General features: G+C 74.7%; 50 protein-coding genes and 1 pseudogene (1 of these 51 only partly in view). 31 read left to right on the forward strand and 20 right to left on the reverse strand.

The annotated features are described in order from the left end of the window. Positions 1-659: Ig-like domain-containing protein (locus GJV82_RS19460; RefSeq protein WP_196217227.1), on the forward strand; the 659-nt coding region annotated here is incomplete at its 5' end. A 76-nt stretch (positions 660-735) separates the two neighbouring features. Here GJV82_RS19460 and GJV82_RS10675 read toward each other — a convergent pair. Beyond that, positions 736-2,136: an APC family permease gene (locus GJV82_RS10675; protein ID WP_155099206.1), complete on the reverse strand. Its 1,401-nt coding sequence runs from the start codon at positions 2,134-2,136 to the stop codon at positions 736-738. Between the two features lie 204 nt (positions 2,137-2,340). On the opposite strand from GJV82_RS10675, the gene GJV82_RS10680 reads away from it, so the two are divergent. Beyond that, positions 2,341-3,375 (forward strand): NAD-dependent epimerase/dehydratase family protein, encoded by a 1,035-nt coding sequence (locus GJV82_RS10680; RefSeq protein ID WP_155099207.1) that lies wholly within the window; start codon positions 2,341-2,343, stop codon positions 3,373-3,375. Next, a complete protein-coding gene (locus GJV82_RS10685) occupies positions 3,372-4,103 on the forward strand; it encodes a nucleotide sugar dehydrogenase (protein WP_155099208.1) in 732 nt (243 codons plus the stop codon). The genes GJV82_RS10680 and GJV82_RS10685 overlap by 4 nt, the downstream gene beginning before the upstream one ends. A 670-nt stretch (positions 4,104-4,773) precedes the next feature. Here GJV82_RS10685 and GJV82_RS10690 read toward each other — a convergent pair. Next, positions 4,774-5,955 carry an ATP-binding protein gene (locus tag GJV82_RS10690; protein ID WP_155099209.1) on the reverse strand — a complete coding sequence of 394 codons (1,182 nt, stop codon included), beginning with the start codon at positions 5,953-5,955 and terminating at the stop codon, positions 4,774-4,776. A gap of 182 nt (positions 5,956-6,137) precedes the next feature. Here GJV82_RS10690 and GJV82_RS10695 point away from each other — a divergent pair, with 182 nt between their 5' ends. The 13 genes from GJV82_RS10695 to argJ all read left to right on the forward strand — a co-directional run bounded on the left by GJV82_RS10695 (position 6,138) and on the right by argJ (position 23,454). Continuing rightward, positions 6,138-7,181 carry a LacI family DNA-binding transcriptional regulator gene (locus GJV82_RS10695; protein WP_155099210.1) on the forward strand — a complete coding sequence of 348 codons (1,044 nt, stop codon included), beginning with the start codon at positions 6,138-6,140 and terminating at the stop codon, positions 7,179-7,181. Between the two features lie 185 nt (positions 7,182-7,366). After that, the gene (gene speB / locus GJV82_RS10700) at positions 7,367-8,584 is read left to right on the forward strand and encodes an agmatinase (protein ID WP_155099211.1); all 1,218 of its coding nucleotides are present in this window, start codon (positions 7,367-7,369) and stop codon (positions 8,582-8,584) included. Positions 8,585-8,655: 71 nt separating this feature from the next. Then, a complete protein-coding gene (gene speB / locus GJV82_RS10705) occupies positions 8,656-9,855 on the forward strand; it encodes an agmatinase (protein WP_155099212.1) in 1,200 nt (399 codons plus the stop codon). A 76-nt stretch (positions 9,856-9,931) separates the two neighbouring features. After that, positions 9,932-11,557 (forward strand): ABC transporter substrate-binding protein, encoded by a 1,626-nt coding sequence (locus tag GJV82_RS10710; RefSeq protein ID WP_155099213.1) that lies wholly within the window; start codon positions 9,932-9,934, stop codon positions 11,555-11,557. Positions 11,558-11,650: 93 nt separating this feature from the next. Then, the gene (locus GJV82_RS10715) at positions 11,651-12,985 is read left to right on the forward strand and encodes an MDR family MFS transporter (protein ID WP_155099214.1); all 1,335 of its coding nucleotides are present in this window, start codon (positions 11,651-11,653) and stop codon (positions 12,983-12,985) included. A 117-nt stretch (positions 12,986-13,102) separates the two neighbouring features. Then, positions 13,103-15,121 (forward strand): dipeptide ABC transporter ATP-binding protein, encoded by a 2,019-nt coding sequence (locus GJV82_RS10720; protein WP_155099215.1) that lies wholly within the window; start codon positions 13,103-13,105, stop codon positions 15,119-15,121. A 158-nt stretch (positions 15,122-15,279) separates the two neighbouring features. Further along, positions 15,280-16,065, forward strand: coding sequence for an ABC transporter permease (locus GJV82_RS10725; protein ID WP_318657515.1), 786 nt, complete (start codon positions 15,280-15,282; stop codon positions 16,063-16,065). 5 nt (positions 16,066-16,070) lie between these two features. Next, positions 16,071-17,066, forward strand: a complete 996-nt coding sequence (locus GJV82_RS10730) for an ABC transporter permease (protein ID WP_155099217.1) — start codon at positions 16,071-16,073, stop codon at positions 17,064-17,066. 49 nt (positions 17,067-17,115) lie between these two features. Beyond that, positions 17,116-18,771, forward strand: coding sequence for an ABC transporter substrate-binding protein (locus GJV82_RS10735; RefSeq protein WP_318657516.1), 1,656 nt, complete (start codon positions 17,116-17,118; stop codon positions 18,769-18,771). Next, positions 18,768-19,811 (forward strand): ABC transporter permease, encoded by a 1,044-nt coding sequence (locus tag GJV82_RS10740; RefSeq protein WP_155099218.1) that lies wholly within the window; start codon positions 18,768-18,770, stop codon positions 19,809-19,811. The genes GJV82_RS10735 and GJV82_RS10740 overlap by 4 nt, the downstream gene beginning before the upstream one ends. After that, positions 19,801-20,679, forward strand: coding sequence for an ABC transporter permease (locus tag GJV82_RS10745; protein WP_155099219.1), 879 nt, complete (start codon positions 19,801-19,803; stop codon positions 20,677-20,679). Before GJV82_RS10740 ends, GJV82_RS10745 begins: the two co-directional genes overlap by 11 nt. After that, on the forward strand, positions 20,672-22,297 hold the full coding sequence (locus GJV82_RS10750) for an ABC transporter ATP-binding protein (protein ID WP_155099220.1): 1,626 nt from the start codon (positions 20,672-20,674) through the stop codon (positions 22,295-22,297). Before GJV82_RS10745 ends, GJV82_RS10750 begins: the two co-directional genes overlap by 8 nt. Further along, positions 22,294-23,454, forward strand: coding sequence for a bifunctional glutamate N-acetyltransferase/amino-acid acetyltransferase ArgJ (gene argJ / locus GJV82_RS10755; RefSeq protein ID WP_155099221.1), 1,161 nt, complete (start codon positions 22,294-22,296; stop codon positions 23,452-23,454). Before GJV82_RS10750 ends, argJ begins: the two co-directional genes overlap by 4 nt. A gap of 145 nt (positions 23,455-23,599) precedes the next feature. Here argJ and GJV82_RS10765 read toward each other — a convergent pair whose 3' ends face one another. Together GJV82_RS10765 and GJV82_RS10770 are read right to left on the reverse strand one after the other, a co-directional pair. Continuing rightward, positions 23,600-23,902, reverse strand: coding sequence for a hypothetical protein (locus tag GJV82_RS10765; RefSeq protein WP_155099223.1), 303 nt, complete (start codon positions 23,900-23,902; stop codon positions 23,600-23,602). Next, positions 23,899-24,471, reverse strand: a complete 573-nt coding sequence (locus GJV82_RS10770) for a hypothetical protein (RefSeq protein ID WP_155099224.1) — start codon at positions 24,469-24,471, stop codon at positions 23,899-23,901. Before GJV82_RS10770 ends, GJV82_RS10765 begins: the two co-directional genes overlap by 4 nt. A 405-nt stretch (positions 24,472-24,876) precedes the next feature. Between GJV82_RS10770 and GJV82_RS10775 the strand changes: the two genes are divergently transcribed. Further along, entirely contained in the window at positions 24,877-25,506 is a 630-nt protein-coding gene (locus tag GJV82_RS10775; RefSeq protein WP_155099225.1) for a UDP binding domain-containing protein, read from the forward strand. Here GJV82_RS10775 and GJV82_RS10780 read toward each other — a convergent pair. After that, the gene (locus GJV82_RS10780; protein WP_225873280.1) at positions 25,482-25,736 is read right to left on the reverse strand and encodes a DUF6480 family protein; all 255 of its coding nucleotides are present in this window, start codon (positions 25,734-25,736) and stop codon (positions 25,482-25,484) included. The genes GJV82_RS10775 and GJV82_RS10780 overlap by 25 nt on opposite strands. Positions 25,737-25,929: 193 nt before the next feature. Between GJV82_RS10780 and GJV82_RS10785 the strand changes: the two genes are divergently transcribed. Further along, positions 25,930-26,727 (forward strand): MBL fold metallo-hydrolase, encoded by a 798-nt coding sequence (locus GJV82_RS10785; protein ID WP_318657518.1) that lies wholly within the window; start codon positions 25,930-25,932, stop codon positions 26,725-26,727. 387 nt (positions 26,728-27,114) lie between these two features. Then, positions 27,115-30,798: a PQQ-dependent sugar dehydrogenase gene (locus tag GJV82_RS10790; protein ID WP_024840115.1), complete on the forward strand. Its 3,684-nt coding sequence runs from the start codon at positions 27,115-27,117 to the stop codon at positions 30,796-30,798. Positions 30,799-30,973: 175 nt separating this feature from the next. Here the strand turns inward: GJV82_RS10790 and GJV82_RS10795 are convergent, their stop codons facing one another. The 3 genes from GJV82_RS10795 to GJV82_RS10805 are packed head-to-tail and all read right to left on the reverse strand — an operon-like array spanning position 30,974 to position 32,986. Beyond that, positions 30,974-31,564 (reverse strand): DUF3618 domain-containing protein, encoded by a 591-nt coding sequence (locus GJV82_RS10795; RefSeq protein WP_024840116.1) that lies wholly within the window; start codon positions 31,562-31,564, stop codon positions 30,974-30,976. Next, positions 31,561-32,061, reverse strand: coding sequence for a phage holin family protein (locus tag GJV82_RS10800; RefSeq protein ID WP_155099226.1), 501 nt, complete (start codon positions 32,059-32,061; stop codon positions 31,561-31,563). Before GJV82_RS10800 ends, GJV82_RS10795 begins: the two co-directional genes overlap by 4 nt. Beyond that, complete coding sequence (locus tag GJV82_RS10805; RefSeq protein ID WP_024840118.1) at positions 32,045-32,986, reverse strand: hypothetical protein; 942 nt, start codon at positions 32,984-32,986, stop codon at positions 32,045-32,047. Before GJV82_RS10805 ends, GJV82_RS10800 begins: the two co-directional genes overlap by 17 nt. A 275-nt stretch (positions 32,987-33,261) precedes the next feature. Here GJV82_RS10805 and GJV82_RS10810 point away from each other — a divergent pair, with 275 nt between their 5' ends. From GJV82_RS10810 to GJV82_RS20085, 4 genes are all read left to right on the forward strand, one after another. Next, positions 33,262-33,519, forward strand: coding sequence for a hypothetical protein (locus tag GJV82_RS10810; protein ID WP_024840119.1), 258 nt, complete (start codon positions 33,262-33,264; stop codon positions 33,517-33,519). A gap of 115 nt (positions 33,520-33,634) precedes the next feature. Further along, positions 33,635-34,843 (forward strand): iron-containing redox enzyme family protein, encoded by a 1,209-nt coding sequence (locus GJV82_RS10815; protein WP_155099227.1) that lies wholly within the window; start codon positions 33,635-33,637, stop codon positions 34,841-34,843. Next, positions 34,836-35,837 (forward strand): glycosyltransferase, encoded by a 1,002-nt coding sequence (locus GJV82_RS10820; protein ID WP_318657519.1) that lies wholly within the window; start codon positions 34,836-34,838, stop codon positions 35,835-35,837. Before GJV82_RS10815 ends, GJV82_RS10820 begins: the two co-directional genes overlap by 8 nt. Continuing rightward, positions 35,834-36,097 (forward strand): CDGSH iron-sulfur domain-containing protein, encoded by a 264-nt coding sequence (locus tag GJV82_RS20085; RefSeq protein WP_024840122.1) that lies wholly within the window; start codon positions 35,834-35,836, stop codon positions 36,095-36,097. Before GJV82_RS10820 ends, GJV82_RS20085 begins: the two co-directional genes overlap by 4 nt. Here GJV82_RS20085 and GJV82_RS10830 read toward each other — a convergent pair. Both GJV82_RS10830 and GJV82_RS10835 read right to left on the reverse strand, forming a co-directional pair. After that, positions 36,037-36,861 (reverse strand): SDR family NAD(P)-dependent oxidoreductase, encoded by an 825-nt coding sequence (locus GJV82_RS10830; protein ID WP_312028432.1) that lies wholly within the window; start codon positions 36,859-36,861, stop codon positions 36,037-36,039. The two genes, GJV82_RS20085 and GJV82_RS10830, sit on opposite strands and share 61 nt — an antisense overlap. A 5-nt stretch (positions 36,862-36,866) precedes the next feature. Continuing rightward, the gene (locus GJV82_RS10835; protein WP_312028433.1) at positions 36,867-37,466 is read right to left on the reverse strand and encodes a DUF2231 domain-containing protein; all 600 of its coding nucleotides are present in this window, start codon (positions 37,464-37,466) and stop codon (positions 36,867-36,869) included. 395 nt (positions 37,467-37,861) lie between these two features. On the opposite strand from GJV82_RS10835, the gene GJV82_RS10840 reads away from it, so the two are divergent. The 3 genes from GJV82_RS10840 to GJV82_RS10850 are packed head-to-tail and all read left to right on the forward strand — an operon-like array spanning position 37,862 to position 40,599. After that, entirely contained in the window at positions 37,862-38,743 is an 882-nt protein-coding gene (locus tag GJV82_RS10840) for a manganese catalase family protein (protein ID WP_024840125.1), read from the forward strand. A 24-nt stretch (positions 38,744-38,767) separates the two neighbouring features. Further along, complete coding sequence (locus GJV82_RS10845; protein WP_155099228.1) at positions 38,768-39,241, forward strand: DUF4383 domain-containing protein; 474 nt, start codon at positions 38,768-38,770, stop codon at positions 39,239-39,241. After that, the gene (locus GJV82_RS10850; RefSeq protein WP_155099229.1) at positions 39,238-40,599 is read left to right on the forward strand and encodes a cytochrome P450; all 1,362 of its coding nucleotides are present in this window, start codon (positions 39,238-39,240) and stop codon (positions 40,597-40,599) included. Before GJV82_RS10845 ends, GJV82_RS10850 begins: the two co-directional genes overlap by 4 nt. A gap of 72 nt (positions 40,600-40,671) precedes the next feature. Here GJV82_RS10850 and GJV82_RS10855 read toward each other — a convergent pair whose 3' ends face one another. Then, positions 40,672-40,851, reverse strand: a complete 180-nt coding sequence (locus GJV82_RS10855) for a hypothetical protein (protein WP_155099230.1) — start codon at positions 40,849-40,851, stop codon at positions 40,672-40,674. 201 nt (positions 40,852-41,052) lie between these two features. On the opposite strand from GJV82_RS10855, the gene GJV82_RS10860 reads away from it, so the two are divergent. Beyond that, the gene (locus GJV82_RS10860; protein WP_115942656.1) at positions 41,053-41,487 is read left to right on the forward strand and encodes a DUF6098 family protein; all 435 of its coding nucleotides are present in this window, start codon (positions 41,053-41,055) and stop codon (positions 41,485-41,487) included. Positions 41,488-41,516: 29 nt separating this feature from the next. Here the strand turns inward: GJV82_RS10860 and GJV82_RS10865 are convergent, their stop codons facing one another. Both GJV82_RS10865 and GJV82_RS10870 read right to left on the reverse strand, forming a co-directional pair. Next, entirely contained in the window at positions 41,517-42,320 is an 804-nt protein-coding gene (locus tag GJV82_RS10865) for a cytochrome c oxidase assembly protein (protein WP_155099231.1), read from the reverse strand. Then, on the reverse strand, positions 42,320-42,829 hold the full coding sequence (locus tag GJV82_RS10870; protein WP_404812961.1) for a DUF2243 domain-containing protein: 510 nt from the start codon (positions 42,827-42,829) through the stop codon (positions 42,320-42,322). Before GJV82_RS10870 ends, GJV82_RS10865 begins: the two co-directional genes overlap by 1 nt. Positions 42,830-42,996: 167 nt before the next feature. Between GJV82_RS10870 and GJV82_RS10875 the strand changes: the two genes are divergently transcribed. Beyond that, the gene (locus GJV82_RS10875; RefSeq protein ID WP_155099232.1) at positions 42,997-43,434 is read left to right on the forward strand and encodes an SRPBCC family protein; all 438 of its coding nucleotides are present in this window, start codon (positions 42,997-42,999) and stop codon (positions 43,432-43,434) included. Between the two features lie 20 nt (positions 43,435-43,454). Here the strand turns inward: GJV82_RS10875 and GJV82_RS20090 are convergent, their stop codons facing one another. The 5 genes and pseudogenes from GJV82_RS20090 to GJV82_RS10900 all read right to left on the reverse strand — a co-directional run bounded on the left by GJV82_RS20090 (position 43,455) and on the right by GJV82_RS10900 (position 49,643). Further along, positions 43,455-45,053: a phytoene desaturase family protein gene (locus tag GJV82_RS20090; RefSeq protein WP_318657520.1), complete on the reverse strand. Its 1,599-nt coding sequence runs from the start codon at positions 45,051-45,053 to the stop codon at positions 43,455-43,457. Next, positions 45,044-46,238 (reverse strand): annotated as a pseudogene (locus GJV82_RS20095) (zinc-dependent alcohol dehydrogenase). The gene GJV82_RS20090 and the pseudogene GJV82_RS20095 overlap by 10 nt, the downstream one beginning before the upstream one ends. A 72-nt stretch (positions 46,239-46,310) precedes the next feature. Continuing rightward, the gene (locus GJV82_RS10890) at positions 46,311-47,270 is read right to left on the reverse strand and encodes a carbohydrate ABC transporter permease (RefSeq protein WP_024840135.1); all 960 of its coding nucleotides are present in this window, start codon (positions 47,268-47,270) and stop codon (positions 46,311-46,313) included. Beyond that, positions 47,267-48,253: a carbohydrate ABC transporter permease gene (locus GJV82_RS10895; protein WP_318657521.1), complete on the reverse strand. Its 987-nt coding sequence runs from the start codon at positions 48,251-48,253 to the stop codon at positions 47,267-47,269. Before GJV82_RS10895 ends, GJV82_RS10890 begins: the two co-directional genes overlap by 4 nt. Before the next feature lies 1 nt (position 48,254). After that, positions 48,255-49,643, reverse strand: a complete 1,389-nt coding sequence (locus GJV82_RS10900; RefSeq protein ID WP_155099233.1) for an ABC transporter substrate-binding protein — start codon at positions 49,641-49,643, stop codon at positions 48,255-48,257. Positions 49,644-49,875: 232 nt separating this feature from the next. On the opposite strand from GJV82_RS10900, the gene GJV82_RS10905 reads away from it, so the two are divergent. After that, positions 49,876-51,006, forward strand: coding sequence for an FUSC family protein (locus tag GJV82_RS10905; protein WP_155099234.1), 1,131 nt, complete (start codon positions 49,876-49,878; stop codon positions 51,004-51,006). Between the two features lie 117 nt (positions 51,007-51,123). On the opposite strand, the gene GJV82_RS10910 is transcribed toward GJV82_RS10905, so the two are convergent. Both GJV82_RS10910 and GJV82_RS20765 read right to left on the reverse strand, forming a co-directional pair. Then, entirely contained in the window at positions 51,124-55,020 is a 3,897-nt protein-coding gene (locus GJV82_RS10910; RefSeq protein WP_225873281.1) for a PQQ-dependent sugar dehydrogenase, read from the reverse strand. A gap of 299 nt (positions 55,021-55,319) precedes the next feature. Then, entirely contained in the window at positions 55,320-56,249 is a 930-nt protein-coding gene (locus GJV82_RS20765) for a DUF6325 family protein (RefSeq protein ID WP_318657522.1), read from the reverse strand. Between the two features lie 147 nt (positions 56,250-56,396). On the opposite strand from GJV82_RS20765, the gene GJV82_RS10920 reads away from it, so the two are divergent. Both GJV82_RS10920 and GJV82_RS10925 read left to right on the forward strand, forming a co-directional pair. Continuing rightward, positions 56,397-56,780: an SHOCT domain-containing protein gene (locus tag GJV82_RS10920; protein ID WP_155099235.1), complete on the forward strand. Its 384-nt coding sequence runs from the start codon at positions 56,397-56,399 to the stop codon at positions 56,778-56,780. 6 nt (positions 56,781-56,786) lie between these two features. Then, positions 56,787-56,868: the beginning of a hypothetical protein gene (locus GJV82_RS10925; RefSeq protein WP_155099236.1), read on the forward strand. Its footprint extends 1,292 nt past the window's final position; the window shows 82 of its 1,374 coding nt (coding positions 1-82); the start codon lies at positions 56,787-56,789; its stop codon lies off the right edge, out of view.

The following is a 56,868-nucleotide window of genomic DNA, read 5'->3' on the forward strand; positions in this document are numbered from 1 at the left end:
TGACCGCGCCCGCGCGGCCGAGCCCCGCGCCGAACGACCCGGCGCCGACCGACCCCACGCCCGCCCCCGTGGACCCGGCCGCCGCCGGCCCGGACGCGCCCGTCCTCGCGTCGGCGGCCGCGCCGGGCGTCGTCGGCGTCTTCCCGGTCCTGCGCGGGACGGGAGAGCCCGGGGCGGCCGTCACGCTGCTCGACGCCGGGGGAGCGGTGGTCGGCGCGGCCGTCGTCGGGGACGACGGCACGTGGGAGGCCGTCGCGGACGGGCTGAGCGCGCACGGCGAGCACACGCTGCGCGCCGTGCAGGAGGTCGACGGCGCGGTGTCCGAGCCGTCGGCCGCGGTGGGTCCCTACGCGTTCGACCTGCCCGTCCTGCTCTCGCCCGCCCCGGGGTCCACGGTGGCCGGGCGCCCCACGGGGCTGCCGTGGGAGGAGGCGCGCTTCACGGTCGACGCCCAGTTCTCCGGCACGCCCGGGCTCGTGGTCGAGGCCGTCGTCGACGGCCGCGCGACCGGCAACACGCACGTGCTGGGCGACACCCCGCTCGTGCGGCAGGTGTCCCGCCTCACCCTCGGGGAGCACACGCTCGGGCTCCGCGTCGTCGACCCGGCCACCGGCGGGAACGGTCCGCTCGTGACCTCGCGGTTCACCGTCGTCCGCTGAGCTCGCACCGCACCGTCGTCCGTCGTCGTCGCGCCGTCGGCCGTGGACCGGGCGCCGCGCGCCCGGTCGGCGCGACTCACTCCGCGCGGTCCGGCGCGGTGCCGTCGGAGGCGGCGCGGTCGGAGGCGGGCCGGTCCGCCCCGGGCCGGTCCGAGCCGGAGCGGCGGCTGAACCGCATGACGACGTAGAGCACCGCGCCGACGGCGAGGAGGATGCCAGCGCGCAGCCACGTCACGGCGTCCTGCTGCGTGAGGAGCAGCACGCACGACGCGACGCCCAGCACGGGCACCACGGTGATCACGCGGAAGTGCGGCTCCTCGACCTTCTCGCGCCGCAGCACGAGCACCGCGACGTTCGTCGCCGCGAAGACGAGCAGGAGCAGCAGCACCACCGTCTCCGCGAGGCCTGCGACGTCGCCCGTGAAGACGAGACCCATCGCGACCGCCGTGGTGACGACGATCGCGACCCACGGGGTGCGGCGCCGGGGCAGCACGCGCCCGAGCGCGGTCGGGAGCAGGTCCTGCTCGGCCATCCCGTACGCGAGGCGGCTCGCCATGATCATCGTCAGGAGCGCGCCGTTCGCCACGGCGATGAGCGCGACGAGGGAGAACACCCACGCGGGGACGGAGCCCTCGGCGTCGACGACCTCGAGGAGCGGGCCCGTGGACCGGGCGAGCGACTGCGGGTCGACGACCGCGACGGCCGCGACGCCGACGGCGACGTAGACGACGCCGGCCGTGACGAGCGCGCCGAACAGCGCGCGCGGGTAGGTGCGGCGCACGTCGCGCACCTCCTCCGCGAGGTTGGCCGACGTCTCGAACCCGACGAACGAGTAGTACGCGAGGATCGCGGCCCCCAGCACCGCGATCGCCGGCGTCGTGCCCTCGGCGAACTGCGTGACGCGGCCCGGCTCGCCGTCACCGCGGCCGAGCACCACGACGGCGAGCACGACGATGAGCAGGAGACCGGAGAGCTCGATCGCCGTCATGGCGACGTTGGCGCGCAGGGACTCCTTGATGCCGCGCGCGTTGAGCGCCGCGACGAGCGCGAGGAAGAGGACCGCGACGAGCCGGTCGGGCGCGTCGACGAACGTCGCGAAGTAGTCGCCCGCGAAGGCGAGCGACAGGCCGGCCGCGCTCGTCACGCCCGCCGCGAGCATGGAGAAGCCGACGAGGAACGACACGAGCGGGCTGCGGAACGCACGGTCCGCGAAGACCGCGGCGCCGCCCGCACGCGGGTACTTGGTCACGAGCTCCGCGTACGAGCCGGCGGTGAGCAGGGCGAGGCCGAGCGCGACGAGCAGCGGCAGCCACACCGCGCCGCCCACCTCGCCCGCCATCTCGCCGACCAGCGCGTAGACACCGGCCCCGAGGACGTCGCCGAGGATGAACAGGTAGAGGAGCTTTCCGCCGACGGACCGGGAGAGCCGGGTGTCGGGATCGGTGGCCTGCTCCGTGGGTGCGGGGGCTGCGTTCATGCGGTCACCGTGCCACGGGTGCGCACCGCTCGCTCCCGTACGCCGGCCGCCCGGGCGCACCGGGACGCGGGGGGAGCGCGTGCGAGCCGCCGGGGCCCGTGCGAGCGTGGACGTCCCGGGTCCAGCAGCGAGCCCGTCGGCACGAGCGTGACCGGCGGCGTCCTCGCGAGCCGCGTCGGCCGCGCGCCGTCGCGAGGAGACGACATGGACGACACGCCGGGGACGACGACGGGCGCCGCGCGGGTGGCGGCCCGCGCGCGACGCGCGGTGGTGACCGGCGGCGCCGGGTTCGTGGGGAGCCACGTGTGCGAGGCGCTCGTGGCGCACGGCGTCGAGGTCGTGTGCGTGGACGACCTCTCGACCGGCGACCTGGGCAACCTCGCCGCGCTGCGCGACGAGCCCCGGTTCACGTTCGTCGAGGCCGACGTCTCCCGGGGCCTGGACGCCGTCGGCGACGAGCCGGTGGACCTCGTGCTCCACCTCGCCTCGCCCGCGTCGCCCGTCGACTACCTCCGCCTGCCGCTCGAGACGCTGCTCGTCGGCTCGGCCGGGACGCGCCACGCCCTCGAGCTCGCCGGGCGCGCGGGTGCGCGGTTCGTCCTCGCCTCGACGTCCGAGGTCTACGGCGACCCTGAGGTCCACCCGCAGCGCGAGGACTACTGGGGTCACGTCAACCCGGTCGGCCCGCGCAGCGTGTACGACGAGTCCAAGCGGTTCGCCGAGGCGACGACGGCGGCCTACCGGCGCAGCCGCGGGGTCGACGCGGGGATCGTGCGGATCTTCAACACGTACGGACCGCGCATGCGCGGGCACGACGGGCGCATGGTCCCCACGTTCGTGCGGCAGGCGCTCGCGGGCGAGCCCCTGACGGTCGCGGGAGACGGGTCCCAGACCCGCTCGGTGTGCTACGTCGACGACCTCGTCGACGGGATCCTCGCGTTCGCGGCGACGGACCACCCCGGTCTGGTGAACCTCGGGAACCCGACGGAGCTCACCGTGGGGCAGGTGGCCGAGGACGTCCTCGCCGCGACGGGGAGCGACGCCGGGGTCGTGCACGTCGACCTGCCGGAGGACGACCCGCGCCGCCGCCGGCCGGACGCGGCGCTCGCGGAGCGGCTGCTCGGGTGGCGGGCGCGGACGCCGTGGCCCGAGGGGCTCGCGCGCACGGTCGCCTGGTTGCGCGCGGAGGACGGCGGCGCCGAGGTCGCGGCCGCGGTGGGCCGAGGGGCGTCGGCATGAAGGTCTCGGTGCACGGCTGCGGCTACCTCGGGGCGGTGCACGCGGCGGCCATGGCGCGCCTGGGCCACGACGTGGTGGGGATCGACGTGGACGCGGCACGCGTGGCGGCGCTCGCCGAGGGACGCGCTCCGTTCTTCGAGCCCGGCCTCACGGCGCTGCTCGCGGGGACCGGAGGACCGGGCGCTCTGCGCTTCTCGACCGACGCCGCGGACGCCGCGGCGGCCGAGGTGCACTTCCTGTGCGTCGGCACGCCGCAGTCGGCCGGCAGCGGGGTCGCCGACCTCCAGCAGCTCGAGGCGGCGCTCGCAGCCCTGCGGCCCCACCTGCGGCCGGGGTCGGTCGTCGTCGGCAAGTCGACGGTGCCCGTGGGGACCGCCGCGCGGCTCGCGGCCGGGCTCCCCGACGGCGTCGGCCTCGCGTGGAACCCGGAGTTCCTCCGCGAGGGTCACGCGGTGGCGGACACGCTGCACCCCGACCGGCTCGTCTACGGCGTCCCCGACGACGGCGGAGAGGCGCTCGTCGCGCGGCTCGACGCGGTGTACGCACGGCTCCTCGCCGACGACGTGCCGCGCCTCGTGACGGACCTCGCGACGGCGGAGCTCGCCAAGGTGGCCGCGAACGCGTTCCTCGCGACGAAGATCTCGTTCGCCAACGCGGTCGCGGAGGTGTGCGAGGCCGCCGGGGGCGACGCCGTCGCCCTCGTGGGCACGATTGCGACCGCGGCGTAGCTGGCCGCGAGGGTCTTGGTGAGCTCGTGGACGCGTCCGCGGCGGCGGGCGGCGGTGTCGTGCTGGAGGCGCGCGATCGCGCGCTGGGTCTTGACCCAGCCCGTCGACGGGGCGACGCCCTTGCGCGGGCCCTGTTGGCGTGCGGCGCGGCGCTGCAGCCGGGCCGGGCGGCCGCGCGGCGGCGCGGCCGTGGCGGGCGTTGGCGACGAGCGTGCCGTCGGACATCGTGGCGAGCGTCTTGACGCCGAGGTCGACGCCGACGAGTCCGGCCCGGGTCTGGGCGCGGGTCGGGTCGGCGGGCCCGGGGCGCGCCGGCGGGGGAGAGGACGGTGCCGGCGGCCGGGGCGGGGAGGGCGACGACGATGGACATGTACCAGCGGCCACCGGTGCGCGTGAACCGGGCCGACGTCGGGCGGCCGCGGTCCCGTCGCCGTCGGGCTGCTCGAGGGCGACGGCGCGCACGTGCGCCATGAGCGCGTCCTGCTGGGCGTTGTGGGCGGCCAGGCCCCAGTTCACACGGCGCGAGCGGTGCCGGCATGCCGGTCGAGGAGCGTGCGCTGGCAGGGGGTGAGGGCGTCGACGTCGAGGCACACGCGTACAACGCGGTGGGTAAGTGCCCCCTCGGTGCGCATGTCGACGGAGGCTAGCGGTTACCTCGGACACGAGGTGGTCAGTCGTCGTCGAGGCGCCTGGAGATGTAGTCGGCCATGTGGGGCACGGTGAACGCGAGCTGGCCGCGGTCGGGGGAGTAGATGAGCCCCTTGGCGATGAGGCTGCGGCGGTACGGGCCGGGGGAGGTGCCCGGCATGCCGACGCGGGTCATGACCTCGCTGGCGACGGAGCGGCCGTCGTCCTGTGCCATGGCGCGCATGAAGCGGCGCTCGGCGTCGGTCGCGCGTTCCCAGCGGGAGGTGAAGAATCCGAAGTCGAGGGCCTCGGTGCCGGCGGCTTGGGCCTCGAGCGCGTCGGTGTAGGTGATGGTGTGGGGGCCGACCGACAGTCGCCATGCCTGGTCGCCGTAGACCTGGATGAAGTAGGGGTAGCCGTCGGTGACGTGGATGAGGATCTGGGCGGCGCGCTGCTCGTAGGTGACGCCGCGCGCGGCCGCGGGCGCGACGAGCGCCTGGAGCGCTTCGTCGGGGGAGAGGGCGGCGATCGTGCGGTAGTCGAACTGCCGCTCGGCGTACGAGTTCGACTCGGCCAGGACCCCGGGGAGGTTGGGCAGGCCGGCGCCGACGACATAGAACGGGATGTCGCGCTGCGCGGCGCGATGCTGGGCGCTGAGGAGCGCGCCGAGCATCTCGGTGTCGAGGTCCTGCATCTCGTCGACGAAGACGGCGATGCCGATGCCCTGCTCGCGCAGCGCTGGTGCGGCGTCGGTGATGAGCTCCTCGAGGTCGAACCCGAGGTCGCCAGTGTCAGCGCGCCCCTCGCGCCGCTCGACGCCCAGCTCGACGCCGGCGACGCCGAGCTTGAGCGAGAACGCGCCGATCGTCTCGAGTGCGCTGCGGAGTTTGTCGGTGAGCACCGTGGTGCGCGAGCGCAGCCGCCGGGCACTGGCGACGAGGTCACGAGCGAGGGTCGCCCGAGAGCGCGCCTTCGCGCCGGTGAATCGCGAGCCCTCGATCTCGGAGGTGAGCCAGCCCGCGTCGTCCGCGATCGCGTGCAGCTCGCGCAGGAGGACGGTTTTGCCGACGCCGCGCAGCCCGCTCAGGACGAGGCCGCGCCCGGTGGTGCCGACCCGCGCGCGGGCGACGAGGACGCGCATCTCGTCGAGCTCGCGGTCGCGGCCGGCGATCTCGAGGGGGCGCCGACCGGCGGACGGCGTGTAGGGGTTGCTGACCAGGTCCATGGTTCAAGACTGTAGGCATTTGTTGTGAACCCGCAACAGATCCCTACAGTTCAATACACAGCCGGATCTCGTCCTGGCATCCGCGTCGAGTACGAAACGACGTCGTCACCGCCCCTCGTCGGGCTTTCATTGGCCAGCCGGCTGCAACAACCTTTGTGGTCAGGTACAGCTAGGGTGCGCGTATGACGGCGGTGCGGCAGGGCGGTCCACGTGCGGTGACCCTCCGGGAGGTCGCCGCCCACGCTGGCGTGTCCGTAGCGACGGCGTCCCAAGCTCTCGCGGGCCGCGGCCGGATGACGAGCGCGACTCGCGAGCGCGTCGGCCGGTCGGCCGAGACGCTCGGCTACGTGCCCAACGCCCTTGCCCGCGGGCTGCGTACCGGCCGCACGCACGCGATCGGCGTGCACCATCAGAACGCCGCCCAGGCCCTTGGCACGTCGTATTTCCGCGACTTCCTCGCCGGGACCATCGAGGCCGCGCATGCGCACGACCACGATGTCGCGGTGCTCAGCTCGAACACGGCGGAGCCGCGCCGCACTGCGCCTCGTGTCGACGGCGTGATCGTCACGGACCCGATCTCCGACGACACCCGCGCCCGCGAGCTCATGGAATCGCGCCTGCCCGTGGTTGCGGGCGAGCACCTGCCGGCCGGGCTGCCGCCGAGCGCGGTGGTCGCGGTGGACCACGCGGCGGCGGTGCGCGAGATCCTCGACGACGCGTCCCGCCGCGGGGCGCGCGTCCCCCTGCTCGTCGCACCCGACGCGAACTCCGGCTGGGGCGACCTCCTGCGATCCACCGTGGCTGCGTGGTGCGCGAACCGTGGCCTCGCGCCCGTGCAGGTCGAGTCGCGCTTCGGCGACGTCGCGGTCGACGACCACCGCCATCGTCTGGCACCCGTGCTCGCAGGGCGCCCGGACGTCGACCTCGTGCTCGCGTCCTCGAGCTGGGAGGCGCTCGGCGCGCTCGCCGCGCTGCGCGCCGCCGGGCGCGAGCCCGGGCGCGACGTCCTCCTCGCCGCGTGCGCGGACACCCCGGCGCTGTCGGACGGCGACGTCGCGGTGACCGCTGTCGAGCTGCCCGCGCTTGCGCTCGGCCGTGCGTGTGCTGAGCGGCTGCTCGAGCTGCTCGAGGACGACGGCGGCCCGCACGCGGGAGCGGGCACCGTTCTCACGGTGCCGACTGTCGTGCACCATCGCGCGTCGACCGCGTGCCTGCTCCGACACTGATTAAACGTTTCTCCGGCGTTTCGGCCGGGCGACCTACAGGTGACGCTCGAGGGTCCCGTCCCGGCCCTGCGTAAAACTCCCGTTTCCAGCCGTCGAATCGCTGGCTAAACGATTAGTCACTCTCCTAGGTTCGCACCGACGAACCGAGCACCGTCCGCCAGGCGTGGGACGGAGAGAGGCACCGCATGTCGCAGCACGAGGAGCAGGGCCACGACCACGGGCACGCGCACCACCACCCGCTCGCACCCGAGGGCTTCTGGGAGCAGCCGCGCCGGCTCGGCGAGGGGCTCGAGGGGCACGGCGCCGTTGATGACTTCAACGTCGGGCGCCCGCCGGGGCCGATCCACGTCAACCGTCGCGGGGAGGGCGGCTTCTCTGGCATCCAGACGTTCGCCAAGTTGCCGGTGTGCCTGACCCCCGAGGACCTGCGTGCCGGTCAGATGGACGTCGCGGTGCTCGGGGTGCCGTGGGACTCGACCGCGGGTGGCCGCTCCGGGACCAACCACGGCCCGCTTGCGATCCGGCAGTGCGACTATGTGGGCGGCTACGGGTTCCCGGGCAACCACCTCGATGTGCACGTCGACCCGCTCGAGGTTCTCAACGTGTGCGACTACGGCGACTCCCCGATCCACGTCGGCAACACAGCGGCGACGTTCGAGGCGATCCGCAAGTTCGTCGGCACGGTGGTCGACGCGGGCACGATCCCGATGATCATGGGCGGCAACCACGCCATCACGTGGCCTGCTGCGACGGCGCTCGCGGATCACTACGGCCACGGCAAGGTCGGCATCGTCCACTTCGACGCCCACGCCGACGTCGGCGAGGACATGCACGGGTCACTCGCGTCGCACGGTACCCCGATGCGCAAGCTCATCGACTCCGGGGCCGTCCCGGGTCGCAACTTCGTCCAGGTCGGCCTGCGCGGCTACTGGCCCGACCAGGAGACCCTCGACTGGATGGACGCGCACGAGATGCGCACGCACTTCATGGCCGAGATCGACCGCGACGGCTTCGACACGGTCCTGGAGCGGGCGGTGGACGAGGCGCTGGACCAGGCCGACCACCTGTACATCTCGCTCGACATCGACGTCGCCGACCCCGCGTACGCGCCCGGCACGGGCACGCCCGTGGCCGGCGGGATCATGTCGATCGACGTGCTGACGGCCGTGCGCCGGCTCTCGGCGGAGGTGGGGATCGTCGGCATGGACGTCGTCGAGGTGTCCCCGCCCTACGACAACCGCGGCGAGATCACCGCGCTTCTCGCCAACCGGGCGATCCGCGAGGCGCTCACCGGCACGGCGATGCGCCGCAGGGGCCTCACGGAGCCCGACTACCTCCACCCCTACGCCGTCGGGCTCGACGCCGAGGGCAACCGCCGCACCAAGGTCTTCCGCGAGCGCTGAGCCCACGGGCCGGCCGCGCAAGATCCCGCCGCACAGACCGACGTACACCAGCACGAGGAGCACGAGGACGCATGGGCCACGACCACTCGCACGACCACGACCACGACCACTGGCCCGAGGGCTTCTGGCAGCAGCCGCGCCGCCTTGGTCAGGGCCTCGATGGGCACGGCGCTGTCGACGACTACAACACGGGGCGCGCGCCGGGGCCGATCTTCGTCAACCGCAAGGCCGAGGGCGGGTTCGCCGGCATCCAGACGTTCGCGAAGCTGCCCGTGTGCCTGACGCCCGAGGACCTGCGGGCGGGGGAGATCGACGTCGCGGTGCTCGGCGTGCCGTGGGACTCGACGGCCACCGGGCGCTCGGGCACGAACCACGGCCCGCTCGCGATCCGGGCGTGCGACTACAAGGGCGGCTACGGGCGGGCGCACTTCTCGCTGGACACGCACGTGGACGCGTTCGCCGAGCTGAAGATGTGTGACTACGGCGACGCGCCGATCAAGGTGGGCAACACAGCGGCGACGTTCGAGGGGATCCGCAAGTTCGTCGGGACCGTCGTCGACGCGGGCGCGATCCCCATCATCCTGGGCGGGGACCACGCCATCACGTGGCCGTGCGCCACGGCGCTCGCGGACCACTACGGCCACGGCAAGGTCGGGATCGTCCACTTCGACGCCCACGCCGACACCGGTCCCGACTCTCCCGGCTCGCTCGCGTCCCACGGCACCCCGATGCGCCACCTCATCGAGTCCGGCGCCGTCCCGGGGAAGAACTTCGTCCAGGTGGGCCTGCGCGGCTACTGGCCCGACCAGGAGACGCTCGACTGGATGGACGAGCGCGACATGCGCACGCACTTCATGGCCGAGATCAACCGCGACGGCTTCGACAAGGTCCTCGAGCGCGCGGTCGACGAGGCGCTCGACTCGGCGGACCACCTCTACATCTCGCTCGATATCGACGTCGCCGACCCGGCCTTCGCCCCCGGCACCGGCACGCCGGAGCCCGGCGGCCTGACCTCGGGCAACGTCCTCACCGCGGTCCGTCGCCTCGCCGCGGAGGTGGGCATCGTCGGCATGGACGTCGTCGAGGTATCGCCGCCCTACGACGACCGCGGCGAGATCACCGCGCTCCTGGCGAACCGTGCCGTCCGCGAGGCGATGACCGGCATCGCCATGCGGCGCCAGGGCGTCACCGAGCCCGACTACCTCCACCCCTACGCCGTCGGGCTCGACGCCGAGGGCAACCCCCGCAACAAGGTCTTCCGCGAGCGCTGACCGCCTGCGCCCCCCTCCCTGCCGCGGCGCGGGAGCCCTCCCGCCCCGGACCCTCGAACGACGAAGGAGCTTGACGATGCGACGTACGACACGTGTGCCCGCCCGGGCCCTGCGCACTGCCGCGGTGCTCGGCGCGAGCGCCCTGCTGCTCACCGCTTGCGCGGGCGGCGGCTCCGGGTCCGACAGTGCCTCCGGACCGGGAGCGCCCACCGACGGCGTGCTCCGGCTCGGCGTCCTCAACGACATCGGGCAGCCGCCGGACCCCGACGTGTACTACTCGGGCAACGGCCTGGCCATTACGACGAACGTCTACGAGGGTCTGGTGCGCTACGAGCCGGGCAACCACGAGGAGGCGACCATCGCGCCGCTGCTCGCCGAGTCGTGGGAGGTGAGTGAGGACTTCACTGAGTACACGTTCGTCTTGCGCGAGGGCGTGACCTTCCACGACGGCACGCCGTTCGACTCCTCGGCCGTCCAGGCGTCGTTCGACCGTCGAGCGGCGGTCGACGCCGGCCCGGCGTACATGGTCGCGGGCGTGGCGGACGTCGAGGAGATCGACTCCAGCACCGTGAAGGTTGTGCTGGCGGAGCCGAACTCCGCGTTCCTCGACTATTTGGCGTCGCCGTACGGCCCGCGGATGCTCAGCCCCACGGTCCTCGCGGAGCAGGCGGGCGACGACTTCGCGCAGGAGTACCTGTCGACGCATGACGCCGGCACGGGGCCGTACGAGTTGACCGAGGCGGCGGTGGGCGAGGGGTACGAGCTCACGTACTTCGAGGACTACTGGGGCGACCTCGACCCGGAGTTCACGACGGTCGAGCTCCCCGTCTACACGGAGATCTCGGCGATGCAGCTCGAGCTCGAGAACGGCGACCTGCACGCGCTGCTGTCCGGGGTACCGACCGCGTCGCGCGACGGCTACCTCGAGTCCGACACGCTCGAGGCGTACCCGCTCCCGTCGTTCCAGGTCGGTGTCGCGTACTTCAACCCGAACCGGCCGTTGCTTGAGACCGCCGAGGCCCGCACCGCGCTGTTCGAGGGCATCGACTGGGAGACCCTCGTCGAGCAGGTCTCCGGCGTGAGCTCCGAGGTGTCCCCGGGGTACTACCCGACGGGGTCGCTGCCGACGGACCTGGACCAGCGTGAGCTCGTGCACGACCCCGAGGCGCTCGCCGCCTGGGTCGAGACGCTGCCCGCCGGCACCGAGATCCAGATTGGCCACAGCGCCGGTGGCACGGACGCCGAGCAGATGGCGAACATCGTCGCGGCGCAGCTGCAGGCGCTCGGCCTCGACGCCACCGTGACGGCGCACCAATCGTCGGAGGTCTTCGGCTCGTTCTATGAGAACCCGGCCGAGTCACCCGACGTGTTCCTCGCTCCGTCGACGTGGCCGGACTCCAACAGCCCGTACATGCACGGGCACGTGTTCTGGGACCCGGACGGCGGCCTCAACCACCTTCAGTGCACCGATGAGGCGACGTCCGCGCTCCTGGCCGAGGCGCTCGCGACGGGGTCGGACGAGACGTACTTCGCCGCTGGCGAGGCCGCGTACGAGGCCATGTGCGCCCCGACGTTCGCCCGGACGACCGACTTCATGGTGACCCAGGGTTGGCTCGGGAACGTCGAGGCGTCCCACTCCATCGCGGCCCCGGCGACGCTCGCGTTCGCGACCCTCACCGTGGACGACGCTGCGTCCGAGTGACGCCCGGTCGCCCCGCCCGTCGTGGCGGGGCGGCCCCGGTCCAGACCACTCCGCCTCGGGAGCCCGTGGCGACCCGAGAGCAAGGAGCCCGCGATGCGCATGCGCACGTCCGTCGACGGCAGCACGGGACACACCCGCCTGCGCGACCTCCCCTCCACGTTCTGGTGGCTGTGGACGGCCCAGCTCGTTGTGTGGATCGGCCGCTTCGTCGTGCCGTACATGACGATCTTCCTCACGGCGCAGGTCGGGATGTCCGCGACCGAGGCGGGGCTCGTCGTCGCCGCGTACGGCGTCGGTGTCGTTGTCAGCTCCCTTGCGGGAGGGGTGCTCGCCGACCGCATCGGCCGACGGCGCGTCCTGCTCGGGAGCGAGCTGCTCAGCGTCGTCGTGCTGGTCGTCATCCCGCTTGTCGAGGGCAAGCTGATCATCGCCGTCCTGCTGGCGGTCTACGGCCTGTTCAACGGCGCGGCGGGCCCAGTCATCAGCACGATGATCGGCGACCTGGTGGCCCCGCGGCACCGGCGCACCGCGTTCAACTACAACTACTGGGCGGTCAACCTCGGCTACGCCATCGGCCCGCTCGCGGCCGGCTTCATGGCCGAGTCGTCGTTCGCGCTGCTGTTCTGGGCGCAGGCCGGCCTGGTCCTCGTGTCGACGGTGGTCGTTCTGCTCAAGGTCCCGGAGACGCAGCGCGTTCCGGCCTCCGCGGGCGCCCCGCAGCGCCGCGTCGACGGCGGGCGAGGCGGCGGCCTGCTCAGCGTGCTCGGCGACAGGACGTTCATGATCTTCGCGGCCGTGATGTTCGTGTACTCCGTCGTCTACGTGCAGTCGACGAGCACGCTCCCGCTCGTGATGACCGAGCAGGGGCACCCGTCGAGTCACTACGGCATGCTGCTGACGCTCAACGGCGTCCTGCTGTGCCTCCTGCAGCTGCCCACCGCCCGCATCCTCAACCGCTGGACCCGCGACACCGTGATCGTCGCCGCGATCTGCGTCACCGCCGTCGGCGTGGGGCTCCAGGCGTACGCCACGACCCTCGCGATGTACTTCGTGACCGTCGCGATCTGGACGCTGGGCGAGATGGGCTCGCACCCGCAGGCCCAGTCGATGACGGCCGACCTCGCCGACCCGGCGCGGCGCGGCCGCTACCAGGGCGTGTACGGGTTGACGCACTCCCTCGCGCTCGCGGTCGGGCCCGTCGCCGGTGGGTTCGTGCTCGACACCTTCGGCTCGACGGCGCTGTGGCTCGGCTCCGGCGCGCTCGCGCTCGTCGTGTCCGTCCTCCTCGGCCTCACAGCCCGCACCCGCCGGCAGCGCCTCGCGCAGACGACGGCGCTCGACGCGCGGGACGACGAGACGCCGCCGGACGACGAGGTGCCCACCGCCGACGCGGATCGCCGCTCCGGCGACCCGGTCCCCGCCCCCTGACACCACCCATACCCCGGGCAACCGTCCGGAAACACCCGCGAAGTATTCCCGAGACTCCGACGGGTCATCCTCGGCGGACGCCGGGCGACCCGTCCCCCAGCACGAAGGAGCGGTTAGATGGAGACTGCAGCACCGCCTCGTCCCGAGACACCGACCGCGCCCGCGTCCGAAGACGGCCCCGTCGCTCGCCTGGGCGGGCTGCGCGTGAGCCTCGAGCGCAACGGGGTCCGCACCCAGGTGCTCCACGGCATCGACCTCGAGATCGGCCGCGGCGAGATCGTCGGCGTGGTTGGCGAGTCGGGCTCCGGCAAGTCCGTCATGAGCCAGGCCCTGTTGGGCCTGCTCCCGGCGACGTCGCGCCCCGTCGTCGAGGGCGACCTGCAGGCCGCTGGCCTCGACCTGCGCACCGCGAGCGACGCCGAGCTGCGCGAGGTGCGACGCACGCACCTCGGCGTCGTGTTCCAGGACCCGATGACGTCGCTCAACCCCACGATGCACGTCGGTCGCCAGGTGGCGGAGAAGGCGGGGTCCGCCGAGGAAGCGGTCCGGCTCATGCGTGCCGTCGGCATCCCGCAGCCCGAGCGCCGCTACCGCTCGTTCCCGCACGAGCTGTCCGGCGGCCTGCGGCAGCGGGTGATGATCGCGATGGCCGTCGCGGGCGGCCCGAAGCTCCTGGTCGCGGACGAGCCGACGACGGCGCTGGACGTCACCGTGCAGGCGCAGGTGCTGGACCTGCTCGGCTCCATGCGGGACGAGCTCGGCTGCTCGATCGTGCTCATCACCCACGACCTGGGCGTGGCCGCGCAGGTCGCGGATCGCATCGTCGTCATGTACCGCGGCCGCGTCGTGGAGACCGGGTCCACGCGCCAGGTCCTCGAGCAGCCGCGCCACCCGTACACCCGCGGGCTCCTCGCCTCGCGCCTGTCTCTCGACTCCGACCGGACGCGCCCGCTGTGGACGCTGCCCGTGCACGCCACGGTGCCCGCGGATGAGGGCTGCCCGTTCACCGCTCGCTGCGCCTTCCGGCAGGACGGCTGCTCGGCCGGCGTCCCGGTCCTCGCGCACGTCCCGGCAGAGGACGACGGCGGTGCCGCGGCGGCCGTCGGGCACGAGGTCGCGTGCTTCGAGACCGCGCGCGTCGCCGCCACCGCCGCCGGGCGCGAGGAACTCGACCCCCTGCCGCCGCTGCCGGAGGTCGGGACGGGCGCCCCGCTCGTCGCTGCGGCCGACGTTGCGTGCACCTTTCAGGTCCGCGACGAGCGCGGCCGCAGGGCCGACCTCGCCGCGCTGCGCGGCGTGACGTTCGACCTCCAGCCGGGGGAGTCGGTCGCGATCGTCGGCGAGTCGGGGTCGGGCAAGTCGACGCTCCTGCGCGTTGCCGGCGGCCTGGAGAAGCGGTTCACCGGGTCGCTGCGCGGGCCGTCGGGCACCGACGTGCAGATGGTCTTCCAGGACGCCGGGTCGTCGCTCACGCCGTGGATGACCGTTCGCGAGCTGCTCCACGAGCGCGTGCGCGACGCGGCCCGGCCGGAGCGCGAGGAGCGCGTGCGCGCCATCCTCGACCGGGTCGGCCTGCCCGACGCCGTGCTGGACGCGCGGCCGGGCGAGCTGTCGGGCGGCCAGCGGCAGCGTGTCGCGCTCGCCCGGGCGACCGTCGTGCCGCCCAAGATCCTGCTGTGCGACGAGCCGACGTCGGCGCTCGACGTGTCCGTCGCCGCGAACGTGCTCAACCTCGTCAACGAGCTGCGGCGCGACCTCGGCATCGCGGTCATGTTCGTCACCCACGACCTTGCCGTGGCGCGCATCGTCGGGGACCGCATCGCCGTGATGTACCTGGGGCGCATCGTCGAGCTGGGCCGGGCCGAGGACGTCATCGCCGACCCGCAGCACCCGTACACGCGCACCCTCGTCGACGCCGTGCCACAGCCCGGCCGGACCGTCGTCCCGCTCGCGGGGGAGCCCGCGAGCGCGCTCGACCCGCCGTCGGGGTGCGCGTTCCACCCTCGGTGCCCCGTCGCCCTGGCGGAGTGTGCGAGCACCGTGACCGGCATCCAGCTCGCGGCGGTCGACGGCCGCCCGACGAGCGACGTCGCGCGGCACGAGGTCGCGTGCGTGCGGACGGGGGCGGCCCGATGACCGACACCCTCGCTCGCGGCGGCACGACCGCCGCCGCCCCGCCCCACGGTCCCGTGACGCCCGAACCCGTGGCGCCGGCCTCTCCGGGGCCTGCCCCGCGCCGGTGGGGTCTGTCCCGCCGGCGCTCGTTCGCCCGCAGTGGGCGCGCGGCGACGGTCGTGGACTGGACGCTCATCGCGCTGCTCGTGGGGATCACGCTCCTGTCGGTCGTCTCGCCGCTGCTCGCGCCCTACGACCCGGTCCAGCCCGTCGGGATGCCGAAGCTGCCGCCCCTCAGCGAGGGGCACCTACTCGGCACCGACGCCATCGGCCGCGACACGCTCTCGCGCGTCCTCGCCGGGCTGCAGACATCGTGGCTCCTGTCGGTGCTCGTCACCGCGCTCGGCCTCGTCATCGGCTCGGTCGTCGGGGTCGTCGCGGGCATGTTCGGCGGCTGGGTCGACGCGCTGCTCATGCGCACCACCGACGTCTTCCTGTCCCTGCCCTCGATGCTCGTCGCGGTCGCCGTGTCCGCCGCCCTGGGCCCGGGCCTGACGAACACCGTGCTCGCCGTGCTTGTCGTGTGGTGGCCGTACTACGCCCGCATCGTGCGCGGCGAGGTCCGTGCGCTCGTCGCCCGGCCCCACGTCGAGGCCGCACGCCTCGCCGGGGCGGGCTGGTTCCGGGTCATGTGGCGGCACGTGCTGCCGGGCGTCGTGCCGACCGCGGTCGTCACCGCGTCGCTCGACATCGGAAACGTCGTCATGACGCTCGCGTCCCTGTCGTTCCTCGGCCTGGGCCAGCCGGCACCCGCGCCCGAGCTCGGCGCCGACACCTCGCGCAACCTCGTCGAGATCCTCGACGCCTGGTGGATCCCGCTCATCCCCGGCCTCGTCGTCATGCTCCTCAGCCTGCTCTCGAACCTTGCCGGGGACGCTGTGCGCAACCGGCTCGTCCGGAGGTGACCGTCATGGTGCGTCTGCGCTTCCTCGGCTTCCGCCTGCTCTCGCTCGCGGGCCTGCTGCTGGTCCTGTCCCTGGTTCTGTTCCTCCTTCAGGAGATCTCCGATGCGGACCCGGTCGCCGCGACCATCGGCGGCAACGCATCGCCGGAGGCGATCGCCGCCGCGCGCGAGCGGCTCGGCCTGGACCGCCCACCGGTCGAGCGGTACCTGGCCTATCTCGGCGGTCTCGTGACGGGGGACATGGGGACGTCGTTCCGCACCCACCGCGACGTCACCACCGACATCGCGACCTATCTGCCGGCGACCGTCGAGCTCGTCCTCTTCGCGTTCGTCGTGGCGCTCGTGCTGGGCGTCCTGTTCGCCGTCTCGAGCCTCCTGCGCTGGCCGCTCGCGGGCCCGTTCCGCGGGCTGCTGTTCGTCGGCTCGACGGCACCGACCTTCCTCCTTGGCCTCGTGGGTCTCGTCGTCTTCTACCAGCTGCTCGGTTGGCTGCCAGCCTCCGGTCGTGGCGGCGTGACGGACGGACCGACCGGCATGACGCTGCTCGACTCCCTGCTCGCGGGCGACCTCGCCGCGGCCGGTGACGCGCTGCAGCACCTGGCCCTGCCGGCCCTCGCCCTGGCCGTCGGTCCGGCGCTCGCGATCGGCCGCGTCCTGCGCTCCAGCCTCACCGAGACGCTCGGCTCCGACTTCGTCCGCACCGCGACGTCCAAGGGGCTGACCGAGCCGCAGGTCCTAGTGCGGCACGTGCTGCGCAACTCCGTCAACGCCGCGCTGTCCATGAGCGCGCTGCAGCTCGGCTTTATGTTCGGCGGCGTGCTGCTCGTCGAGGGCGTGTTCACGTGGGGCGGCCTCGGTTCGTACCTCGCGGCGTCGCTCCCGGTGTCCGACTTCCCGGCCATCGCCGGCGTGACGTTCGTGCTCGGAGCCCTGTACGTCACGGTCAACACCGTGGCCGACGTGCTGCAGAGCGTCGCCGACCCCCGCATCCGCGTCTCCTGACGTCACCGTCCGACGCACCCCGACCCGCACCGAGAAGCCGGAGCCGCCCGTGCCGCACCGTCCCGCCCCGTTCCGCGTCACCACCCACGGCGGTCCCTCCGCGCCCCGCCTCGCTCGCGCGGGCGCCGTGCCCGCCGCCGTCGTGCTCGGTCTCGTGCTCGCCGGGTGCTCCGGCGGCTCGCCCGCGCCGGCGTCCGCGCCGGCGTCGTCGACGCTCGCGCTCGCCGAGTCGGCCGAGTACACGACGCTCAACCCCCTCGAGCAGCCGCTCGGGATCACGGGGAAGATGTACGACGGCCTGGTGCGGGTCGGGGCGGACGGGGTGCTCGAGCCGGGGCTGGCGAGCGCGATGCCCACGCCGGACGAGGACCTGACGACGTGGACCGTGACGCTGCGCGAGGACGTCACCTTCTCCGACGGGACGGCGTTCGACGCGCAGGACGTCGTGGCGGCGTACACGGCCGTGCGCGACCCCGCCTACGGCTCGCCGCTCGCCACGGACTACGAGATGGTCGAGTCCGTCACGGCGCCGGACCCGACGACCGTCGTCTTCGAGCTGTCGTACCCGTACGCCGGCCTGCCCGCGCGCCTCACGCTCGGCGTGCCGGCGGCCGAGGCCCTCGGGGCGTCCGTCGCCGACTCGGCGCTCGCCTCCGAGCCCGTCGGGACGGGCCCGTACGAGGTCGCCGAGTGGCGCCGCGGCGACTCGCTCACACTCGCAGCGCGCGACGACTGGTGGGGAGGGACGGCGCAGGTCACGACGATCCACCTCGTCTTCGTCCCGGACGAGACGGCGCGCGCCCAGCGGGTCCGGTCGGGCGAGGTCGACGGCGCGCAGCTCTCGCCCCTGACCGCCGCGTCGCTCGACGGCGCCGACGGGATCGAGGTCGTGACGAACCCGTCCGCCGACTTCCGCGCGATCTCCTTGCCGAGCACCCTGCCGTTCTTCGCCGACGCCCGTGTGCGGGTCGCCCTCAACCTCGCGACCGACCGCGACGCCATGGTCGAGGGCATCCTCCAGGGCGACGGCGTGGCGGTGTCGACCCCGTTCACGCCCGCGCAGGGGGACGCATGGTCGCCCGACGCCGCGTTCGAGCACGACCCCGACGGCGCCGCCGCGCTGCTCGACGCCGCCGGCTGGACGGCGGGTCCGGGCGGCGTCCGGGCCAAGGACGGCGTGCCGCTCGCGTTCGACCTCATGTACTTCGCGGACGACACGCTGCGCCGCGACGTCGCCCAGGCCTTCGCGTCCGACATGGCGCAGGTCGGCGTCGAGGTGCGCCTTGAGGGCGTCGACCGGCCGCAGGCCGTCGCCGGCATGCGGGACAAGGCGTTCGTCCTCGGCGGCGGGGACATGCCGTACGACCCCGACCCGCAGGTGTACCGCGTGCTGCACTCCGCGTTCGCCCCCTACGACGAGGACGACGCGTACTCGAACCCGTCCATGTACGCCGACCCCCAGGTGGACGCCCTCCTCGACACCGCGCGGCGCGAGCCCGACGCCGCCGCGCGCGCCGCGACGTACCGCGAGCTGCAGGCCCGGCTGATCGCCGACCCGCCGATGGTCACCGTGTTCGCGCTCGAGCACACCTACGTCGCGCGCGGGCTCGACGCGTGGGACGGCGTCGTGCCGGTCGTCGAGCCGCACGAGCACGGCGTCGCGTGGGGCCCGTGGTGGAACGTGCAGGAGTGGACGGCGCGATGACGACGCTCCAGGACGCCGCGCCACCGCCGGGCGCGCGCACGACCGGCTCCCGCACGACCGGCTCCCGCGCGTCCGCCGCGCTCCGGCTCGCCGGCCGGCGCCTCGCGTGGGCCCTGCCGCTCGTCGTCGTCATCAGCCTGGCCGTGTTCGCGCTCGCCGCGGTCTCGCCCACGGACGCCGCGGCGTCGTTCCTCGGCGCGCGCGACGAGTTCGCGGGCGCCGCGGCCCGGCAGGGCGTCGAGGGCCTCCTCGGCGACCGGCACTGGCTCGCGTCGTGGTGGGAATGGGTGGTCGGCGCCCCCGGCGGCGATCTCGGGTGGTCGACGTCGGTGCGCGCTGACGTCGGGGCCGTCGTCGCGGCGCGGCTGCCCTGGACGCTGCTGCTCATGGTTCTCGGGCTCGCGCTCGCCGCGGTCCTCGGCGTGGTGCTCGCGCTCGTCGCCGCGCTGCGGCCGCACGGCGTGCTCGCGCGCGTCCTCGCCGGCGGCCTGTGGGCGCTGTCGGCGGTGCCGTCCTTTCTCGTGGCCACGACCCTCATGGCCGTGCTGTCCCTCGGTCTCGGGTGGCTGCCCGCGGGCGGCCTCACCGACCCGGGCGCGCCGGTCACCGCCGCGCAGGTCGGGCGTCACCTGGTGCTCCCCGTGCTCGCGGTCGCACTGTCGCAGCTGCCGTGGATCGCGCTGCACCTGCACCGCGCGACCACCGACCAGCTGCGCACCACCTCGACCGAGGCCGCGCGCCTGCGCGGCGTGCCGGAGCGGCGCGTCCTCGCCCGCCACGTCCTGCCCGGCGCGGCGGTGCCGACGCTCGCGATCGCGGGTGCCCGCCTGCCCGAGGTCGTCGCCGGGTCGGTGCTCGTGGAGCAGGTGTTCGGCTGGCCGGGCCTGGGCCAGGGCCTCGTGCAGGCGGCCCTCGCGCAGGACTTCGCACTGCTCGCCGCGGCCACCGTGCTCCTCACGGGGGTCGCGCTGCTCGGCGGCCTCCTCGCCGACCTCGCCCTTGTCCGGATCGACCCGAGGACGGACCCCGATGCGCTCTGACCCGTACGCCCCGGCACGCCCGGCGATCCGGCCACGCCCCGTGGGCGTGATCACCGCCGCCCGGCCGCGCGCCCTGCCCGCCGGCCGCGTCGTCGCGGCGGCCGGGCTCGTCGTCCTCGTGCTCTACGCGCTGCTCGTCCCGGTCCTCGTGCCGGTCGACCTCGACCGCGTCGACTACGCGACCGGGCCCACACCGCCCTCGCTCGCGCACCCGTTCGGCACCGACCTCGCCGGCCGTGACCTCCTCGTGCGCGGCGCGCACGGGCTGCGCGTGTCCCTCGTCGCGGCGCTCGCGGGCGCGACGGGAGCGGTCGTGCTCGGGTGCCTCGTGGGGGCGGCGTGCGCGCTCGTCGGCGGGCGCCTCGACCGCTGGGGCATGCGCGTCGTGGACGGCGTCAACGCGGTGCCGCACCTGCTGCTCGGCATCGTCGTCGCGGCGGCGCTGCGCGGGTCGCTCCTGACGATCGTGCTCGTCGTCGCCGCGACGCACTGGACGCAGACGGCGCGGCTCGTGCGTGCCGAGCTCCTCGCGCTCGGCACGCGCGACTTCTACCGGGCCGCCGTGTCGCTCGGGCTCACGCGACGGCAGGTCCTGCGCCACCACGCAGCGCCCCGCCTCGCCGCACAGCTCGCCGTCGCGCTCGGCCTGCTCGTCCCGCACGCGGTGTGGCACGAGTCCACGCTGACGTTCCTCGGCCTCGGACTGCCGCCCCACCAGCCGTCTCTCGGGGCGCTGCTCGACCTCGGGCAGCAGGCGCTGCTGTCCGGCGCGTGGTGGACGCTCGCCGCGCCCGCCGGGCTGCTCGTCGCCGTGACGCTGTGCCTCGCGGGCTGCCTCGCCGGACGGACGGAGGACCACCATGGCTGACACGACCACGACCGCGACGACGACCGCCGGCACCGCGCCCAGGACGGGCCGCGGCACCGGCTCGGGCAGCGGTCCCGGCACCGACCCGCACGCGCATGCGGCCGCGACCGTCCGCGTGCGCGGCCTCACGATCGCTCACGGCGACGCCGTCGTACTCGACGGCGTGGACCTTGACCTCGTCCCCGGCACGGTCCACGCCGTGCTCGGGACGTCGGGTGCGGGCAAGTCGACGGTCGTCGCGGCGCTCACCGGCACGCTGCCGCGCGGCACGCGCGTCGAGGGCTCGGCTGTCCTGGAGACGACCGACGGCACGCGCGTCGACCTGCTCGGCGCGCCGCGACGCGCCCGCCGCCGCGGGCTGGCCGGCCGGGTCGTCGGGACCGCGCCGCAGGGCGCGGGCGGGGCGTTCACGCCGACGATGACGGTCGGGGCCCACCTGCGCGAGGTGCAGCGCGTCGCCGGTCGCGGGCGCCCGCGGCTCGGCGCCGCGCACCCGCACCTCGGCGCGGCGTCCCGCCGGCAGCTCGTCGAGCTCGCGCACGCCGCCGGGGCCGAGCCGGGCTGGCTCGAGCGCTACCCGCACCAGCTCTCCGGCGGTCAGCTCTCGCGGCTCGGCCTCGTCGCGGCGATGGTCCACCACCCGCCCGTCCTCCTCGCGGACGAGCCGACCGCGGGCCTGGACGCCGAGGCGACGCGCACGGTCGGCGCGCTGCTCGCGGCCTACGCGGCGGCGGGCCACACCGTGCTGGTCATCACGCACGACGTCGCGCTCGCGCGCCAGACCGCCCACCTGGTGACGCGCGTCGCCCGTGGGCGGGTCGTCGCGCAGGGTGCGCCCGCCGACGTCCTCGTCGACGACGCTCCCGTCGCGCGGCCGGCCCGGTCCGTCGCCGCCGACGCGCCGGCGCTCGTCGCCCGGGCGGTCGCCGCAGTGCGCGGCGACCGCCCCGTGCTCGCGCCGACCGACCTCGCGGTGCGCCGTGGCGAGGTGGTCGGCCTCACTGGGCCGTCCGGCGTCGGCAAGTCCACGCTCGCCGCGCTGCTCGCGCGGCTCGACCCGCCGGACGGGGGACAGGTCGTGCTCGCCGGGGCGCCGGGACCGGAGCGCGCCGGCTTCGACCTCCCGCCGGCCGAGCGGCGCCGGGTCGCGTGGGTGTCCCAGCACCCGCACCTGGCCGTCGACCCGCGCCTCCCGCTGCGCCGGACGGTCGAGTTGCCCGCCCGCCTCGCCGACCCCGGCGCCGACGTCACCGCGCTCGTCACCGGCCTCGCCGGGCGCCTCGGCCTCGACCCCGCGCTGCTGGACCGCCGCCCGCACGAGGTCTCCGGCGGCGAGCTGCAGCGCGCGTGCGTCGTCCGGGCGCTCGCCCTGGCCCCTGAGTTCCTCGTGCTCGACGAGGTCACGTCGATGCTCGACGCCGCGACCGCCGCGGACATCCTCGACGTCGTCGCGGACGAGGCCGCCGCGGGCGCGGGCGTGCTCCTCGTCAGCCACGACGTCGCGTCGCTGCGGGCCGTGTGCGACCGCGTGCTCAAGCTGCACCCGGGCGCCGGCGGCGCCGTCCTTCGCCCCCTGCCCGACGCCGACCCCACCCCGCTCCGGAAGGACCCCGCATGACCTCCACCGTCCTCGGCTTCACGTCGCTCACCGGCGCCGTCGGCGTGAAGGACGACCGCCCCGACCTCGCGCTGCTCGGCGTGACGACCCCCGGTGCCACGTCCGCCGCGGTGCTCACGCGGTCCCTGTTTTCGGGACCGAGCGTCCGCCTCGCACGCGAGGTCGACCTGTCGGCGCTGCGCGGCGTGGTCGTCGTCTCGGGAAACGCGAACGTCGCGACGGGGGAGCAGGGCCTGGCCGACGCCCGGCGGCTGCGCGCGTGGGCGGCGGAGCGCCTCGGGTGCGGGCCGGAGGAGGTGCTCGTCGCCTCGACGGGCGTCATCGGCGTGCCCTACCCGCTCGACCGCATGGGCCCCGGGCTCGACGCGCTCCCCGGCCCCGGTCCGCTCGACGTCGACGCGTTCGCGCAGGCGATCATGACGACGGACACGCGCCCCAAGGTCGCGTCGCGCACCGTGCCGACGCGGACGGGTGCGGCGACCGTCACCGGCGTCGCCAAGGGCGTCGGCATGATCGAGCCCGACATGGCGACGATGCTCTCGTTCGTCGTGACGGACGCCCAGGTCCCGGCCGACGACCTCGACCGGGTGTTCCGGGCCGTCGTCGCGCGCACGTACAACGCGGTGAGCGTCGACTCCGACACGTCGACGTCGGACACCGCGGCCGTGATCGCGTCCGGTGCGGCGGGGCCCGTCGACCTCGCGGCGTTCGAGGCGGCGCTGCTCGAGGTCTGCACCGACCTGGTGAAGATGATCGCCTCCGACGGCGAGGGTGCCACGACGCTCATCGAGGTCCACGTCACCGGCGCGCGCGACGACGCGCAGGCCAAGCTCGTCGCCAAGGCCGTCGTGAACTCGCCGCTCGTCAAGACGGCCGTGCACGGCGCCGACCCGAACTGGGGGCGCGTCGCGATGGCCGTCGGGAAGTGCGCGACGGAGACCGACATCCACGAAGAGCGCGTGCGCATCGCGTTCGGCGGGCTCGAGACGTACCCCGCGCCGGTCTCAGCCGAGCGCCGGGCGGAGCTCGAGGCGTACCTCGCGCGCGAGGAGGTTGTCATCGAGGTGGACCTCGGCATCGCCGCAGGCAGGTTCACGGCGTACGGGTGCGACCTCACCGAGGGGTACATCCGCATCAACGCGGATTACACCACGTGACGCACGTCGCAACTCCCGGCCTGGGGCAGGCGAGCCTCGGTGCCCTCCACCCAGGTCTTCACGGATTTGCCGGAGACCCAGGGGCAGTGCTCGCAGCGTGCGCGGAAGATCGTGTGACGGTCGTTGGGGTCGATGGGCTCGACGATCACGCGCGGTCTGGCGATCGTCTGGTGCGGGTTGGTCGTGGCGGCCATGGCGGATCCCTTCGGCGTGGTGTTCGGCGGGCCGTCACGCAGCGCGCGCGCCGGGGCGCGGCCGCGGTGAGGTCGATGGGCTGTTCCATCTCGGCGCGCACGGCCTGGGTGAGCTTGCGCTTGGCGCGTGAGCAGCGCTGGCGGACATTGTCCTCGGTGATGCCGAGCTCCCTGGCGACGGCGGGGATCTGCGCGCGCAGGTTGCCCGGCAGGTAGGTGCTGGCGAGCAGCTGCGCCTCGCCGCGGGTGATCACGTTCCTGGCCAGGCCCCAGTGGATGACCTGGAGCAGGTCGGACTCCTCGGTGATCTCGCGCAGGTCGCTCGGGTCGGTCGGGTTCTGGCCGAGCAGAGGCTGGTGGGCGCGGGTCTCGTGGCGATCGCGCTCGTGGTGGAGCAGAGGTCGTCGGGGGCGATGGGGATCTCCTGGAGCTTGCCGCGGTCCTTCTGCGCGGTGCTGCGGTGGAGGGTGTCGAGTGCGAGGTTGGCCGCGACCCGGGTCGCCCGGCGCTCGACGGGGTAGTGCGCCATGACGTCCCAGAACTCGGCGATGACGATGTGTCGGCCGTCTTCGTGGGAGTCGTGGCCGGCGCCGATGGGGGAGACCTTGTCGTCGCGTGCGGCGTTCGCCATGCGGGTGAGCTTGGGGAGCATCGCCTGCAGGACCGTGCGGCCGGCGAGCTGCTGCCCGTTCTGGAAGAGGCGGATGAGCGCGAGGAGCAGTTCGTTGGTCCGGGTGTAGTTGCCGGCGTCGATCGCGTCGACGATGTCGCCGGGGCGGGTGAGCCCGGTCAGGGCGTGCTCGTCGCGGGCCCAGCGGCGCACGATCCGGGTCGTGGATGGCTGGGCGTGGAGTGCTGCCCACTCCTGGGTGAGCTACTGCAGCAGGCGTGACTTCACGTTCTGCGGCGCGGTGTCGTGCTGGCGGAACAGCCGGGTGGTCGTGGTCACGGTGGGCCCCCTTGGGTGTCGTGCGTTTCTGCCTGGACCGTAGAAACACTTGCCGCGAAGCGTCCACCTTGTGTGGGTCGTCGGCGCGGTGTTCCTGCGTGCTGTGACCAGCCAACTCCGGGCCCCTTGCCGGGTCTCTTGCCCGTTCGGAGTCCGATCGAGATTCGTTGCGGGGCAAGGGATCTCGGGCTCCGGGGTGCTCTTGCCCGCTGCGCCGTGGCGTCGGTGCACCGGATCGGACGTCGGCTCATCTGTGCGCACGAACTCGGTCGCGAATCGATGGCGCTCGACCGTCGCATCGGCGGGGACTACCTGGGAGTCGGCCTCGGGTTCGGCGGGGGCTGCCTGCCGAAGGACATCCGGGCGTTCGCGGCCCGCGCGCGCGAGCTCGGGGTGGGCGACGCCGTGTCGTTCCTCGACGAGGTCGACGCGATCAACGACCGCTGCCGCGACCGCGCGGTCGAGCTCGCGCGCGCGGCGTGCGGCGGCTCGCTCGCGGACCGGCGCGTCGCGGTGCTCGGTGCCGCCTTCAAGCCGGACAGCGACGACGCGCGCAGCTCACCCGCGCTCGCCCTCGCACGGGCGGTCGCCGCCGAGGGGGCCGACGTCGTGGTCACCGACCCGCAGGCCCTCGCGCTCGCGCAGGCCGCCGCGCCCGAGCTCGGGTACGCCGCGGACGTGCGCGAGGCGGCCGCCGGCGCCGACGTCGTCGTGCTCGCGACCGAGTGGGACGAGTACCGCGCGCTCGACCCGCACGCCCTGGCGCGGGTCGTCCGCGCTCCGCACCTCGTGGACGCGCGCAACGCCGTGGACCGTGCGCGGTGGCGCGCCGCCGGGTGGGACGTGCGCGCGCTCGGCGTCGCCGCCGTGCGCGCGGCGCCCGCTCAGTCGAGCAGCCCGACGGCGTAGCCGACGAAGAACAGCGCGGTGAGGACCGCGACCGCGCCGACGACGCCGACCCACACCCGCGGCACGGCCCGGTGGGGGCCGTGCTCCTCGTGGCCCTGGGGCGCGCTGACCTGGTCCTCCGCCGGCGGCGTCTCGCCGGGCTGCACGTCGCCGCTCGCCGAGAAGTCGGCGGCGCCCGAGCGGTGCGTGGCGTCCAGGGGGTCGGGGTCGGGAGAGGCGGGGCCGGTCATGGGAGTCCTTCCGTCGTGGTCGGGTCGGTGCCGTCGGTTCGCGACGCTCACGGGCGGCGCCAGTCGTCGGCGGCGCGCCCGGCGGCTCCGCCGACCCGCGCCGCGGCAGCGGCGGGGGAGCGGGGTACGGGCCGGACCTGCTCGACGAGCTCACGGTGCGCAAGGCGGTCCACCTCGAAGGGCTGGGGGAGCCGTGACCGGGCGTGCGAGCGCCACGCTCACGTTCGGCGGCACCGCGACGTCGCTCCTGCGCTTCGGCCGGTTCACGGTGCTCACCGACCCGAACTTCCTGCACCGCGGCCAGTGGGCCTACCTCGGCAAGGGCCTCGCGTCCCGCCGCCGCACCGAGCCCGCGCTCGGCCCGGCGAACCTGCCCCCGCTCGACGCGGTCGTCCTGTCCCACCTGCACGGGGACCACTTCGACCGCGTCGCACGCCGCGGCCTCACGCGCCAGGTGCCGCTCCTCACGACGCCGTCCGCGGCGCGGCGCCTCGCGCGCCACCACTTCGCGACCGTGGGCATGCCGACGGGCACGGTGGAGACGTTCCGCTCCGGCTCCGAGACCCTGGAGGTCGAGTCCGTGCCGGCGATCCACGCGCGCGGGTTCCTGCGCGCGCTCCTGCCGGAGGTCATGGGCACCGTCTACACCCATCGCGTGGACGGGCGGCGCGAGACCCAGGTCTACGTCACGGGCGACACGCTCACGGGCGACCACGTCGACGTCGTCGCGCGCGCGTTCCCGCACCTGGACTCGGTCGTCGCGCACCTGTGCGGGACGCGCATCCTCGGCCGGACCGTGACGATGGACGACGTGCAGGGCGCCGACCTGGTGCGGCGCGTGGGCGTGCCGCTCGTCGTGCCGATCCACCACGACGACTACGGCGTGTTCCGCAGCCCGCTGCGCGACTTCCTCGCGCGCTCGCCGGAGTTGCCCGGCGTGGAGCTGCGGCCCGTCGCGCGCGGCGCGACCGTGGGCCTGCGGGTCGACTGAGTCGGGCCGGGGTGTGCGGCGCGGCACGATTCCCCTACCACTTTGGTAAGCATCACGGCGCAACTTTTGGTCTCACTTTCCGACTTCTGACTTGGCATGAGCGAAAGTCCGCCGTAGGGTCGAGCGCAGTGCGCGGCGGGCTCGGGTCCGCCCGTCGCACGGGGGCCTCGCCGTCGAGGCCCGCAGCCCAACGGGGTCGACCGATCAGCGGAGATCGTCGAAGGGCGCGGCGTCGAGCACAGGCGTCGCGCTGCTGGCCGGGGACCACGGCAGAACCACGTCAGGGAGGACGTTGTGCGCAGACCATCCACGAGCCGTCGCAGGCTCGCCCGAGGTGCCGCCGCGGCGCTGGCCGCCGCGTTGCTGGTACCCCTCTCCGTGAGCGGTGTGAGCGCTCATCCCGGTCACGGGGAGGAGGCGGCAGCCGCGCAGGACGCGGCGGCCGAGATCGACTGGAACGACTACGAGAAGATCCTGCTCACCAAGGACGTCGGCGAGCCCATCGACCTCGCCGTGCTGCCGGACTCGCGCGTGCTGCACACCGCGCGTGACGGTGTCGTCCGCCTCACCGACCCCGCGACGGGGCAGACCACCCAGATCGCGAAGCTCGACGTGTACGCGAACTCGGAGGACGGGCTCCAGGGCATCTCGCTCGACCCCGACTTCGAGGAGAACGGGTACGTCTACCTCGTGTACGCGCCGCGCGTCATGGAGGGCACCTCGGCGACGGGTGTGGAGTACCCCACCACGACGCCGCAGGGGAGCGCGCCGAACTCGCTCCCGGCGGGGGAGGACGAGAGCTACTGGGACCGGTGGCTCGGCTACAACCAGCTCTCGCGGTTCACGTGGGACGCCGAGAACAGCACGCTCGACCTCGACAGCGAGCGCGCGATCCTCAAGGTCGACACCCAGCGCGGGCAGTGCTGCCACGTCGGCGCGGACATGGCGTGGGACGACGAGGGCAACCTCTTCCTGTCGACCGGTGACAACACGCCGGCCAGCGCTCCCGGCGCCGACGGGTACGCCCCGAACAACAACGCGCCCCGCATGAACCCCGGCTTCGACAGCCGCCGCGGCGCGGGCAACACGAACGACCTGCGCGGCTCGATCCTGCGGATCAACCCGATCGAGGACATCCCCGCCGACGCCGAGGTCGGCCCCGGCACCACGTACACGATCCCCGAGGGCAACCTGTTCGACGACCCGCAGTACGAGGGCTCCGAGGACCTGGTGCGCGAGGAGATCTACGTGACGGGGGTGCGCAACCCCTTCCGGATCGACTACGACGTCGAGTCCGGTGCGCTCGTGTGGGGCGACTACGGCCCCGACGCGGCGAACGCCAACCCCGACCGTGGCCCCATGGGCTACGTCGAGTGGCAGCTCACGACCGAGCCGATGAACGGCGGCTGGCCGTACTGCCACGGCCCCAACGCGAACTACAACGAGTGGGACTTCGAGACCCGCACCCCCGGCCCGTGGTTCGACTGCGAGGCCGGCGCGGAGAACAACTCGACGTGGAACACCGGTCTGGACGTGCTCCCGCCGGCGACCGCCCCGCAGGTGTACTACGGCGACCGCCCCGGCGACCAGCCCGCGCTCCTCGACCCGCTGGTCGAGCTGGGCGGCGGCGGCCAAGCCCCCATGGGCGGCCCGGTCTACCGCTCCGCGGACTACCCGGACGTGCCGGGCAAGTTCCCGGACTACTGGGACGGCAAGCCGTTCATGGCCGAGTTCTCGCAGGACTACGTCGTCGCGTTCACGCTCGACGAGCTCTCGTCCGACGGTGAGGTCACCGCGGTCGAGGACTTCCTGCCGAACGCGCACCTGGAGGCGGTCGGCCAGCCGATCTGGGACAACGTCATGGACATGGAGTTCGGCCCGGACGGGTCGCTCTACGTGCTCGAGTACGGTGACGGCTTCTTCCGCCAGAACCCCGACGCGGGCCTCTACCGGATCACCTACGGGTCGGACAACGCCACCCCGCAGGCCGTGATCTCGGCCGACCCTATCTCGGGCAGCGAGGCACCGCTCGAGGTGACGTTCGACGCGTCGGGCAGCTCGGACGCCGAGACCCCGAACGCCGAGCTCACGTTCGAGTGGGACTTCGACGCCGACGGCGAGTACGACGCCGAGGGCGAGACGGTGACGCACACGTTCACCGAGCTCGGCCGGTTCGACGTGCAGCTGCGCGTGACCGACCCGCAGGGCAACTACGGCCTCGCGGTCCAGCCGATCACGGTGGGCAACACCGCACCCGTCGTCACGCTCGACCAGCCGAACGGCGCGATCTTCGACTGGGGCGACGCGGTCCCGTACACGGTCTCGGTGCACGACGCCGAGGACGGCGACGAGCCGGTGTGCAGCGACATCCAGTACACCTTCGGTCTCGGGCACAACGAGCACGCCCACCCCGAGGTGAGCGGCAGCGCCACGGAGACCGAGGCGGGCTGCGGCTTCACGATCCAGACGAGCCCCGACGCCGTCGAGCACGGTGCGGGCGAGAAGATCTACGGCACGCTCGTCGTCACCTACACGGACGAGCCCCAGGGCGACGTCCCCGCCATCACCGGCGAGGCGACGCACGTCCTCAAGCCCGAGGTCCAGCAGGCCGAGTGGTTCGACGCGTCCGAGGGCGTCGAGGTCGTCGAGGACGCGGCGGCCGACGCCGGGCGCTACGTCACCTCGTTCGACGAGGGCGACTCGTTCACGTACCGCCCGCTGGCGCTCGTGCACGCGCCGACGGGCGAGACGATCGACGAGATCACCGTCCGCGGCAGCGGCGAGGGCACCGTCACGCTCGGCTGGCAGGCCGACGGGTCGGACGCCGCCGAGACGCTGGCCGACTTCGCCTTCACGGGCGAGGGCTGGCAGGACGTCACGCAGGCGCTGACCGGCGTGCCCGAGGGCTCGGGCTCGCTCGTCGTGACGACCACCGGCGGCGTGGACGTCGACGCGATCTCCTTCGCGGCCGGCGGCGGCACGGGCGGACCGGTCGTCGTGCCGGTCGACCAGGTGTCGATCCAGCTGTACTCGCTGATCCCGTGGGTCGACGAGGTCGGCCTGGAGGCCGTGCTCGAGCGCCTGTCCGAGATCGGGTTCGAGAACATCGAGCCCTACGGCGGCAACTTCGCGGGCTACACGGCCGAGGAGTTCCGGGCGCTCGCGGACTCCTACGGCCTGAGCGTGAAGTCGTCGCACTACGACGTCAACGAGGCGACGTTCGACCAGACCCTCGAGTACGTCGGCACGCTCGGCCAGGAGTACGTCGGCTCGGGCGGCTGGCCCGGCCCGGGCATCGGCACGTACGAGAACACGCTCGCGACGGCCGAGGCCATGAACCGGCTCGGGGAGCGCGCGGTCGAGGCCGGGTTCGAGAAGTTCTTCGGCCACAACCACGACAGCGAGTTCCGCACCACGTACGAGCACGACGGCGAGACGCTCTCGGCCTGGGAGATCCTCGTGCGCGAGACGAACCCGGAGTACGTGACGTTCCAGCTCGACGTGGCCTGGGCCGCGCACGCGGGCGTCGACGTCCCGGCACTCATCGCCGAGTACGGCGACCGGATCGAGCTGATCCACGTCAAGGACGCCACCGGGCTGAACGCGGGCGGACGCCCGACGTTCACCAACCTCGGCGAGGGCGACGTGCCGCTGCAGGAGATCCTCACCGCGGCGCAGGAGGCAGGCGTCGTGTACTACGTCATGGAGTGGGACCTCGCGCCCGACGGCGACGACTTCGTCACGACGGGCTTCGAGTACCTCACGGGTCTCCCGGCCGGTGGCGGGGAGGGTCCTGACGTCACGGTGACCGCGCAGGCGCGCTGCCTCGCCGGCAAGGCGTACGTCGCGGTGCGGGCGCTCAACGAGGACGACGTCCCGCTGACCGTCACGCTCGAGACGCCGTACGGCACCAAGACGGTCGAGAACGTCGCCCCGGGCGCGAACGCGTACCAGGCGTTCAACGCGCGGTCCGGCGCGATCGACGCGGGGACCGCGACCGTCACCGCGACCGACGCCGAGGGGAGGACCGCGACGATCACCGCCGAGCACGACGCGCTGACGTGCGGCTGACGCCGCGCTGACGCGCCCGGCGCGCCGGGTGAGGCGGACGTCCGACGCCGCCTCACCCGGCGCTCGGGTGCCGGGCGGCCGGCCGCCGCCCGGCACGGCCGGTGACGCACGAGGGCCCGGGCGACGCACGCGTCGCCCGGGCCCTTCGCCGTGCGGATGGTCGGTCGTGCGGAGGTCAGCCCTCGCGCACCTGGTCGCGGACGTCGGCCGCGGCCTCCTTGCCGTGCTGCCCCACGGACTGCGCGGCGTCCTTCGCGGCGTCGCGGACGGCCTCGGCGCCCTCCTTCGCGGGCTCCTTGAGGTCCTGGACGACCTCCTGCGCCGTGGACCTCACGTCCTCGACGAGGGGGGCCGCCTTCTCCTTGACCCCGACGGCGGCGCGCTGCTCGGCGCGGCTCGACGGGAGGAGGGACGCGACGACGAGGCCCACGCCGAACGCCACGAGGCCCACGGCGAGCGGGTTGCCCTGCGTCTGCTCGCGCACCACCCGAGGGGCGGAGCCCACGGTGTCGGCGACCGAGGAGGCCGCGTCGCGGCCGCGCTCGGCGACGCCGTGCGACGCGTCGTGCGCCGACGCCGTGGCGTCGTGCGCGCTGCCCATGACCCGGTCCTTGACGCTCGTCACGCCCGACCGCACGCGGTCCACCTGGCGTCGCGCGACGTTGCCGGGCCTGACCTTCTCCCCGAGGGCGTCGACGTCGCGGCTCAGCTCGGTCCGCGTGCGCTCGATGTCCGCCCGGATCTCCTCCGGATCGCTGGTGCTCATGAGTTCTTCTCCTCGTGTCCTCGGACGGCGTTCGGGATCTTCTTGAGGGTGTCCGTGGTCTCCGGCATGCCCTCGACCGTGCGGAGCTCCTTGCGCCCGCGCGTCGCGAGCACCGCGGCGACGACCGCCCAGAGCACCGCGACGACGACGGCGGACCAACCACGGCCCATGACGGCGCCGAGCGCCCACCACAGCGCCACGGAGAGGAACAGCAGGACCATGTGGCCCGCCACCCCGGCGCCCGCGAGCATGCCCGCGCCCTTCCCGGCGCGCTGCGCCGACTGCTTGGCCTCGGCCTTGGCGAGCTCGACCTCCTGCCGCATGAGGGTCGACAGGTCGCGGCTCACCTCGGCGACGAGCTCTCCGACGCTCTGCTGGTCGGCAGGCGGCCCGGCGGGTCCCGCGGCCGCCGGAGCGGGCGCGACACCCGGGTCGGGGCCGCCGGCCGTGTGCCGTGCGGTGTGCTCGGCCGCGAACGGGTCAGGGGTGTACGACATCGGGGCCCCCTCCCGGCCGGTCGGCGCGGGTCCCGGGCGTCGTGGGCGGGAACGACGGCGGGCGCTCGCCCTCCGCCGACGTCGCCACGTCGGGGTCCTGCGCGAGGCGCTCGTTCGCGAGGCCGGGGAACGCGCCGGCGGTCCCGATGTCGGGCGCACCGCCCGCCGGGGTGCCGGTCGTGCCCGCGGGCGCGGTCGCGCCCGTCGTCCCGGCCGCGCCCGTCCCTCCGGTGACGCCGGTGGTGCCGGTCCCGCCCGTGACGCCGGCGCCGCCCGTGACGCCCGGCCCGCCCGCGGCGGTGGCTCCGCCCGTGACGGGTGCCGCGTGGGCGCCCCGCGTGCCGGACGCCGCCGCGCCGCCGCGCTCCTGCGAGCCGTCCCCGGTGTCGGGGGCGTCCTTCATGCCGCGCACGAGCCGGCCCACGAGGAGCCCCGCGCCCGCGGCGAGGAGGAGGAACGTGCCCGGCCGGCGCCGGGCGAAGTCCTCGACCTCGTGGAGCACCGACGCCGGCTCGCGGTCCTCGAACCACTGCGCCACCTGGCCCGTCGCGTCGCCGACACGGCGGACGACGTCCGTCGCGTACCCCGGGTCCTCGGTGCCGTCGGCCATCTGGCGCAGCTCGTCGCCGAGGGCGCGCAACCCACCTGCGAGGCGGTCCTGCTGCGTGCGGGCCTGCTCGCTCAGCTCCGTCCGCGTCTGGTCGACCAGGCCGCGCGCGCGGTCGGTCGCCTCGTGGGCGACGTCGCGCGCCCGCTCCTTGGCGTCCTGCGCGACGTCCCGCCCGGCGTCGCCCACGTGCGACGCGGCCTCGCCGGCGCGGTCCTTGATCCCGGTCGCGGCGCTGCCGCTCCCGGACGTGTCCTGGGACGTCCCGGCACCCGGCGCACCGGGTCCCGAACCGTACGGCACGTTCGTCTCGCTCATGGTCCCCACTCCCGTCGTCGTCGCCGCCTCGGCGGCGTGACTGGTGGCGGAGCGCAGGGCCGTTCCGGGCGCTCGCTCCGCCGGTACGGCCCCTTCCTGGACCACTCCTCACGGTAGGCGCGGGCGGGTCGCACACAACCCGGGAGGGCGGGTCCGCGCGCGGGTTGCGAGCGGGCCCGACCTTGCGACGGTGGGAGGTGGTCCAGCAGCCGGCCGTCCCCGCGCCGGGCCGCCCCGGCGCACGACCGCGCCCCCGGGCGCAGGAGGTTCCGACCATGGCCACAGGAGAGACCGGGTTCGACGACGTCACGTTCGACCTCATCTCGGTGCAGTACCACTCGCTCAAGGCCGGGCACGACTACGGCCAGTACGTGCGGGACGCCCGCAACGCGGGCAAGGAGGAGATCGCCGCGTTCTTCGAGCAGGTGATGGCGCAGGACGCGGAGCGCGCGCAGCAGTGCCACCACTTCCTCGCCGAGCTCACGCGGCACGGTACGTCCGCGACGTCACCGCAGGGCTCCGAGCAGGGCTGATGCTGCCTCGGACCGCCCGGCGAGGAGCGGTTCGGCTCGCGAGTCGGGCGGTCCGTGGGGAGCATGACGGTGGCGCCGGCAAGGGCGCCGTCCGTGCGAGTGCCAGGAGCCCGTGATGACCTCCACCGCCGTCCCCACCCACGCCCCGGCCGCCGTCCCGGGTCCCGCGACCGACGGCGTCGCCCCGGCCGGCTCACCGGCCACCGCCGCCGCGACCCCCGGCGCCGGGCGGCTGCCCCTGCCGCAGCCGCGCGGCCCGCTGAGCGCCGCCCTCCTGGCCGCGCTCGCCGAGGCCCCCGGCCCCGACGCGGCAGCGGCCCTGCGGCCCGTCGACGACGCCGCGACGGGTGCGCTCGACGCCGCGTCCGGGCGGCTCCTGCGCGACGACGACGTCCAGCTCGCGCTCGCGGTCCTCTACGAGCTCCACTACCGCGGCGTCGACGGCGTCGACGACGACTGGGAGTGGGAGCCGGCCCTGCTCGCCCTGCGCGCGCGGCTCGAGGTCCCGTTCGAGGCCGCGGTGCGCGAGCGCGCCGGGCAGCCCGCGTGCGCCGCGACCGACGCGGCGGGCGTCGCGCGGCGCCTCTTCGAGCTCGCCGCGGCCGACGACGGCCCGAGCCTGTCGCGCTGGGTGGCCAAGCGCGCCGACGCGGAGCAGGCGCGCGAGCTCCTCGCGCTGAAGTCGCTCTACCAGCTCAAGGAGGCGGACCCGCACACGTGGGCGGTCCCGCGGCTCGCGGGCGCGCCGAAGGCGGCGCTCGTCGAGATCCAGGCCGACGAGTACGGCGGCGGGCGCCCGGGGCGCATGCACGCGGAGCTGTTCGCGCAGGCGATGCGCGGCGTCGGCCTCGACGACACGTACGGCCGCTACGTGGACGCCGTGCCCGCCGTCGCGCTCGCGGCGCTCAACACGATGTCGCTCTTCGGACTGCACCGTCGCCTGCGCGGCGCGATCGTGGGCCACCTGGCCGCGTTCGAGATGACGTCGTCGGTGCCGAGCCGGCTCTACGGCAACGGGTTCCGGCGGCTCGGCCACGACGCGGACACCACGTGGTACTTCGACGAGCACGTCGAGGCCGACGCCGTCCACGAGCAGATCGCCGCGCGCGACCTCGCAGGCCGGCTCGTGGAGCAGGAGCCCGCCCTGCGCGACGACGTCCTGCTGGGCGCCGCCGCGTGCCTCGCCGTCGAGGGCGACGTGGCGGCGCACGCGCTCGAGCGCTGGCAGCAGGGCGCCTCGGCGCTGCGCGTGCCGCTCGACCCGGTGCCCGGACCCGTGACGGCGTCGCCCGCCACCGGGACGGCAGGCGCGCCGCGTGGCTGACGTGGCCTACGTGCTGCCGCTGCGCCGACCGGGCGTCGACGAGCGGTCCGTGGCGGAGCTGGCCCGGTACGTGGCGGGCCTCGCCCGCCGCGTCGAGGTCGTGGTCGCGGACGGCTCGCCCGAGCCCGTGCGCGCGCGGCACGCCGCCGCGTGGGGCGACGCCGCCCGGACGGTCGCGGTCGAGCCGCCGCCTCCCGGCTCGAACGGGAAGGTCGTCGGCGTGCTCGCGGCGCTCGCCGCGACGTCGGCGCCGCGCGTCGTCGTCGCGGACGACGACGTGCGGTGGGACGCGGCGACGCTCGACCGCGCCCTCGCCGGGCTGGACCGTGCCGACGCCGTCGTGCCGCAGAACGTGTTCGACCCGCTGCCGTGGCACGCGCGCTGGGACACCGCGCGCTCCCTCGTCAACCGCGCGCTCGGCCACGACTGGGCCGGCACGGTGGTGCTGCGGCGCGACGCGCTCGGGCCGGACGGGTACGACGCGCGCGTCCTCTTCGAGAACCTCGAGCTCGAGCGGACGGTGCGCGCCCGCGGCGGGCGCGTCGAGCACCGGCCCGACCTCCTCGTGGTCCGCCGCCCGCCTCGGGTCCGGACGTTCGTCGAGCAGCGCGTGCGCCAGGCCTACGACTCGTTCGCCCAGCCCGCGCGCCTCGTCGCGGAGCTCGCGCTCGCGCCGCTGCTCGCCGGGTGCGCCGTCGGTGCGGCGCGGTCCAGCGGGACCGTGCGCGCGACGTGGGCGGCCGTGCCGGTGGTCGTCCTGGCGGCGGTGGTCGCGGTCGCCGAGGCAGGACGGCGCGTCGCCGGGTGCGCCGCGGCCTGGCCCGCGACGTCCGCGCTGTGGGCGCCCGCGTGGCTCGTCGAGCGCGCGGTGTGCGTGTGGCTCGCGCTCGCCTGGCGCGTGCGGGGCGGCGTCCCGTACGCCGGGACGAGGATCCGCCGTGCGGCCCACTCCGAGGCCGAGCTGCGGCGCGCGGCCCAGGCGGTGGCCCGGTGACGGCCGCCGGGGGCGCGGGCCGCGCCGACGAGGTGACCGTGACGGCCTGCCCCGACGGTCCGCTGCTCGTGCGCGGGCCCGCGCGGCTCGTCGACCCCGAGGGCCGCGAGATCGAGCGGCACCGCGCGACGGTCGCGCTGTGCCGGTGCGGCGGCACCGCGATCCCGCCGTGGTGCGACGGGACGCACAAGGTCAACGGCTACCGCAGCGGGGACGACGACGTGCGCGGCACCGCGAGCGACGGCGGGACGGGCGCGTAGAACCAGCCGTGGAACGCGGCGCGCGCCGGCTGGGGGAGGACGCGCGCCACGGCGACCATCGCCGCACCCTGCACGCCCGTGACGACCTCGGGCCGGCCGAGGGTGAGCGCGTCCACGGCGCGGCGCGCCGTCCGCGCGGCGCTCGGCTTGGGCAGGCGGCCCACGTGGGTGCGCTCCATCCCGGCCTCGCGGAAGAACGGCGTGCGCGTCGGGCCGGGGAGCAGGGCCGTGACCGTCACCCCGGTCCCCGCGAGCTCGCCCCGCAGCGACCACGCGAACGAGCGCAGGAAAGCCTTCGACGCGGCGTACGTCGCGAAGTGCGGCGCGGGCATCTCCCCGGCGACGGACGCCGTCACGAGGATCCGGCCGCGACCCTCCGCGAGGAGGTCCGGCAGGAGCAGGTGCGTGAGGTGCGCGACGGAGCGGACGTTGAGGTCGATGAGGCGCAGCTGGTCCTCGAGCGGGGTGCGCGCGAACGCCCCGTGCACGCCCACGCCCGCGTTGAGCACGAGGGTCGACGCGCCGAGCTCGCGCGCGCGCCGGGCGGTCGCCGCGACGCCGCGCGGCGTCGCGAGGTCGGCCGTCAGCCCGGTGTGCGTGCCGCCGTGCGCCTCGAGAGCGCGCACGGTGACGTCGACGTCCCGGTCGGCGACGACGAGCACGTCGTGCCCGCGTCGCGCGAGCTCGGTCGCGAGCGCACGGCCGATCCCGCTCGTCGCGCCCGTGACGAGCGCGACGCCGCGGTCCTCGGGCGGGCGGGCCACGGCCCTCACGGCAGGTCCGGCGCGTCGCCGTCGCTCAGCGCGGTCTCGGCGGGCGGCTCGCGCAGCGCCTGGGCGAGGTGCCCGCCGAGGAACGCGCTCGCCCCGGCCAGCCCGTACGCGGCGAGGGACACGGCGATCCCCGAGCGGCGCCGGCCCCCGCGGCGCAGCAGCCACGACGCCCCGTACAGGACCGAGACGCCGGAGTTCAGCGCGGCGTGCACCGCGCCGACGCGCCGGGCGCGCCGGTCGACGTCGAGGTAGTCGGCGAGGCCGGTGAGCGCCGTGGGCGCGACCGACAGGAGGCCGAGCCCGACGAGCCGCTGCGCCGCGGGAGCGCTGCGCTCGCCCCCGACGAGGTCGAGCACCGCGGCGCTCGTCCAGAGGCCGACCGGGACGTCGGTCAGGGTCGCGTGGAGGGCATGGCCGAGGGAGCGGCCGTGCAGCTCCTCGCGCAGCCGCCCGTGCGACGGCACGAGGGCGAGCGCGACGCCGCGCACGGCGCTCGACAGGTCGTCGAGGGCGGTCGAGTCCTCCAGGCGGCGCGCCAGGCGCAGGAGGACGGGGGTCTCGGTGCCGTCGTCGACGGCGGTGCGGGGTCCGGTCACGGTCGCTCCTGTCGGGTCGTCGCGCTCGGCGTCCCCGAGCGGTCCGACGACCGTAGGCACGAACGCGCGCGCTCGCGCGCGCCGGCCCGGACGCACGTCGCCCCCGTCCCGGCGGACGGGGGACGAGGGGATGTGGCGAGGGGTATAGCCGCGGGGCAGGCGTCCGGCGGGCTTCTTCACCGGCCCGCCCCGCGACGGCACCCACGCTAGGGCGGCGGGCGGTGCCCTGGCTCGCCCGCAGCGGGTGAAGTTGCGGGTCGGGCCGCGCCCAGATGCGACCGGGAGCGGCCGGGCACACGCTGGACGGACGCTCGACGCGTCGAGAACGGGGCGCGTGCCGTGGTCCTCGCGTGCACGCCCGTGCCCGCAGGGCCGACTTCCCCGAGGGAGAGACCATGTTCTTCCACCGTCAAGAGCTCCAGCACAAGGCCACCCCCGACCGCCCGGACGCCGTCTACGCCCGCAAGCTCCAGGAGGTCCTGGGCGGGCAGTACGGCGAGATCACCGTGGCCATGCAGTACGGCTTCCAGTCCTGGAACGCCCACATCCCCGGCAAGTACCGCGACCTGCTCTACGGCATCGGTGCCGAGGAGTTCGGTCACGTGGAGATGCTCGCGACGATGATCGCGCAGCTCCTCGAGAAGGCGCCCGTCGGCCTCGTCGAGGGCGCCGTGCAGAACGACCCGACCGTCGCCGCGATCATCGGTGGGACCGACCCGCAGCACGCGATCGTCGCAGGGGCGGGCGCCCGGCCGGTCGACTCCAACGGCAACCCGTGGAACGCCGGCTACGTCACGGCGAGCGGCAACCTGCTCGCGGACTTCACCGCCAACGCGAACGCGGAGATGCAGGGCCGCGTCCAGGTCGCGCGGCTCTACCACATGACCGACGACCGCGGCGTCAAGGACCTCCTGTCCTTCCTGCTCGCGCGCGACACGATGCACCAGAACCAGTGGCTCGCCGCGGCGCAGGAGCTGCGCGACGAGGGCGTCGAGGAGCTGCCCGTGCCCAGCACCTTCCCGATCTCCAAGGAGGACCGGGACGTGTCCTACCAGTACATCAACTTCTCCGACGGCGAGCACGCGTCCGAGGGGCGCTGGGCGAGCGGTCCGACCCCGGACGGCAAGGGCGAGTTCACGTACGTCGCCGAGCCGCCCGCGGGCGTGCCGATGCCCCCGCCCACCCAGCCCGACGAGCGCTTCCACGGCACGACCGGCAAGCCCTCGACGCTCGAGAAGGCCAAGGGCGCCGTCAAGGACGCGCTCCACAAGGACTGACCGGACGACGGAGAGGAGACCGTCATGACCGCCGCATCCGCACCCCGGGACGAAGCACGGGCCGAGCGACCCGCCCGGGGCGTCCACCAGTACCTGGCGCTCGTCATCGGGATCGTCTACCTGCTGGTGGGCGTCGTCGGCTTCGCGATCACGGGCTTCGACGAGTGGACGGTGCACGACCACTCGCAGACGCTGCTCGTCTTCGCGATCAACCCGCTGCACAACGTGGTCCACCTGCTGATCGGCCTGCTCGGCGTGCTCCTGTGGAGCAGGTCGGCGAGCGCCCGGACCTACGGCTGGATCCTCGCGATCGGCTACGGGGCCGCGTTCGTCTACGGGCTGATCGTCGTGAACGACCCGGAGGCCAACGTCCTCAACATCAACGGCGCGGACAACGTGCTGCACGCGGTGAGCGCGGCCGCGGGCCTCGTGATCGCGCTGTGGCCCGCGCGCCGGGCGACCGGTCCCACGACCCCGGCCGCCCGGGCGGGCGCATGACCGACACGCCGGTCGACCTCACGGCGGGCGAGACCGGGCGCGTCCTGCGGGACGTGCTCGGTCCGCTCGTCGCCCAGGGCGCGATCGTGCGCCGACCGCGCGCGACGGCGTGGGCCGAGCGGCGGCAGGTGGACCGCACGGCCCGCCGCGTGCTGGACGGGCTGCGGGCCCGGTACGACGGTGCGCCGCTCGTCGTGCGGCTCGGCGGGCGACGGATGGTCCTCGCGACCCGACCCGAGCACGTCGAGCGGATCCTCGCGGGCTCGCCCGAGCCGTTCACCCCGGCGTCCTGGGAGAAGCGCGGCGCGCTCGCGCACTTCCAGCCTGACGGCGTCCTCGTCTCACCGCTCGCCGAGCGGGCCGAGCGCCGCCCGTACAACGAGGCGGTGCTCGACATGAGCGAGCCCGTGCACCGGGACGGCGACGCGCTCGTCGCCGTGGTCGAGCGCGAGACGAGCGCGCTCGTCGCGGCCGTCGAGGCGTCCGGACGGCTGGAGTGGGACGTGTTCGCCGCCTCGTGGTGGCGTCTCGTGCGCACCGTCGTCCTCGGGCGCGGCGCGCGCGACGACGAACGGCTCGTCGCGCTGCTCGACGCCCTGCGGCGCGACGGGAACTGGTCCTGGTTCCGCCCGCGGCGGCCCTGGCTCCGCGCGGCGCTCGAGCGCCGCATCGCCGAGCACGTGGCGGTCGCGGAGCCGGGCACGCTCGCCGCGCGCGGGCGCGACGCCGGCGGTGCGGACGCCGTGCGCCGGCAGATCCCGCACTGGCTGTTCGCGTTCGACGCCGCGGGCGCGGCGACGTTCCGCGCGCTCGCGGTCGCCGCGGCCCGCCCTGCCGTGCGCGACCGCCTCCTCACGGAGCTCACGACGTCCGGACGCGGACCCGGCGTGCTGCCCTACGCGCGCGGGTGCGTGCTCGAGGCGGTGCGGCTCTGGCCGACGACGCTCGCGATCCTGCGGGACGCGACCGAGCCCGTGCGGTGGGGCGCGCGCACGTTCGAGGCGGGGACGGGGTTCGTGGTGCTCAGCGCGTACTTCCACCGGGACGCCCGCCGGCTCCCGTTCGCGGACGCGTTCGCACCCGAGGCGTGGCTCGACGGACGCGCCGACGCCGACTGGGGCCTCGTGCCGTTCAGCGCCGGTCCCGTCTCCTGCCCCGGGCGCAACGTCGTGCTCCTCCTGGCGTCGCACACCCTCGCGCGGCTCGCCGGGCCCGACCTCGTCGTCAGCCGGGGCCGCTACCTCGCGGAGGACCCCCTGCCGCCCACGATGGACCACATGGGGCTGCGCTTCGGCCTGCGCACCGGGACGGCACGGCACGGCATCGATGCGTCCCGCGCCGCCGCCGCGGCGGCGTAGGCCGACGCCCATGACGAGGGCCCGGGCGGTCGCGACCGCCCGGGCCCTCCTCGCGCCGTCTCGTCGGTGGCGTCACGCGCCGCCGGACGCGTCCTCCCCGCCGCGCGGGTTGAGGTTGCCGGGCTCGGCGTCAGGGTCGGCGTCCTGCGGCTCACCGCCGACCGCCTGGCGTCCTTCGCGGGGGTTGAGCGACCTCGGGTCGGCGTCCGGGTCCTCGGCGGGGTCGTAGCCGCGCTCGTCGTTCTCGCTCATGGGGCCTCCTCGGTCGGGTCTCGGTGCTGCGCCCGCGCCGCGCACGGCGACGGGGCCCTGCCACCGTCGCACGGCCCGTGGACCCTCGCAGGCCCGGGATGCCGGCGTCCCGGGGCGCTCGTAGCCTGACCGCAGGATGCCGTCGCGGCGCGTCGAGAACGGGCCGGCCGCCGCGGCGCCGTCTGCCCAGGAGGTATCCCGATGCCCGAGGAGCCGACTGCACTCGACGGCCTGCCGCGGCTGCGCAGGCTCGCGGAGGTCACCGAGCTCGCCGCCGTCGTGCACCCGCTCTACGTGCGGTTCAGCGGCGGCCCGGACCAGGACGCCGCCGCGACGAGCCGCGACCACGAGAGCGGCTGCCTGCTCCCCGGGCTGAGCGTCAACCCGATGAACCCCGAGCCGTGGTGGGACCGTCCGGTCGAGCACTGGGTCGCGCGCCAGCTGTGCCAGTACGCGCACCTCATGACGCCCGAGCGCTTCCCGTGGCTCCTCACGGGGACGGTCGCCGGGCGCGGCCCGGACTGCGAGCCGCTGCTCGTCGACGTGGTGCCCGCGGCGTCGGTCGACCCGGCCGTCGTCGAGGAGGCGGGCCGGCTCTACCGCGAGGTCTTCGACGCGGGCGACGACGGCACGTGAGGCCGCGGCGGCACGCCGGGGCGGTGCGCTCAGGCGACGCCGGGCCGCGCGCGGCCGTGGACCAGCGCGTCGCGCGGCCGCGACGCGGCGTACCAGCCGGCCGCGACGAGCACCATGAGCGCGACGTCGACGGCGTCGCCCGCGTAGTACATGAGCTGGGCCCCCGCACGCGCGTCGGCGGCAGCCACCCCGGCGGGCGGGTGGGCGTAGAGCCACTTGGCGAGCACCGAGTGCGCGGCGACGAACGCGACGAGAACGGTCGCCCGCACGCGGAAGGACGCGCGGTGCGGGTGCGGGTCGGGACCCACGAGCGACGCGGTGAGGAGCCAGCCCGCCAGGAGCACGTGCGCGTGCACCACGAGCGCCACGGGCGCCGACGCGTGCACGAGGTGGAACAGCCCGGTCGTGTACAGGACCCAGAGCCCGCCCGCGTCGAGCACCGCCGCGACCACGGGGTGCCCGCCCCACCGCGCGACGGGCGAGCGCAGCACGGCGACGACGCGCCGCGCCCGCGCGGGCGGCAGGGCGCGCAGCAGCAGCGTCACGGGCGCCGCGAGCACGAGCAGCAGCGGCGCGAGCATGCCGAGGAGGACGTGCCCGGCCATGTGCGCCGTGAATCCCGTGCGCGCGGCGTCGGCGAGCGGACCCGCGGTGGCCGCGCCCGCGTACGCGAGCCCGGCGTACCAGCAGAGCGTGCGCCCCACGGGCCACGGGCTCCGCGCGCGCGACGCCCGCAGCGCGGCGGCGTACGCGACGGCGCCCGCGGCGAGGGCGAGCACGGCCACGACGGCGAGCAGCGGCGGCCCCGCGGCCGCGTGCTCGTGCGGGTGCATCACGCGCCCCCGGCGCCCGCCCGCGCGGGACGCGTCCGGCGCACGACCACGAGCCCGGCGAGCAGGACGAGGACCGCGGAGCCGATCCACACGGCGTCGTAGAGCAGCAGGTCCACGCCGTACCGGATCTGGTGGATCCCGAGGATCTTGTGGTTGAGCACGCCGTCGAGGAGCTGGAAGCCGCCGACCCCGACGAGCACCGCGCCGACCCACCGACCCCACCGCACGTCGCCGCGGCGCCGCACGTCCGCGAGGAGGAACAGCCCCCACACGGTCACGAACCAGCCCACCGCGTGGAACACGCCGTCGGCGAGGAGCGCCACGTGCGTCGTCGAGAGGTCGTAGAAGTGGTGCCACTGCAGGCCCAGGTGGAACACGAACAGGTCGACGATCGACGCCGCGACGCCGCACCCGAACAGCACGCCCGAGACGAGGGTCCGGCGGTCGCCCGCGCGTGCGCCGTCCGGCGCCGGCCGGTCCTGCTCCCGCGCGGGGCTCGTGCTGCCCACGGCGCCTCCTCCCCGGGGCTCCGGCGCCCCGTGCTTCGCGGTCCTCACGCTACGACGGGCGGCGCGCGCACGCGCGCACTCGGGCCCCCGAGGACCCCCGGCAGAACCGCGCACGTCCGGGCCCCGGGAGCGGTTGCCAGTGCCGGGTGCGCGACTAGCGTCGCCTCATGGTGACCGTCACGCGCAAGGCGAAGTGCTCTCCCGACGCGGTGCTGGCCGTGCTCGCCGACGGCTGGTCGTACTCGACGTGGGTCGTCGGCACGGCGCGGATCCGCGCCGTCGACGCCGACTGGCCCGCACCGGGGTCGAAGATCCTGCACTCGGTGGGGCTGTGGCCCGCCCTGCTGAACGACGAGACCGTCGTGCGCGCGTGGGACCCCGAGCGGGGCATCGAGCTGCAGGCGCGGGGCTGGCCGGCGGGGGAGGCGCGCGTCCGCGTCGAGGTGGTCCCGGCCCCCGACGGCTGCGCGATCCGGATCGCGGAGGACGCCGAGAAGGGCCCCGGCACGCTCGTGCCGCGGCCGCTGCGCAGCGCGGTGATCGCGCCCCGGAACGTCGAGACGCTGCGCCGCCTGGCGTTCCTCGCCGAGCGCCGCTCGCCGTAGCCCGCCGCGGACGCGCACCGTCAGCCGTCGCGCAGGAGCCGCCCCCACGCGGTGCGCACGAGCGCGCGCCGCAGCGCGCCCCGGGGCCCGGCGGCGGCGAGCGCGGCCCGCGCGGCGTTCCACCCGCACGCGCCGTGGACGCCGCCACCCGGGTGGGCCGAGGCGCTCGCCAGGTAGAGGCCCGTGACCGGGGTCTCGGGGCGGCCGAGCCCGGGGGTCGGCCGGAGGAAGAGCTCCTGGTGGACCGCGGACGTCCCGCCGTTGATCGCCCCGCCGCCGAGGTTCGCGTCGGCGGACTCGAGGTCGGCCGGGGTCTGGACGAAGCGGCCCACGACCGCGTCGGCGAACCCGGGCGCGACGCGCTCGACCGCGCCCTCCATGCGCGCGACCTCGGCCGCGACGACGTCGGTCGACCACGGCACGCCCTCGGGCACGTGCGTGTACGCCCAGGCGGACTCGGTCCCGGCGGGGGAGCGCGAGGGGTCCGCCGTCGTCATCTGCCCGAGCACGAGGAACGGACGCTCGGGGACCTGGCCCCGGGACAGGGACGCGGCGACGTCGACGAAACCCACCCGGTCGACGCCGAGGTGCACCGTCCCCGCGGTCCGGGCGCCCGGCGCGGTCCACGGCACCGGGCGGTCGAGCGCCCAGCTCACCTTGAGCGTGGGGTGGTCCCACTGGAACCGCGCGAGGTCCCGGACGAGCCGCGGCGGCAGCCGGTCGGCGCCGACGAGGTCGAGGTAGAGCGCGGGCGCGCTCACGTCGGCCAGCACCGCGTGGCGCGCGCGCACGTGGCGGCCGTCGGCCGTGCTCACGCCGACGGCGCGGCCGCGCACCACGTGCACCCGGTCGACGCGCGCCCCGGTGACGACGTCGCCGCCGCGGGCGCGCAGGCGCGCGACGAGCGCGTCCGGGAGTCGCCCCGCCCCGCCGGTGGGGACGGGGAACCCGACGTCCTGCCCCAGCATGGCGAGGAGCCACCCGAAGACGCCGCTGCCCGCGGCGTCGGGCGGCACGTCGGCGTGCATCGCGTTGCCGGTGAGCAGCAGGCCCCCGCCCTCGCCGCGGAACGACTCGTCGGCGAGGCGTCGCACGGGCAGGACCGCGAGCCGGGCGAGGTCGAGCGTGCCGGCCGCCCCGAGGCGGCGCAGCACGCGCAGCACCGGACCGGCCGCCGGCAGAGGGCTGAACAGCGCGTCGAGGAGCGCGTCGCGCACGCGGTCCCAGCCCGCCACGAGCTCGAGCCACGCGTCGCCGTCCCCGGCGGCGAACTCGTCGAGGCCGGCGGCGGTGTCCTCCGGGCGTGCGCGCAGGACCGCGGCGCGGCCGTCGTCCAGCGCGTGGGCGAGCACGTCCGGCGCGCGCGACCACGACAGCCCGTGGTCCTCGAGGTGCAGGCCCCGGATCACGGGCGAGCCGGCGGCGAGCGGGTAGAACGCGCTGAACAGGTCCGTGCGGAACCCCGGCGCCGCGACCTCCGCGTCCCGCACGGCCCCGCCCCACGTCTCCTGCGCCTCCAGGACCAGCACGTCCCACCCCGCGTCGGCGAGCGCGTTCGCGGCGACGAGCCCGTTCGGGCCCGCCCCGACGACGACGGCGTCGACCGTGGTCAGGCCCACGGGTCGAGCACGACCTTGATGCAGCCGTCCTCCTTGCGCTGGAACGTGCGGTACGCGTCCGGCGCGGACTCGAGCGGGAGCCGGTGCGTGCGCAGGTCGAGGACGCCGAGCGGGTCGGCGACGTCGGCGACGAGGGGGAGGAGGTCGTCGGTCCAGCGCCGCACGTTCGCCTGCCCCATGCGCAGGGTCAGCTGCTTGTCGAAGAGCTGCATCATCGGCAAGGGGTCCTTCGCGCCGCCGTAGACGCCCGAGAGCGAGATCGTGCCGCCCCGCCGGGCCAGGTCGATCGCCGCGTACAGGGCCGCGAGACGGTCGGTCCCCGCACGCTCGGTGAGCGGCGCGGCGAGCGCGTCGGGCAGCACCCCGACCACCTTCTGCGTGGTCTCCGCGACCGGGGACCCGTGCGCCTCCATGCCGACCGCGTCGATCACGGAGTCGGCGCCCCGGCCGGAGGTGAGGTCGCGCACCGCGCCGACGAGGTCGTCGACGGCGGTCGGGTCGATCGTCTCGACGCCGTGCCGCTGGGCCATCGCGCGGCGCTCCGGCACGAGGTCGACGCCCACGACGCGCCCCGCGCCGCGGTGCAGCGCGATGCGGGCCGCCATCTGGCCGATCGGGCCCAGCCCGAGCACGACGACCGTGCCGCCCGGCGGGACGTCCGCGTACTCGACCGCCTGCCACGCCGTGGGGACCACGTCGGAGAGATAGAGGTAGCGCTCGTCCGGGGACCCGTCGTCGGGCACGACCACGGGTCCGTACTGGGCCTGCGGGACGCGCAGGTACTGGGCCTGGCCGCCGGGGACCTGGCCGTAGAGCTTCGTGTACCCGAAGAGGGCCGCGCCCTTGTCCTGGGGAGCGAACCTGCGTCGTCTCGCACTGCGTCTGCAGGCCGCGCTCGCACATCCAGCAGTGCCCGCACGCGATGTTGAACGGGACGACGACGCGGTCGCCGACCCGGAGGTTCCCCGCCTCGGGGCCGACCTCCTCGACCACGCCCATCGCCTCGTGACCCAGGACGTCGCCCGCGTCGAGGAACATCCCGAGCACGCCGTACAGGTGCAGGTCGGAGCCGCAGATCGCGGTCGACGTGACGCGCACGATCGCGTCGGTGGGCTGCTCGATCCGCGGGTCGGGCACGTCCTCGACGCTCACCTTCTCGCGTCCCTGCCAGGTCAGTGCTCGCATGGTCTGCCGTCCTTCCGTCGATGGTCGTGCGTCGTGCGTCGTGCGTCGTGCGCCCGGCGTCGTGCGCCGTGCTCAGCCCTTGCTCCCCGTCGTGGCCACCCCCTCGACGAAGTGCCGCTGGCCGAGGAAGAAGAGGAGGATCATCGGGAGCGTCGTGATGACGGAGGCCGTGACGACGACCTCCCACTGCGACTCGCCCCCGGGGCCGAACTGGTCGATGAGCGCCTTGAGACCGCGCGGGATCGTGAACGTCGACGAGTCCTGCAGGTAGATGAGGGGCCGCATGAGGTCGGTCCACGACGCCTGGGCCTCGAAGAGGAACGTCAGGACGAGCGCGGGCCGGCACAGCGGCACCGCGATGCGCCAGAACATCTGCCAGTTGTTCGCGCCGTCGAGCCGCGCCGCCTCGAACGGCTCGCGCGGCAGGCCGAGGAAGAACTGCCGCAGCAGGAACACGTAGAACGCGCTCGCGAAGAGGTTGCCCGCCCACAGCGGCACGTTCGTCCCCACGAGCCCCAGCTGGTTCCAGATGAGGAACGTGGGGATCATCGTCACCGCGCCGGGCAGCATCATGGTCGCCAGCACGAGCCCGAACAGCGGCCCGCGGCCCCGGAAGCGGAAGAACGCGAACCCCCACGCGACGAGTGCGCTCGACACCGTGACGAGCCCGGCCGCGAGCACGGTCACCACGACCGTGTTGCCGAGCCAGAGCGCGAGCGGCGCCTCCTGCCACACCGTCACGTAGTTGTCGAGCGTGAACGTGCGCGGCACGAGACGGTTGTCGAAGACCTCGGCGCGCGGCTTGAACGAGGCCGAGAGCAGCCACAGCAGGGGGTAGACGAACGCGACGGTCGCGAGCACGAGCGCGGCGAGCACGACGGCGCGCAGCCACCGGCGCCGCGGCCCGCGAGCGCTCGGTGCCGGTCGCGCCGGCGGGGGAGGGCCGAGCGTCTCGGGGGTGCCGGCCGCGGGGTCGGTCGCCGCGCCGGCGCCGCTCACCGCGGGGCGGGGGAACGAGGGGGCGGTGGTCATCGCTGCTCCCCCTCGTAGTAGACGAGCCGTCGGGACACGACGAGCTGGACGACCGTGACGAGCATGATGACGACGAACAGGAGCCACGCGAGCGCCGAGGCGTACCCCATGTGCAGCTCCTGGAACCCCTCCTGGAAGAGGTAGATCACGCAGAACAGCGCGGCGTCGTTGCGGTAGGTCGAGTTCCCGGCGCCGAAGTACGCCGAGTACGCCTCGGTGAACATCTGGAAGCCGGCGATGGTGTTGATCACGACGACGAAGAACAGCGCGCCGCTGATCATCGGCACGGTCACCGCACGCGTGCGGCGCCAGAACCCCGCGCCGTCGACGCGCGCCGCGTCGTAGAGGTCGTTCGGCACGTTGCGCAGCGCGGCGAGCAGGATGATGACGGCCGACCCGACGGTCCAGAGGCTGATGAGGACGAGGCCGGGCTTGATCCAGTCCTGGTCCGTGGTCCACGACGGGCCCTGGATGCCGACCCACGACAGCACCTCGTTGACGATCCCGTACTGGCCGTTGAACAGCAGGAGCAGGAGCACTCCGACGGCGACGGGCGGCGTCATCTTCGGGATGAAGAACGCCGTCCGGAAGAACCCGGCGGAGCGCGCCGCCTGGTTGAGCAGGAGCGCGAGCGCGAGCGCGACGACCGTGTACAGCGGCACCTGGACCACCGTGTAGACGAGCGTGTTCCACAGCGACAGCGCGACCTTCGGGTCCTGCGCCATCTCGCGGTAGTTGTCGAGGCCCACGAACGTCGGGTCGTTGATGACGTCGTAGTCCGTGAGCGACAGGTAGGCGCTGTAGAGGATCGGCCACGCCGTGAAGACGACGAACCCGACGATCCACGGGCTGATGAAGCGCAGCGCGGCGTTGCGCTCGCGCCGCTCGGACGGGCTGGGGCGCGCGCGACGGCGCCGGACGGGCGCCTCGCGCGACCCGCCCGTGGCCGGCGTCGGCAGGGCCGGCGCGACGGGCGTCGTCACCTCAGTCCTCCTCGTCCCACCGCGCCCACGCGTCGTCGAGCGCCTGCTGGGCCTCGTCCTGCGCCTGGGCCAGGGCGTCCGCCGGCTCCTGCTGGCCGTTGAGCACGCGGTTCACCGCGTCCTGCCAGGCCGTCTCGAACTCGTTGTCCGCGGGGTTGGCGGGCAGCGCGAAGGTCGCGTCGTTCGCCTCGTACATCGCGTCGATCGCGTCCTGCCAGGGCTGCGGGGCGTCGTCCGGGACGAGGTCCGCGCGGATCTGCTCGTCCGCCTCCTCGTTGCCGGTGAGGACGCCGGTGAACACGAGCCCGTCCTGGGCCCTCGCGTCGGCGCGCGCCTGCGCCGCCTGCACCCACGCGTCGGTCTCCGTCATGAGGCGCGCGAACCGGCACGCCGCGGCGGGGTTCTCGCTGCCGCGCGGCACGGCCCAGGCCGAGCCCGACGCGAACGCGATCGCGTCGCCGCCGGGCGTGCGCACGGCGTCGAAAGCCATGGGCGCGTCGGGCGAGGACTCGTTGAGGACGTTGATGTACCACTGCTCCATCGGCATCGCGCCGAGCACGCCCGTGGCGAACTGGTTGCCGGCCCCGAAGAAGTCCGCCGAGTCGCGGTACGTCTTCACGGCGGGGAAGCCGCCCTGCGCGTCGTAGATCCCGACGGCCCACTCGAGCGCCTCGACGACCTCGGGCGCGTCGAGCTGCGCCGTCCGTCCGTCCTCGGAGAGCAGGTCGGCGCCCGCGGCCTTCGCCCACAGGGGCAGGAACTCCGGCAGCTTCGAGTCGAACCCGATGACGCTCAGCGTTCCGCCGGCGGTGCGCATCAGCGCCTCGTTCGCCGCGGTGACGGCGTCGCGGTCGGACCCGTTCACGTCGTCGACCGTCAGCCCCGCCGCCGACAGCAGGTCCGCGTTCGCCATGGTAACCTGGACCTGGTTGAACTCGGGGATGCCGTACACGCTGCCGTCGAACGTCACCTGCTCGACGGCCGTGTCCACGAACGCGTCGAGGTCGACGCCCTCGGCGTCGACGCACTCGTCGAGCGGGAGGATCGCGTCGCGCGACGCGAACGTGCCGATCTGGTCCCGGTTGGCGTAGACGAGGTCCGGCGGGTTCCCCGACGCGACGGCCGACAGGAAGGCCTGGATGTCGAGCTCGCCCTCCGCCAGGCGCACGTCGACGCCCTCCAGGTCCTGCGTGGCGCGGTCGTACCGGACCTCGCCGATCTCGTCGCCCGTCCCGAACCCCATGACCGAGCGCTCGCCCGACGGCGACCCGTCGGCCGAGAAGTCGACGTCCGCGCCCTCGTCACCCGTGCCCTGGGCGCAGCCCGTCAGGGCCAGGGCGGCCACCACCATGCTCGTTCCTGCGGCTGCGGCGCCGCGTCGGCGGACCATCATCTGCCTCCTCGTGGGAGCCACGGGGCGGACGGCAGGGTGCCCGACGCCACCGTGGTGCTCGACGGCGTCGGCGGTTGGCTGCACCGACGCCGCCAGTGAAGCACCGCCGCCGTCCGCACACACGTCGAGCCGGTTCTCGGCGCGGTCCCGCCGCGTGCACCCCGCGGCGACCCGTGCGCCGCGCCACGGCGCGCGTGCGGGCGCCCGCCGGGCGCGGCACGCTCGGGGCGTGACACACGAGGACGGCACGACGGGGCCGGCGCGCGGCGCCCGGGCGCGCGCGGCGGCGAGGTGGGCGCGCGACGCGGTCTCCGCGGCGCAGCGGCGATGGGTGCGCCACCCGCGGTGGTCGCTCGCGGTCAAGGGCGCGGTCGCCGCGGCGCTCGCCTGGTTCGTGGGTGTCCTGGCGCCCGAGCCCTTCTCCGACTACCCCTACTACGCGCCGCTGGGCGCCGTCGTCGCCACGACGAGCACGCTCGCGCGGTCCGTGCGCGAGTCGGTCCAGGCCATCCTCGCGATCCTCGTGGGTGCAGCGATCGCGCGGGTCGTCGACCTCGCGCTGTACCCGAGCGCGGCGTCCGTGGCGCTCGTCGTCGGTCTCGCGCTGCTGTGCGCGGGGTGGCGCCGGTTCGGCGAGATGGGGACGTGGGCCGTGACGTCGGCCCTGTTCGTGCTCATCATCGGCAACGCGGCGAAGGTCGAGTTCGTGGGGGCGTACGCCGGGCTCGTCGTCGCGGGGGCCGCGATCGGCGTCGGGATCAACCTGCTCGTCCCGCCGCTCCCGCTCACGCCGACCGAGGAGGCGCTCGACGGGCTGCGCGACACGCTCGTCGACCAGGTCGAGGCGCTCGCGGACGGGCTCGACGGCGAGCGGCCCCCGTCGGCGGAGGAGTGGGAGGAGCGGCGCCGCGAGGTCGAGCCCACCCTGGCGCGGGCGCGCGACGCCGTCTCCCGCACGCGCGAGGCCGCGCGCGCGAACATCCGCCTGCGCCGGCACCGTGACTGGGCCGCCTCGCAGGTCCGCCGCGCGCGCGAGCTCGAGGGGTCGGCGGACGTCGTCGAGTCGCTCGTCCGGCTGCTGGTCGAGTGGGAGCGCGAGGACCGGGACGACCTCGCGCTCGGCGCACGCCTGCGCCCGATCGCGTCCCGCGCGCTGGGCTCCTTCGCCGTCGCGCTGGGCTCGGTGGGCACCGAGCCCGCGGACGCGGGCGCGCTGCACGACCTTGACGAGCGCGCGGAGGAGCTGCGCGAGGCCGTGCGCGCCGCCCGGCGCGAGCGCGACGAGGACTACTTCGTCGCGGGGGCCGTGGTGCTCGCCCTGCGGCGCGGGGCCGCGGCGCTCGCGCCCCCTCCCGCCTGACGGGCGGGCGCGGCCCCGGGCGCGCGCGAACCGCCCCGGTCCCGCCGGCTGGTCGGACTCAGCCGGTGGCGGGACCGGAGCGGTCCACGCGGTCAGGCGCGCGTGCTCACCGTGGCGTCACCCGCAGGCGTGCGCCGCGTGCTCGACGACGACCTCGCTCGACACCTCCTCGCCGTCCACGACCGCGGTCGCCGTGACCGAGACCGAGCCCGCCTCGAGCGCCGTCGCCCGGGTCGCGAACGACTGGTAGGCGGACGCGCCGGGCTGGACGTCGGCGACCGTGCGCGACCCGAACGCGGTCGTGAGGGTCACGTCGGCCGGGACGTCGGACGCGTTCGTCGCCGCGACCGCGAGGTACGCCGTGCCGGCGAGGCAGCGCGGCGCGACGGCGACGTCGAGCGCGACGCCCGCCGGCTCCTCGGCCGGCGTGACCACGAGGTCGCGCAGGCTCCCGGTGTTGTCGAACGAGCCGAAGCCCACCCGGCCCTCGCCGAACGTCGTGTCGTTCGCCGTGAGGAGCGGCGTGTCGAGGCCGTCGACGTAGACGGCGACGTCGCCGCTGTCCGCGCACCGCACGACGCGCACGTCGTGCCACTCCTCGTCGGTGACCGCGGGCGGGGCTCCGACCGCGCCGTCCCACTGGTCGTCGATCCGCTCCCGGTCCTTCCCGTCGACCTTGAAGATGCCGTTGTGGGCGTAGATCGTGTTGTCCTGCGACAGGTGCGCGTAGTAGTACTGCGTGTCCGACTGCCAGCCGAACACCACGATCACGTCCCGGTTGTTCACGGACGCCGGGGCGTCGAGCCTCACCTCGGCGTCGAGCGCGAACGAGCCGAGCTCCGGGCCCTCGGTGAGGACGGCGTACTCGAACGGGCGGCGGATGCCGTCGCCCGGGTCGGTGCCGGCCTCCGCGAGCACGATCCGGTCGCCCGGGAACTGCCACTTGGAGGGCGTGCGCGGCGCCCAGTGCTCGGCGCCCATCACGTCCGTGATCGGCTCGCCCGCGGGCGCGCACGACGGCGGCGCGGGCGGCTCGACCGGCTCGGCCCCGAACAGCGCGTACTGCGCGGCGATCTGCTCCGGGGTCGGGACGACGTCGAGGAACATGAGGTCGTCCATGCGCCCGTGGAACGGGTTCGCCTCGCGCGCGTCCTGCGGGAAGCTGCCGCCGATCTTGATGCCCCGCGGGTCGGTGGGGGAGGTGGCCCCGGCGCCCCAGGGGTTCGAGGCGGTGTACCGGCCCTCGAGCTCCTCGCCGTTCATGTAGAGCTTCATCTCGCCCCCGGCGAAGTCGAACGTCGCGGCGAGGTGGACCCAGCGGTTGCGCTCGAGGATCTGGTCCCACGGCATGTCGGCCGCGAACGTCCACGAGCCGCCGCCGTCGACGCGGCGCCCGAGGGCCACGAGCTTGAGCTCGTCCCCGACCGTGATGACCTCCAGGAGCGCCCGCACCGCGTGGCCGTCGGAGTCGCCGGTCAGCACGCCGGCGAGGCCGATCGCGTTGTACCGGTCGTCAGGGTCGGCCGAGCCCGAGTTGAGCGCCGGGTGCTCGCCCGTGGGCTTGAACCAGCCCATGACCGAGATCTCGTCGGCGTCCGCGAAGGCCCCGAGCGAGTCGACGCCCTCGGGGTCGTAGACGCCCGCCTTCCAGTCGTCGTTCGACGACGCGCCCGGGCTCATCTGCTGCGTCTGCAGCGCCTCGCCCGCGCCCGGGTAGGCGCGGTCCGCGACGCGCATCTCGACACCGCCGTTGACGAGCTGGACGTCCGTGCCCGACCAGCCCTGGTCCGCCTCCCACGTCGGCGCGCCCTGGACCGGGTGGTCGAAGTCGTAGTGCGCGACGAGGTTGCCGGCGAGCTCCGGCAGCGCGACGGGCGAGCTCGCGGTCACGCGGCGTGCGCCGGTGACCTTCCAGATCTTCCCGTTCGCCTTGGCGACGAGGTACAGCTCGCCGTCGGCGTCGGAGCCGAACCGCAGGTCGACCCGCTGGTCGCCCACGAGCTCCTGGAACGTGGTCTCCTGCCCGTCGGCGAACACGCGCAGGTGCTCGATCTCCGCGAGGTCGTCGAGGTCGCCGTCGCTGCGGACCATCTCGTCCTGCTCGGTCGCCAGGACCCAGCCGCGCACGAGGTCGGTGAAGAGGTAGCGCCCGCGCAGCTCGGGGATGTCGCCGCGGTAGACGAACCCGCCGTTGAGCGCGACGCCCGCGTCGCCGGTCTGGCCGGGGTCGCGGTTGTGGTCGTACGCGGCCACGGGGTAGGTGAAGCCGTTCCCGGCGTCGTCCGCCGGCAGGGGGAAGATCTGCCGGTTGTCCGCGAGGAACGGTCCCTCGCGCACGGACCAGCCGAAGTTGTCGCCCGGCTCGACGGCGTACACCGACTCGACCTGCCACTCGCCGATGTGACCCAGGTACATCGTGTGGTCGCCCTCGGGGTCCCAGCTGATGCGGTGCGGGTCGCGCATCCCGACGGCGTAGATCTCGGGCAGCGCGCCCGGCGTGCCGAGGAACGGGTTGTCCGCGGGGATCCCGTACCGCCCGTTGGCGCTGTCGTCGCCGAGCGGGTCGATGCGGAAGATCTTGCCCTGCGGGGTCGCGAGGTTCTGCGGGTTGCCGTTGCCGACGCCGTTGCCGCCGTCGCCCACGAGGACGTACAGGTTGCCGTAGTCGGCGTCGCCCTCGGAGACGGTGGGGTTGAACGCGATCTGCTGCACGGTGTGCACGCGGCCCGCGAACGGCACGCGCAGGACCTCGCGGCTCGTGCCGGAGAAGACCTCGGCCGACGGGTCGGTCGCCTTCCACTCGGTGACGACGCTGTGGAACTGCGTGTTGCCGTACGCCGGGTAGTCCGGGGTGTCCTCCGTGAGCGCGGTGCCGCCCTCGGTGTGCACCGTGTAGAACAGCCCGTTCTCCGCGAAGTCGGGGTGGAACTCGGCCGAGCCGAGGCCCGTGCCCAGCCCGGCGCTGTTGTGGAAGTTGTCGAGGAACTGCTCGCGCACGTCCAGGTACGGCACGTACGCGCCCGTGTCCTTGTCGACCGTGTACAGCACCGCGTTGTTGTCGGGCACCATGAGGCGACCCGAGCCGTCGGGGATCTCGTCGAGGTGCGTGATGCGGTTGTGGCGCACGAGGCGCTGGTCCTGCGTCGCCGGGGTCGTCTCGGACTCCGGGAGCTGCGCGAGCTCGGTCACCTCGATCCCGAGCGTCGAGGGGGTCGGGTCGGGCAGCGGGTTGAGCAGCGGCTGGGTCGGCGTCGTGCCGCCCGCCGCGCAGTCCGCGGGGTTGCCCGTCGGGATCGCGAGGTTCTGCCCGGCCGTGTCGACGGCGACGTCGTCGAGCATGAGGCGGCCGGCGCTGCTGGCGCCGTTGATCCAGAAGAAGCGGTCGAGCGCGCCCGAGACGCTCTGCCGGAAGCCGAACTGCTCCTCCGTCCCCTCGGGCAGCCGGGTGATCTCCTCGTACGGGCCGCCCTGGCTGTACACGCTGACCGTGTCCGTCGCGTTGTCCGCGACGATCCACACGCACTGCCACGTGTCGCGCGACCACACGCCCGCGGGCTTGAACGCGCCACCGTCGCGCACGAGCATGACGTCGTCGTTCTGGTTGTTGACGTAGGCGCGGCTGTGCGCGTAGTCGGACGGCGCGTCGTTGTCCGTGATCCCGAAGGACGTGTCGACGCTGCCGGTGCGCATGAAGCGGAAGAACACGGTCCCGGTGGTCCCGTCGGCGATGCCCGGCACCGCGCGGTGGGCGCGCTGCGTGCCGCCGACCATCTCGAGGACCTGGTTGTTGCCGTTGAGCGGGTCGGCGATGACCCGTGCCGCCGAGGACGCGGACCAGCCGTCCTGCCCGTCCAGGGCGGTGCGCTCGTAGGCCTCGAAGCTCAGGATCTCGGTGAACTCGTCCTCGGCCGTCTCGGCGGCTGCTGGTGGCACGAGCAGCGTGCCTCCCAGGACGGCCGAGAGGGCGACGGCGAGCGCCGTCCTCCCTCGTCGGCTCGTATGCGTAGACGTCATCGTCTGCTCCACTTCGTCGGATGTGCTGGCACGACGCTGTTCAGCGCTGTCATGTCCTGCGACCCGGGGCGACGGTGTGCCTGCCGGGTCCTCCTGCACGCCGCCCGTGCCCCGCGGCCGCGTCGTTGCGGCGAGGTCGGTACGGGTCGCGCGCGCGGTCGGTGGCGGCCCCGCGCCGCCGCGTCCTGCTGTCCCGTCCCTGATCGAGCTGCACGTCCGTGTGCGCGACCCTCGCAGCGTAGGGAAGGCGCTTTCCGAGTGTCAAGGAACAGGGCCGGGCACAGCCCGGCCGGTGGTTCTCAGGAGGCGTCGGCGGCGTCGAGCGCGGCGACGACGGCCTCGACGGGGATGCGGCCGCCCGCCACGAGGGACCCGCCGCCGCGGCGCAGGGCGGCGGCGAACGGGGCCGCCCACGTGTTCTCGTACACGAGCACGCCGGCCGCCGCTCCGGGGGCGAGCGCCGCGCCGGCCTCCTCGAGGTCGTCGTCGCCGAGGATCCCGGAGGACGCGCCCTCGAAGACCGTCAGGTCGAACCCGCCCGTCGCGTCCAGGTTGCGCAGGTCCGCGGCGGACACCTCCCCGCTCGCGCTCTTGCGCACGAACGCGAGGTCGAGCACGCGGATGATCCCGCGATCGACGAGGTCGAGGAGGAGGGGCAGCGCCTCGCCGTCGAGACGGTTCTCGGGAAACTCGACCACGATGTAGTCGATCGGGCCCATCTCGTCGGTGTCGCGGTCCATCGGTCCCTCTCCTGTCGGCGTGGCCGGGAGCCGGGCGCCCGGCGGGGCGTCGGCGTCTCCACCGTGCCCGGAGGCGGACGGCGCGTCCTCACCCGCGAGGGGTGAGCGGGCCACCACCGCCGCGAGGAGCGCCGCGAGGTCCTCCTCGTCGACCCGGCGCGCGGTGCGCGCCCCGGGGTGCACGCGCTCCACGCCGTCGAGCATCCGCTGGGCGAGCGCACCGACACGGCCCCGCACCACGACGTCGACGTCCGTGCGGTGCCCGGGGCCCCCGGTGCGCAGCTCGACCAGCTCGAGGCCGAGCGAGGCGAGGCGCTGCAGGAGCCCGTACAGCGCGGCCTGGTCGCGCACCGTCGCCTCGAGCTGCGTGCACTCGACCGCGCTCCGCGCACCGAGCTCGGCGAGCTCGGCCACCGGGAGCGACACCGAGCCCAGGACGGTCACCTCGACGACCGTCGTGCGGTCCACGCGCCCCTCCGCCTCGCCCACGCCACCAGCGTGCGCGCAGGTCACGCGGCACGGATCACCCGGGGCGGGTGCCGCGAGCGACTACCCCCGGCGGGTGAGCACGAGCGCCCGGGCGGCCACCACAGTGGGAGCGTGGCGACGAGCGCCGCCGGAGACGAGGGGTGCCCGATGGACGGTTTCTGGGACTGGTTCTGGCTCATGGTGTGGTGGTTCCTCTTCATCGCGTACCTCGTCGTGCTGTTCCAGATCGTCGCCGACCTGTTCCGCGACAAGGCGCTGAGCGGCTGGTGGAAGGCGCTGTGGATCGTCGCCCTGATCGTCCTGCCGTACCTCGCGGCGCTCGTCTACGTCATCGCGCGCGGACGCGGCATGGCGGAGCGCCACGCCGAGGAGGACCGCGCGCGCCGGCAGGTCATGGACGACTACGTGCGTGCCACGGCCGGCAGCGGGCGCTCGCCGGCGAGCGAGATCGCCGACGCGAAGGCGCTGCTGGACTCGGGCACGATCGACGCCGACGAGTTCGCCCGGCTCAAGGCGCGGGCGCTCGCCTGAGCCGCGATGACCGACGAGACCGGACCCGCGCCCGCCGACGTCGCCGCGCGGCTCGCCGCGCTCGAGCGCGAGAACGCGGAGCTGCGCC

This window comes from Cellulosimicrobium composti (assembly GCF_009711085.1).
Lineage (GTDB): Bacteria > Actinomycetota > Actinomycetes > Actinomycetales > Cellulomonadaceae > Cellulosimicrobium > Cellulosimicrobium composti.

Coding starts and splice junctions, on each gene's coding strand:
- GJV82_RS10695 (WP_155099210.1), top strand. CDS start 6,138: ATGACGGCGGTGCGGCAGGGCGGTCCACGTGCGGTGACCCTCCGGGAG.
- GJV82_RS10720 (WP_155099215.1), top strand. CDS start 13,103: ATGGAGACTGCAGCACCGCCTCGTCCCGAGACACCGACCGCGCCCGCG.
- GJV82_RS10685 (WP_155099208.1), top strand. CDS start 3,372: ATGAAGGTCTCGGTGCACGGCTGCGGCTACCTCGGGGCGGTGCACGCG.
- GJV82_RS10680 (WP_155099207.1), top strand. CDS start 2,341: ATGGACGACACGCCGGGGACGACGACGGGCGCCGCGCGGGTGGCGGCC.
- GJV82_RS10810 (WP_024840119.1), top strand. CDS start 33,262: ATGGCCACAGGAGAGACCGGGTTCGACGACGTCACGTTCGACCTCATC.
- GJV82_RS10805 (WP_024840118.1), bottom strand. CDS start 32,986: ATGAGCGAGACGAACGTGCCGTACGGTTCGGGACCCGGTGCGCCGGGT.
- GJV82_RS10920 (WP_155099235.1), top strand. CDS start 56,397: ATGGACGGTTTCTGGGACTGGTTCTGGCTCATGGTGTGGTGGTTCCTC.
- GJV82_RS10745 (WP_155099219.1), top strand. CDS start 19,801: ATGCGCTCTGACCCGTACGCCCCGGCACGCCCGGCGATCCGGCCACGC.
- GJV82_RS10715 (WP_155099214.1), top strand. CDS start 11,651: ATGCGCATGCGCACGTCCGTCGACGGCAGCACGGGACACACCCGCCTG.
- GJV82_RS10775 (WP_155099225.1), top strand. CDS start 24,877: ATGGCGCTCGACCGTCGCATCGGCGGGGACTACCTGGGAGTCGGCCTC.
- GJV82_RS10875 (WP_155099232.1), top strand. CDS start 42,997: ATGGTGACCGTCACGCGCAAGGCGAAGTGCTCTCCCGACGCGGTGCTG.
- GJV82_RS10850 (WP_155099229.1), top strand. CDS start 39,238: ATGACCGACACGCCGGTCGACCTCACGGCGGGCGAGACCGGGCGCGTC.
- speB (WP_155099212.1), top strand. CDS start 8,656: ATGGGCCACGACCACTCGCACGACCACGACCACGACCACTGGCCCGAG.
- GJV82_RS10690 (WP_155099209.1), bottom strand. CDS start 5,955: ATGGACCTGGTCAGCAACCCCTACACGCCGTCCGCCGGTCGGCGCCCC.
- GJV82_RS10730 (WP_155099217.1), top strand. CDS start 16,071: ATGGTGCGTCTGCGCTTCCTCGGCTTCCGCCTGCTCTCGCTCGCGGGC.
- GJV82_RS10710 (WP_155099213.1), top strand. CDS start 9,932: ATGCGACGTACGACACGTGTGCCCGCCCGGGCCCTGCGCACTGCCGCG.
- GJV82_RS10675 (WP_155099206.1), bottom strand. CDS start 2,136: ATGAACGCAGCCCCCGCACCCACGGAGCAGGCCACCGATCCCGACACC.
- GJV82_RS10860 (WP_115942656.1), top strand. CDS start 41,053: ATGCCCGAGGAGCCGACTGCACTCGACGGCCTGCCGCGGCTGCGCAGG.
- speB (WP_155099211.1), top strand. CDS start 7,367: ATGTCGCAGCACGAGGAGCAGGGCCACGACCACGGGCACGCGCACCAC.
- GJV82_RS10910 (WP_225873281.1), bottom strand. CDS start 55,020: ATGACGTCTACGCATACGAGCCGACGAGGGAGGACGGCGCTCGCCGTC.
- GJV82_RS10855 (WP_155099230.1), bottom strand. CDS start 40,851: ATGAGCGAGAACGACGAGCGCGGCTACGACCCCGCCGAGGACCCGGAC.
- GJV82_RS10890 (WP_024840135.1), bottom strand. CDS start 47,270: ATGACCACCGCCCCCTCGTTCCCCCGCCCCGCGGTGAGCGGCGCCGGC.
- GJV82_RS10840 (WP_024840125.1), top strand. CDS start 37,862: ATGTTCTTCCACCGTCAAGAGCTCCAGCACAAGGCCACCCCCGACCGC.
- GJV82_RS10750 (WP_155099220.1), top strand. CDS start 20,672: ATGGCTGACACGACCACGACCGCGACGACGACCGCCGGCACCGCGCCC.
- GJV82_RS10740 (WP_155099218.1), top strand. CDS start 18,768: ATGACGACGCTCCAGGACGCCGCGCCACCGCCGGGCGCGCGCACGACC.
- GJV82_RS10845 (WP_155099228.1), top strand. CDS start 38,768: ATGACCGCCGCATCCGCACCCCGGGACGAAGCACGGGCCGAGCGACCC.
- GJV82_RS10900 (WP_155099233.1), bottom strand. CDS start 49,643: ATGGTCCGCCGACGCGGCGCCGCAGCCGCAGGAACGAGCATGGTGGTG.
- argJ (WP_155099221.1), top strand. CDS start 22,294: ATGACCTCCACCGTCCTCGGCTTCACGTCGCTCACCGGCGCCGTCGGC.
- GJV82_RS10800 (WP_155099226.1), bottom strand. CDS start 32,061: ATGTCGTACACCCCTGACCCGTTCGCGGCCGAGCACACCGCACGGCAC.
- GJV82_RS10815 (WP_155099227.1), top strand. CDS start 33,635: ATGACCTCCACCGCCGTCCCCACCCACGCCCCGGCCGCCGTCCCGGGT.
- GJV82_RS10780 (WP_225873280.1), bottom strand. CDS start 25,736: ATGACCGGCCCCGCCTCTCCCGACCCCGACCCCCTGGACGCCACGCAC.
- GJV82_RS10795 (WP_024840116.1), bottom strand. CDS start 31,564: ATGAGCACCAGCGATCCGGAGGAGATCCGGGCGGACATCGAGCGCACG.
- GJV82_RS10865 (WP_155099231.1), bottom strand. CDS start 42,320: ATGCACCCGCACGAGCACGCGGCCGCGGGGCCGCCGCTGCTCGCCGTC.